Source organism: Falsiroseomonas selenitidurans (assembly GCF_012103215.1).
Lineage (GTDB): Bacteria > Pseudomonadota > Alphaproteobacteria > Acetobacterales > Acetobacteraceae > Falsiroseomonas > Falsiroseomonas selenitidurans.
This window is the reverse complement of the sequence record NZ_JAAVNE010000031.1, coordinates 1-54,776: the sequence shown is the minus strand read 5'-3', so window position 1 is coordinate 54,776 and position 54,776 is coordinate 1. Positions and strand designations below refer to the sequence as shown.

The 54,776-nt window shown below is 72.3% G+C and carries 53 protein-coding genes, 1 tRNA gene and 1 pseudogene (1 of these 55 running past the window's edge); 21 read left to right on the top strand and 34 right to left on the bottom strand.

The window, feature by feature from the left end:
• The 4 genes from HEQ75_RS18015 to HEQ75_RS18000 form a co-directional block, all read left to right on the top strand.
• On the top strand, positions 1–458 hold the final stretch of the coding sequence (locus HEQ75_RS18015) for a hypothetical protein (protein ID WP_168033224.1). 757 nt of this gene lie to the left of the window's left edge; 458 of the gene's 1,215 nt are visible here — the last part of the coding sequence; its start codon lies beyond the left edge, outside the window; the stop codon is at positions 456–458.
• A gap of 78 nt (positions 459–536) precedes the next feature.
• Positions 537–1,262, top strand: coding sequence for an endonuclease V (locus tag HEQ75_RS18010; protein WP_168033222.1), 726 nt, complete (start codon positions 537–539; stop codon positions 1,260–1,262).
• Positions 1,263–1,271: 9 nt separating this feature from the next.
• Positions 1,272–1,634 carry a DUF423 domain-containing protein gene (locus HEQ75_RS18005; protein WP_168033220.1) on the top strand — a complete coding sequence of 121 codons (363 nt, stop codon included), beginning with the start codon at positions 1,272–1,274 and terminating at the stop codon, positions 1,632–1,634.
• On the top strand, positions 1,631–2,560 hold the full coding sequence (locus tag HEQ75_RS18000; RefSeq protein WP_168033218.1) for an SAM-dependent methyltransferase: 930 nt from the start codon (positions 1,631–1,633) through the stop codon (positions 2,558–2,560). The genes HEQ75_RS18005 and HEQ75_RS18000 overlap by 4 nt, the downstream gene beginning before the upstream one ends.
• Before the next feature lie 78 nt (positions 2,561–2,638).
• Here the strand turns inward: HEQ75_RS18000 and HEQ75_RS17995 are convergent.
• The 16 genes from HEQ75_RS17995 to HEQ75_RS17920 all read right to left on the bottom strand — a co-directional run bounded on the left by HEQ75_RS17995 (position 2,639) and on the right by HEQ75_RS17920 (position 20,531).
• Positions 2,639–2,723, bottom strand: a tRNA-Leu gene (locus HEQ75_RS17995).
• 264 nt (positions 2,724–2,987) lie between these two features.
• A complete protein-coding gene (locus HEQ75_RS17990; RefSeq protein WP_168033216.1) occupies positions 2,988–3,626 on the bottom strand; it encodes a GNAT family N-acetyltransferase in 639 nt (212 codons plus the stop codon).
• An 18-nt stretch (positions 3,627–3,644) separates the two neighbouring features.
• Positions 3,645–4,985 (bottom strand): aldehyde dehydrogenase family protein, encoded by a 1,341-nt coding sequence (locus HEQ75_RS17985; protein WP_168033214.1) that lies wholly within the window; start codon positions 4,983–4,985, stop codon positions 3,645–3,647.
• Positions 4,982–6,217, bottom strand: coding sequence for a hydroxysqualene dehydroxylase (locus HEQ75_RS17980; protein WP_168033212.1), 1,236 nt, complete (start codon positions 6,215–6,217; stop codon positions 4,982–4,984). The genes HEQ75_RS17985 and HEQ75_RS17980 overlap by 4 nt, the downstream gene beginning before the upstream one ends.
• Positions 6,214–7,812: a squalene/phytoene synthase family protein gene (locus HEQ75_RS17975; protein ID WP_168033210.1), complete on the bottom strand. Its 1,599-nt coding sequence runs from the start codon at positions 7,810–7,812 to the stop codon at positions 6,214–6,216. Before HEQ75_RS17975 ends, HEQ75_RS17980 begins: the two co-directional genes overlap by 4 nt.
• A gap of 33 nt (positions 7,813–7,845) precedes the next feature.
• Positions 7,846–8,946 (bottom strand): glycosyltransferase, encoded by a 1,101-nt coding sequence (locus tag HEQ75_RS17970; RefSeq protein ID WP_168033251.1) that lies wholly within the window; start codon positions 8,944–8,946, stop codon positions 7,846–7,848.
• Entirely contained in the window at positions 8,946–9,776 is an 831-nt protein-coding gene (locus tag HEQ75_RS17965; RefSeq protein WP_235961897.1) for a lysophospholipid acyltransferase family protein, read from the bottom strand. The genes HEQ75_RS17970 and HEQ75_RS17965 overlap by 1 nt, the downstream gene beginning before the upstream one ends.
• A 7-nt stretch (positions 9,777–9,783) precedes the next feature.
• The gene (locus tag HEQ75_RS17960; protein ID WP_168033208.1) at positions 9,784–11,370 is read right to left on the bottom strand and encodes a phytoene desaturase family protein; all 1,587 of its coding nucleotides are present in this window, start codon (positions 11,368–11,370) and stop codon (positions 9,784–9,786) included.
• 102 nt (positions 11,371–11,472) lie between these two features.
• On the bottom strand, positions 11,473–13,086 hold the full coding sequence (locus HEQ75_RS17955) for a phytoene desaturase family protein (RefSeq protein WP_168033206.1): 1,614 nt from the start codon (positions 13,084–13,086) through the stop codon (positions 11,473–11,475).
• A gap of 66 nt (positions 13,087–13,152) precedes the next feature.
• Positions 13,153–14,784, bottom strand: a complete 1,632-nt coding sequence (locus tag HEQ75_RS17950; protein WP_168033204.1) for an acyl-CoA dehydrogenase — start codon at positions 14,782–14,784, stop codon at positions 13,153–13,155.
• Positions 14,781–15,929, bottom strand: coding sequence for an FAD-dependent oxidoreductase (locus HEQ75_RS17945; RefSeq protein WP_168033202.1), 1,149 nt, complete (start codon positions 15,927–15,929; stop codon positions 14,781–14,783). The genes HEQ75_RS17950 and HEQ75_RS17945 overlap by 4 nt, the downstream gene beginning before the upstream one ends.
• A 50-nt stretch (positions 15,930–15,979) precedes the next feature.
• A complete protein-coding gene (locus HEQ75_RS17940) occupies positions 15,980–16,822 on the bottom strand; it encodes an aldose epimerase family protein (RefSeq protein ID WP_168033200.1) in 843 nt (280 codons plus the stop codon).
• Complete coding sequence (locus HEQ75_RS17935; protein WP_168033198.1) at positions 16,819–17,661, bottom strand: NAD-dependent epimerase/dehydratase family protein; 843 nt, start codon at positions 17,659–17,661, stop codon at positions 16,819–16,821. Before HEQ75_RS17935 ends, HEQ75_RS17940 begins: the two co-directional genes overlap by 4 nt.
• Positions 17,662–17,681: 20 nt before the next feature.
• Positions 17,682–18,980, bottom strand: a complete 1,299-nt coding sequence (locus HEQ75_RS17930; protein ID WP_168033196.1) for a TRAP transporter large permease — start codon at positions 18,978–18,980, stop codon at positions 17,682–17,684.
• A 6-nt stretch (positions 18,981–18,986) separates the two neighbouring features.
• The gene (locus tag HEQ75_RS17925) at positions 18,987–19,502 is read right to left on the bottom strand and encodes a TRAP transporter small permease (protein WP_168033194.1); all 516 of its coding nucleotides are present in this window, start codon (positions 19,500–19,502) and stop codon (positions 18,987–18,989) included.
• Between the two features lie 96 nt (positions 19,503–19,598).
• Positions 19,599–20,531 (bottom strand): TRAP transporter substrate-binding protein, encoded by a 933-nt coding sequence (locus HEQ75_RS17920; RefSeq protein WP_235961889.1) that lies wholly within the window; start codon positions 20,529–20,531, stop codon positions 19,599–19,601.
• Between the two features lie 198 nt (positions 20,532–20,729).
• Here HEQ75_RS17920 and HEQ75_RS17915 point away from each other — a divergent pair, with 198 nt between their 5' ends.
• The 3 genes from HEQ75_RS17915 to HEQ75_RS17905 are packed head-to-tail and all read left to right on the top strand — an operon-like array spanning position 20,730 to position 22,615.
• A complete protein-coding gene (locus tag HEQ75_RS17915) occupies positions 20,730–20,885 on the top strand; it encodes a hypothetical protein (RefSeq protein ID WP_168033190.1) in 156 nt (51 codons plus the stop codon).
• Positions 20,886–20,939: 54 nt separating this feature from the next.
• Positions 20,940–22,292 carry an amidase gene (locus HEQ75_RS17910; RefSeq protein WP_168033188.1) on the top strand — a complete coding sequence of 451 codons (1,353 nt, stop codon included), beginning with the start codon at positions 20,940–20,942 and terminating at the stop codon, positions 22,290–22,292.
• Positions 22,289–22,615 (top strand): cupin domain-containing protein, encoded by a 327-nt coding sequence (locus HEQ75_RS17905; protein WP_168033186.1) that lies wholly within the window; start codon positions 22,289–22,291, stop codon positions 22,613–22,615. Before HEQ75_RS17910 ends, HEQ75_RS17905 begins: the two co-directional genes overlap by 4 nt.
• Here the strand turns inward: HEQ75_RS17905 and eutC are convergent.
• Both eutC and HEQ75_RS17895 read right to left on the bottom strand, forming a co-directional pair.
• The gene (gene eutC, locus HEQ75_RS17900; RefSeq protein ID WP_168033184.1) at positions 22,597–23,343 is read right to left on the bottom strand and encodes an ethanolamine ammonia-lyase subunit EutC; all 747 of its coding nucleotides are present in this window, start codon (positions 23,341–23,343) and stop codon (positions 22,597–22,599) included. The genes HEQ75_RS17905 and eutC overlap by 19 nt on opposite strands.
• Positions 23,340–24,695, bottom strand: coding sequence for an ethanolamine ammonia-lyase subunit EutB (locus tag HEQ75_RS17895; protein ID WP_168033182.1), 1,356 nt, complete (start codon positions 24,693–24,695; stop codon positions 23,340–23,342). Before HEQ75_RS17895 ends, eutC begins: the two co-directional genes overlap by 4 nt.
• A gap of 74 nt (positions 24,696–24,769) precedes the next feature.
• On the opposite strand from HEQ75_RS17895, the gene HEQ75_RS17890 reads away from it, so the two are divergent.
• The 5 genes and pseudogenes from HEQ75_RS17890 to HEQ75_RS29085 all read left to right on the top strand — a co-directional run.
• A complete protein-coding gene (locus HEQ75_RS17890; RefSeq protein ID WP_168033180.1) occupies positions 24,770–25,321 on the top strand; it encodes a thiamine pyrophosphate-binding protein in 552 nt (183 codons plus the stop codon).
• 3 nt (positions 25,322–25,324) lie between these two features.
• Positions 25,325–25,918, top strand: a complete 594-nt coding sequence (locus HEQ75_RS17885; protein ID WP_168033178.1) for a thiamine pyrophosphate-dependent enzyme — start codon at positions 25,325–25,327, stop codon at positions 25,916–25,918.
• Between the two features lie 10 nt (positions 25,919–25,928).
• On the top strand, positions 25,929–26,909 hold the full coding sequence (locus HEQ75_RS17880; protein ID WP_168033176.1) for a hydroxyacid dehydrogenase: 981 nt from the start codon (positions 25,929–25,931) through the stop codon (positions 26,907–26,909).
• Positions 26,910–26,927: 18 nt separating this feature from the next.
• Complete coding sequence (locus HEQ75_RS17875; RefSeq protein WP_168033174.1) at positions 26,928–28,601, top strand: gamma-glutamyltransferase family protein; 1,674 nt, start codon at positions 26,928–26,930, stop codon at positions 28,599–28,601.
• A gap of 123 nt (positions 28,602–28,724) precedes the next feature.
• Positions 28,725–28,862 (top strand): annotated as a pseudogene (locus tag HEQ75_RS29085) (TetR/AcrR family transcriptional regulator); the annotation flags it as partial.
• An 86-nt stretch (positions 28,863–28,948) separates the two neighbouring features.
• On the opposite strand, the gene HEQ75_RS17870 reads toward HEQ75_RS29085, so the two are convergent.
• The 3 genes from HEQ75_RS17870 to HEQ75_RS17860 form a co-directional block, all read right to left on the bottom strand.
• Positions 28,949–29,533, bottom strand: a complete 585-nt coding sequence (locus tag HEQ75_RS17870) for a histidine kinase dimerization/phospho-acceptor domain-containing protein (RefSeq protein ID WP_168033172.1) — start codon at positions 29,531–29,533, stop codon at positions 28,949–28,951.
• A gap of 14 nt (positions 29,534–29,547) precedes the next feature.
• Positions 29,548–31,437 carry a transglycosylase domain-containing protein gene (locus HEQ75_RS17865; RefSeq protein ID WP_168033170.1) on the bottom strand — a complete coding sequence of 630 codons (1,890 nt, stop codon included), beginning with the start codon at positions 31,435–31,437 and terminating at the stop codon, positions 29,548–29,550.
• Positions 31,438–31,581: 144 nt separating this feature from the next.
• On the bottom strand, positions 31,582–32,817 hold the full coding sequence (locus HEQ75_RS17860; RefSeq protein WP_168033168.1) for an argininosuccinate synthase: 1,236 nt from the start codon (positions 32,815–32,817) through the stop codon (positions 31,582–31,584).
• A 227-nt stretch (positions 32,818–33,044) separates the two neighbouring features.
• Between HEQ75_RS17860 and HEQ75_RS17855 the strand changes: the two genes are divergently transcribed.
• Positions 33,045–34,085: an alpha/beta fold hydrolase gene (locus HEQ75_RS17855; RefSeq protein ID WP_168033166.1), complete on the top strand. Its 1,041-nt coding sequence runs from the start codon at positions 33,045–33,047 to the stop codon at positions 34,083–34,085.
• Here HEQ75_RS17855 and HEQ75_RS17850 read toward each other — a convergent pair whose 3' ends face one another.
• The 4 genes from HEQ75_RS17850 to HEQ75_RS17835 all read right to left on the bottom strand — a co-directional run bounded on the left by HEQ75_RS17850 (position 34,086) and on the right by HEQ75_RS17835 (position 38,145).
• Positions 34,086–35,594 carry a tripartite tricarboxylate transporter permease gene (locus tag HEQ75_RS17850; protein WP_328734300.1) on the bottom strand — a complete coding sequence of 503 codons (1,509 nt, stop codon included), beginning with the start codon at positions 35,592–35,594 and terminating at the stop codon, positions 34,086–34,088.
• Positions 35,595–35,604: 10 nt separating this feature from the next.
• Positions 35,605–36,108, bottom strand: coding sequence for a tripartite tricarboxylate transporter TctB family protein (locus HEQ75_RS17845; RefSeq protein ID WP_168033164.1), 504 nt, complete (start codon positions 36,106–36,108; stop codon positions 35,605–35,607).
• 139 nt (positions 36,109–36,247) lie between these two features.
• Entirely contained in the window at positions 36,248–37,258 is a 1,011-nt protein-coding gene (locus tag HEQ75_RS17840; RefSeq protein ID WP_168033162.1) for a Bug family tripartite tricarboxylate transporter substrate binding protein, read from the bottom strand.
• Positions 37,259–37,332: 74 nt separating this feature from the next.
• The gene (locus HEQ75_RS17835) at positions 37,333–38,145 is read right to left on the bottom strand and encodes a GNAT family N-acetyltransferase (protein WP_168033160.1); all 813 of its coding nucleotides are present in this window, start codon (positions 38,143–38,145) and stop codon (positions 37,333–37,335) included.
• A gap of 75 nt (positions 38,146–38,220) precedes the next feature.
• Between HEQ75_RS17835 and HEQ75_RS17830 the strand changes: the two genes are divergently transcribed.
• Genes HEQ75_RS17830 through HEQ75_RS17815 form a run of 4 tightly spaced genes read left to right on the top strand, consistent with a single transcriptional unit; the run spans position 38,221 to position 42,671 of the window.
• The gene (locus HEQ75_RS17830) at positions 38,221–39,225 is read left to right on the top strand and encodes a Gfo/Idh/MocA family oxidoreductase (protein WP_168033158.1); all 1,005 of its coding nucleotides are present in this window, start codon (positions 38,221–38,223) and stop codon (positions 39,223–39,225) included.
• Positions 39,225–40,040, top strand: coding sequence for a sugar phosphate isomerase/epimerase family protein (locus HEQ75_RS17825; RefSeq protein ID WP_168033156.1), 816 nt, complete (start codon positions 39,225–39,227; stop codon positions 40,038–40,040). Before HEQ75_RS17830 ends, HEQ75_RS17825 begins: the two co-directional genes overlap by 1 nt.
• The gene (locus HEQ75_RS17820; protein ID WP_168033154.1) at positions 40,037–41,464 is read left to right on the top strand and encodes an enolase-like domain-containing protein; all 1,428 of its coding nucleotides are present in this window, start codon (positions 40,037–40,039) and stop codon (positions 41,462–41,464) included. Before HEQ75_RS17825 ends, HEQ75_RS17820 begins: the two co-directional genes overlap by 4 nt.
• A 13-nt stretch (positions 41,465–41,477) precedes the next feature.
• Positions 41,478–42,671, top strand: a complete 1,194-nt coding sequence (locus tag HEQ75_RS17815) for an amidohydrolase (RefSeq protein ID WP_168033152.1) — start codon at positions 41,478–41,480, stop codon at positions 42,669–42,671.
• Here the strand turns inward: HEQ75_RS17815 and HEQ75_RS17810 are convergent, their stop codons facing one another.
• Genes HEQ75_RS17810 through HEQ75_RS17775 form a run of 8 tightly spaced genes read right to left on the bottom strand, consistent with a single transcriptional unit; the run spans position 42,672 to position 50,186 of the window.
• Positions 42,672–43,238 (bottom strand): DUF2585 family protein, encoded by a 567-nt coding sequence (locus HEQ75_RS17810; protein ID WP_168033150.1) that lies wholly within the window; start codon positions 43,236–43,238, stop codon positions 42,672–42,674.
• Positions 43,239–43,298: 60 nt separating this feature from the next.
• Positions 43,299–44,270 carry a Bug family tripartite tricarboxylate transporter substrate binding protein gene (locus tag HEQ75_RS17805; RefSeq protein ID WP_168033148.1) on the bottom strand — a complete coding sequence of 324 codons (972 nt, stop codon included), beginning with the start codon at positions 44,268–44,270 and terminating at the stop codon, positions 43,299–43,301.
• A 26-nt stretch (positions 44,271–44,296) separates the two neighbouring features.
• Positions 44,297–45,103, bottom strand: coding sequence for a sugar phosphate isomerase/epimerase family protein (locus tag HEQ75_RS17800; protein WP_168033146.1), 807 nt, complete (start codon positions 45,101–45,103; stop codon positions 44,297–44,299).
• On the bottom strand, positions 45,103–46,248 hold the full coding sequence (locus HEQ75_RS17795) for a dihydrodipicolinate synthase family protein (RefSeq protein ID WP_168033144.1): 1,146 nt from the start codon (positions 46,246–46,248) through the stop codon (positions 45,103–45,105). The genes HEQ75_RS17800 and HEQ75_RS17795 overlap by 1 nt, the downstream gene beginning before the upstream one ends.
• Before the next feature lie 3 nt (positions 46,249–46,251).
• Complete coding sequence (locus tag HEQ75_RS17790; protein WP_168033142.1) at positions 46,252–47,406, bottom strand: Gfo/Idh/MocA family protein; 1,155 nt, start codon at positions 47,404–47,406, stop codon at positions 46,252–46,254.
• A 14-nt stretch (positions 47,407–47,420) separates the two neighbouring features.
• Positions 47,421–48,461: a dihydrodipicolinate synthase family protein gene (locus HEQ75_RS17785; RefSeq protein WP_168033140.1), complete on the bottom strand. Its 1,041-nt coding sequence runs from the start codon at positions 48,459–48,461 to the stop codon at positions 47,421–47,423.
• Between the two features lie 59 nt (positions 48,462–48,520).
• Positions 48,521–49,174, bottom strand: a complete 654-nt coding sequence (locus HEQ75_RS17780; protein WP_168033138.1) for a TetR/AcrR family transcriptional regulator — start codon at positions 49,172–49,174, stop codon at positions 48,521–48,523.
• On the bottom strand, positions 49,161–50,186 hold the full coding sequence (locus HEQ75_RS17775) for an NAD-dependent epimerase/dehydratase family protein (RefSeq protein WP_168033136.1): 1,026 nt from the start codon (positions 50,184–50,186) through the stop codon (positions 49,161–49,163). The genes HEQ75_RS17780 and HEQ75_RS17775 overlap by 14 nt, the downstream gene beginning before the upstream one ends.
• Before the next feature lie 105 nt (positions 50,187–50,291).
• Between HEQ75_RS17775 and HEQ75_RS17770 the strand changes: the two genes are divergently transcribed.
• Together HEQ75_RS17770 and HEQ75_RS17765 are read left to right on the top strand one after the other, a co-directional pair.
• Complete coding sequence (locus tag HEQ75_RS17770) at positions 50,292–51,233, top strand: SMP-30/gluconolactonase/LRE family protein (RefSeq protein WP_168033134.1); 942 nt, start codon at positions 50,292–50,294, stop codon at positions 51,231–51,233.
• On the top strand, positions 51,230–51,454 hold the full coding sequence (locus HEQ75_RS17765) for a hypothetical protein (protein ID WP_168033132.1): 225 nt from the start codon (positions 51,230–51,232) through the stop codon (positions 51,452–51,454). Before HEQ75_RS17770 ends, HEQ75_RS17765 begins: the two co-directional genes overlap by 4 nt.
• A gap of 99 nt (positions 51,455–51,553) precedes the next feature.
• Here the strand turns inward: HEQ75_RS17765 and HEQ75_RS17760 are convergent, their stop codons facing one another.
• Positions 51,554–51,982: a hypothetical protein gene (locus HEQ75_RS17760; protein WP_168033130.1), complete on the bottom strand. Its 429-nt coding sequence runs from the start codon at positions 51,980–51,982 to the stop codon at positions 51,554–51,556.
• A gap of 110 nt (positions 51,983–52,092) precedes the next feature.
• Between HEQ75_RS17760 and HEQ75_RS17755 the strand changes: the two genes are divergently transcribed.
• Both HEQ75_RS17755 and HEQ75_RS17750 read left to right on the top strand, forming a co-directional pair.
• The gene (locus HEQ75_RS17755; RefSeq protein ID WP_168033128.1) at positions 52,093–52,860 is read left to right on the top strand and encodes a hypothetical protein; all 768 of its coding nucleotides are present in this window, start codon (positions 52,093–52,095) and stop codon (positions 52,858–52,860) included.
• A gap of 23 nt (positions 52,861–52,883) precedes the next feature.
• Positions 52,884–54,776 (top strand): DUF4139 domain-containing protein (locus tag HEQ75_RS17750; RefSeq protein ID WP_168033126.1); only part of this gene is annotated, 1,893 nt, incomplete at its 3' end.

The following is a 54,776-nucleotide window of genomic DNA, read 5'->3' as shown; positions in this document are numbered from 1 at the left end:
CGGCCCGGGAATGGGGCTACACCGCCGCGCTGCGCCACGAGCAGCGCTGGTCGGCCAGCCAACGCACCCTGTTCTTCGCCGAGGGCGTGCAGTTTCGCAATGCCGCGGCCCGCCCGCGCACCGAGATCACCCTGCTGGGCTTCGACCCGGACACCGGCGCGGAGGTCGAGACCCTGCTGGAGACCGGCATCCGCGAACGCCGCAGCTTCACCACGCTGGGCGTGCAGCACCGCATCGGCGCCTGGCGCGGTACGCTGGCCTGGCAGCGGGACCAGCGCAAGCGCAGCGTCGAGACCCTGCCGACCGAGAACCACCTGGAAGCCTCGATCGGCACCGACCTGCCGCACAACTTCACCATCGATGCTGGCTACCAGTACAGCCGCCATGCGCGGGAGGAGGAGGGCGGGCTCGGCACCGCCCACGCCCTGCTGCTGCGGATCGGCTGGCGCGGGCTGTAGAGGGCCGCGAGCGGCGCGCCGCCCTTCTCCCGCCCTCGCCAGCAGGGCAGGATGCCGCCACCGACGGAAGACCGGAACATGCCGCGCCCACCCTCGGCCCTGGCGGCTGGCCTTCCGACCGGCCCGGCAGAGCCCGCCACCGCCGCCGAGGCACGGCGCCTGCAACCGGCGCTGGCGGCGCGGGTGGTGGCGGAGGATGCGCTGGGCGCAGTGCGCGTCCTGGGCGGCGCCGATGTCAGCACCCTGCGCTTCGACCCGACGCGCACCGTGCATGCCGCCATGGTGACGCTGGACGCGGCCAGCCTGGCACCCCTGGCGGAGGCCGGCGCCACGAGGCGGGGCGGCCTGCCCTACATCCCCGGCCTGCTGGGATTCCGCGAGGTCCCGGCCCTGGTCGAGGCCTTCCAGGCCCTGCCCGTGAAGCCAGACCTGATCCTGGTGGACGGCCACGGCCTGGCGCATCCGAAGGGCCTCGGCGTCGCCTGCCACCTGGGCGTGGTGCTGGACCGGCCCACGATCGGCGTCGCCAAATCCATCCTGGTGGGGGACGTCGCGGCGCCGCTGGGGCCGGAGCCCGGGGCGCAGGCGCCGCTGGTCTGGCAGGGCCGCGTGCTGGGGGTGGCGCTGCGCACGCGGCGCGGCGCGAACCCGGTCTATGTCTCCATCGGCCATCGCGTCTCCCTGCCCACCGCGCTGCGCCTGGTGCAGGCGGCCCTGCGCGGGGGCCGGCTGCCGGAACCGACGCGGCTGGCGCACCGCGCCGCCGGCCGGCTGCGTCTGGCGGCACAGGCCGGCGCGGGGTAGATGCGGCGCATGGCACGGATCTGGATGGTTCTTGGCGCCCTGTCGGGCCTGGTGGCGGTGGCGATGGCCGCCTATGCCAGCCATGGGCTGCCGCCGGAGACCGCCGCGCTGGCGCAGACCGGCGCTTCCCTGCAGGCCTGGCACGCGCTGGCGCTGATCGGTGTCGGCTTCCTGGCGGAGCGGCGGCGGGGCCCGCTGCCGACCCTGGCCGGGCTCGGCTTCGCGCTCGGCACGCTGGGCTTCTGCGGCGGCGTCTATGTCCGGGTGCTGACGGAGACCTCGCTCGGCCCGGTCACGCCGCTGGGCGGCACGCTGCTGCTCATCGGCTGGGGGCTGCTGGCCGTCGCCGCGGCGCTCGCCCCCGAGACATGATCGCCAGCGCCTACCTGGCGGCGGAAGGCTTCACGGCGGAACTGGCGGAGGAACTGACCCGCGCCGGCCGTCGGATCACGGCCTGGCACGGGCTGCTGGCACTGTCCCCGGACACGCCCTTCCCCGCTGCCTGGGCGCTGGATGTGTGGACCGCGCCGCGGGAAATCCCGGTCGCCTCGGTGAAGCAGGCGGCGGATGCGCTGCGCGCCATCCAGCGCAACTGGTCCGGCCATGCCGCCGCGCATCACCGCCGCAGCGCGCTGATCGCCGAACGCCTGCCGCCGGTGAAGGCCCGGCCGCTGGTGTTTCCGGAGGCGGCGCCCGCCGGGCATCTCGGCGGCTGGACGCTGCTGGCGCCGGACCTTCTGCTGGCCAGCCCGACCAAGACCAGCCCCTTCGTCAACGGCGCCGTCGCCTTCGTGGAGGATCGGGCGGGCCCACCCTCCCGCGCCTATCTCAAGCTTTGGGAGGCGCTGATCCGGCTGGGTCGCCACCCCGGCCCGGGCGAGACCTGCCTCGACCTCGGCGCCGCCCCGGGGGGCTGGACCTGGGCGCTGGCGAAACTGGGTGCGCGGGTGGTGGCGGTGGACAAGGCGCCGCTGGATGCCGCGGTGGCGGCGATGCCCGGCGTATCGCTGCGCCAGGAAAGCGCCTTCGGCCTGGACCCGCGGGCGGAGCCGCCGGTGGACTGGCTGTTCAGCGACGTGATCTGCTACCCGGCGCGGCTGCTGGCGCTGGTGCAGCGCTGGATCGCGGCGGACGCCGCGCGCAATATCGTCTGCACGCTGAAATTCCAGGGCGAGACCGACCACGAGACGGCGGCGGCCTTCGCCGCGATCCCTGGCGCCGTGCTGTTCCACGGCACCCACAACAAGCATGAGCTGATGTTCGCCCGCCTCGCCGCCCCGTCAAGCCCGGCCGGCTGACCGCGGCGCCACCGGCCATGGCGGCCGCGCCGGCGGCCGAAGACGAAGCGGCGCGCGGGGTCGGAGGCCCCGAAGGATTGGTGCGGGCGGCGGGGATCGAACCCGCATGGCCAAGGGCCGAGGGTTTTTAAGACCCTTCCGTCTACCGTTCCGGCACGCCCGCCGCCTGGGGCAACAGGCGTTCGGATGGAATCATCCGACCGCATGTCCTGCTCCAGATTCACTGAATTCTTGAGCACGAATTGCCGCGCGTGCTCCAGCCTGGACAGGGCCTGCGCCCTTATGCCCGGCGCCGGCGCCCAGTGGAAGCGATCGGGCACGGCCGGATCCCGGCAAGGCCGCATCGGATGGCGAGGGTCGCCTTCAGCGCCGCCTCGGTCGGCCCATGCCCGTTTCAGCGGCCCGCAACGGCCGCCGGCCGCGGGTCTCAGGGGGTGGCGGCGTCCAGCCCGGCGGGCTGGTGCAGGGGCGGATCCAGCTGCAGGGCCGCCACGACATCGGTCTGCGGCAGCGCCGCCTCGATCGGGCGCAGCACGCTCCACCACTCGCACTGCTCCTCCCGCCCCCGCGCCGCGCACCAGATGCGGCCGAGGCCGAGCGGGCGCATGCCAAGGCCGCGCAGCACGGCGCGGGAGGCCAGGTTGTCGGTCTGCACCGCGGCCCGCACCTCGCTGACACCGAGCACCGCGAAGGCGGCGGACAGGGCGGCGGGGGCGGCCTCACGCATCAGCCCCTCGCCGTGGAATTCGTCGCCGAGCCAATAGGTCAGCACGGCCCGGTTGCGGTCGGCCTCGGCACGGGTTGCGCTGACCCAGCCCAGCACCTGACCATTGCTGCGGCGGGTAATGACCATCGGCAGGGCCAGCCCGGCCAGCGCCGCCGCCCGCGCATCCGCCAGCCGCTGCGCCGCCGCGCCGGGCGCCAGATGCACCGGCCAGGAGGCGAGGCGGGCGCTGATGGAAGGGCCCATCATCGCCGCCAGGGCCGCCGCATCCTCGGGCCAGGGCAGGCGCAGGCACAGCCGCCGCGTGTAAACCTCCCGACATGCTTCGCCCGATGCGTTCATGCATCGAGAGTGCCACCGTTAACGCTTCCTTACCAGTGTATCGATCAACCGAGGGGCGAGTCTTTTTCTTGGAAGATCAAAGAGACGCGAAAGACTCCACCCCCCGTGCCTAACTCGTGAACGGATATCAGAAAGCGAAACAAATCCCGCCCGCCCATGATACCGCCCCTGTCCGGAGGCACCGACGCCGCCGAAGCCGAGATCCGGAAAGGCGGCGTATTCAACGGCGCGGCCGCTGACCACGGCGCCGGAGCGGGTGCCGGCGGCCACCGCCGATTCCTCCGCCCGCGTCGCCCCGAAGAGGTAGATCGCGAGGGGCGGCGGGCGCGCGGCGACCCAGGCAATGGCCTCCGCCAGATCGCGCAACGGTTGCACGGGCAGCAGGGGGCCAAAGACCTCCTCCGCCAGCAGGGGATGGCCTTCGGGCGGCTGGGCCAGGGTCAGGCTGCGCGGGTCGCCGGCCGGGCCCAGCGGCAGCAGCGCCGCGCCCTGCGCCAGTCGCTGCATCCGCGCCGCCTGGGCAGCATGGCCGAGGCCCGATTCGGCCTGGGCGATGCCGCTGGCGCGGCAGGCGGCGTGGAAATCCGCCATGGCATGGCCCACCAGCAGCACCGTGTCCGGCGCGATGCAGGTCTGCCCCGCATTCACCGCCTTGCCGGCCAGGATGTTGCGCGCCGCCGCCGCTAGGTCGGCGCCCGGCAGCACCAGGGCCGGGCATTTGCCGCCGAGTTCCAGCGTCACCGGTACCAGGTTCCGCGCCGCGGCCGCCGCCACCTTGCGGCCGGTCTCGGTGCCGCCGGTGAACACCAGATGGTCCCAGCGCTGCGCGGCGAAATCCGCCGCCACCGCCGGCCCGCCCAGCACCGTCGCGGCGATGTCCGGCCCCAGCGCCTGCTCCAGCACCGCGCCGATCAGCGCCGCCGTCCGCGGCACGGCCTCCGAGGGTTTCACCGCCACGCGGTTGCCGGCCGCCAGCGCATCCACCACCGGCACCAGGGCCAGCTGCACCGGGTAGTTCCAGGGCGCCATGATGCCGATGATGCCCTTCGGCACCGGCTCCTCCCACGCCCGGGCGGGCCAGAAGGGATAGGGCACGGCGACGCGGCGCGGCCTGGCCCAGGATTTCAGGTGGCGGCGGGCATGGCGCGCGGCATCGACGGTGCACAACACATCCGCCAGCAGGGTCTCCAGCCGCGACCGGCCGCCATAATCGGCATCCAGCGCGCTGGCGAAATCCTCCGCCCGGTCCAGCAGCACCGCCGCCAGCCGGGCCAGCAGCGCGCGGCGCCGGTCGAGATCCAGCCTGCCGTCCCGCGCCTCCGCCGCGCGCAGCCGGGCAAGTGCCTCCGCCGGGCTCACGCCGGCACGGGGCGCGAGGCGCGAGAAAGGGCGGCGGCGGCGGCCTCGCCGGACCGCACGGCGGATTCCAGCGTCGCCGGCAGCATCGGCATGGTCCAGTCGCCGGCCAGCACCAGGTTCGCCAGCGGCCGGCGCGGCGGCGGGGGCGGCGGGTTCAGCCCATGGCGTGGCGTGGCGCGGCGCTCCCGCACCGCGCGCGCCGGCGGCGGCGCTTCCGGCCAGGGCCCCGGCAGGCCGAAGCGCAGCGCCGCCTGGCGCAGTTCCGGCCAGATCCGCGCCGCGGCCGCCGCATCCGTCAGCCCCACCGCCGCATCCGCCGCGCTGACGGTGACGGAAACGCCGCCGGGCCGCACCAGCACCCATTGCGCCAGCCCGCCCAGCAGGCCGATGAAGCGCACCGGGCCTTCCTCCACCCGCTCGAAATGCAGGTTGAGGATCGGCGCGTGGCGCTGCGGCACCGGCAGGCCAGGCAGCAGCCGCGCCGCTTCCCAGGGCGGCACCGCCAGCACCACCGCATCCTCCGGCCCCAGCACCAGCACCGCCTCGCCGAAATCAAGCGCCGTGGCGCGGCCGGCTTCCTGCGTCACGCTGCGCAGGCGGCTGCCGGTGCGCAGATTGGCGCCGTGGCAGGCCAGCGTCGCCAGGGCCGGCGCCACCAGATCCGGCCCCAGCCCCTGCCGCGCCACGAACAGCCGCGCCGCGCCGCGCCCGCCAAGCCGCCGCAGCACCGCGCCCAGCAGCCGGGCGGAGGCTTCCGCCACCGGCGTGTTCAGCGCGGCGACGGTCAGCGGCTCCACCAGCGCGCGCAGCAGCCGCGGATGGCCGGCAAAGGCGGCGGCGACGCTGCGATCCGGCCCCGGCAGGGCGAGGCGCAGCAGCGCCAGCAGGCTGCCCAGCGTCACCCCTTCCGGCCGCCGGTTCGCATCCCCCCAGCCGAGCGGCGACAATGCCACGCGCCGCGCCGTCCCGGTCTCCAGGTCCAGCACCGGCAGGCCGGCCGGCTCCGGCTCCACCCACCCCTCCCGCGCGCCGATCTGGCCCAGGAAGCGCAGCGCGGCGCGGTTGGCGCCGAGCAGGGCGTGCGTGCCATTGTCGGTGCCATCCGGCAGGGCGCGGGCACGGCCGCCGGCCACCGGCGCGGCCTCGTGCAAGGCCACCCGCCGCCCGCCGCGCACCAAGGCCAGCGCCGCCGCCAGCCCGGCCACGCCGGCACCCACCACATGCACTGTCATGGCAGCAGCGCCCGCGCCGCCATCTGCAGCTTCTCCCCCCGCCGCAGCCGCGCCCGGCGGCGCGGATGGGCGAAGCCGTTGGCCAGCATGCGGTGCAGCAGGCGGTGGTAGCCCCACATCATCACCCGCGCCGGCTTCATCGCCCGCGCATCCAGCGCCCGCAATGCCCGCTCCGCCCGTTCGAAGCCGGCAGCGGCGCGCGCCGCCAGATCCTCGCAACAGGCGGCGAAGCCGGGATGGGCGACGATCTCGGCAGCCGTGCCGCCCGCCACGCCATGCCGGGCGCGCAGGGTCTCCGGCACATAGACGCGGTCGATCCGCGCATCCTCGTCCACGTCGCGCAGGATGTTCACCAGCTGGAAGGTGCGGCCCAGCGCCAGGCCGAAATCCACCGCCCCCGGCGCGCCGAAGATGCGCACGGCCAGCACGCCGACGCTCCCGGCGACGCGCCGGCAGTAGAGATCCAGCGCCGCCTCGTCGGCCAGGCGCAACCCGGGCGTCGCGTCCGTCTCCATGCCGTCGATCATCGCCGCGCATTCCGCCTCCGGCAGCCCGAAGGCGGCGCGCGCCCAGGCCAGTTCGGCGGACAGCGCGCAATCCGGTGCCGCCAGCCGGGCGCGCCATTGCGCCAGGAAGCGGCGCTTCTCGGCCTCCGGCATCGCGCCATCGGCGATGTCATCCACCGCGCGGCAGAAGCCATAGACGGCATGCAACGCCCGCAGCCGGTCGCCCTTCAGCACCGCCATGCCGCGGCCGAAGCTGCTGCCGGCGCGGGCGACACGGGCGCGCACCACCTGGGCGTCGCTGCGCGGGGCGCGGGCCAGGCCGGCGAAGGCGGCGGCGAAATCGGCGCGGCGCAGCGCCACCCGCCCGGCCACCGGATCCGCCGCCCGCAGCCGTGCGAGCAGCCGCCAGCCGAGGTCGAGCGTCACCTGCGCCTGCCGGCGCAGCCGGCTGCGCAGCAGGCGGGGCAGCGGCGCCGCCTGTTCCAGCATCGCCTCCACCCGGTCCAGCGCCGCATCCAGCACGGCGCGGCGGGCGGGGCTCTGGGCTGCGAAGAAGCCGTCCTCTCCGCCTGCCAGCGCCATCCAGGTGGTCGGCAGGTAGACGCGGCCGAGTGCCTGGCGGTCCGGCACCAGGTCCTGCAGATGGTTCAGCACCTGCAAGGCGGCGCAGAGCGCATCCGAGGCGCGGGCCGCGCCCGCTGCGTCCTCCCCGTGCAGGCGCAGCAGCATCCGGCCGACAGGGGCGGCGGAACGGGCGCAGTAATCCTCCAGCGCCGCCCAGTCCGGGTAGCGGTCCTGCACCGAATCCTGGCGGAAGGCGGACAGCAGGCGTCGCGCCTCCGCCGTGCCGGTGGCGGCCAGCGGGCCGTCCGGCCGGTCCAGCAGCGCCTCCATCGCCGCCAGCCGGGCCAGCTTCTCGGCCGGCGCCAGGCCGGGGGCATCGGCGATGTCGTCCGCCTGCCGGGCGAAGCGGTAGAAGGCCAGCACCAGCGGGCGCAGCGGCGGCGGCAGCAGGCGGGAGGCGACGGGGAAGTTCTCCCCCGTCTCCGTCCGGCTCGGCGGACCCGCCGCGAGATCCGCGCCGTCCATGCTCAGCCCGAAGCCCGCGACCGGGCGCCGCCGTCACACGGGCTCATAGGCCCGACCCTTCCAGCCGGCCGGCTTGCCCAGCAGGCCGCGCACCAGCGCCGCCCATTGGATGGCCAGCGCCACGGCCACCGTCGCCGGGTGCAGCGGGATGGTCCACCACGGCTCCCGCACCCGCAGCGTCACCGCCGCCCGCAGCGCGAAGCCCAGCGCCAGCGCCAGGATCGCGGCGCTGCGCGGCAGGAAGACGAAGGGCCAGAGATGCGCGCCGGCGAGCATGACGGTCCAGATCGGCAGGCCGACCGGCGTCGCCATGCCTTCCCGCGCATTCTTGATGAAGCCGGCCCAGCTCTGCCGGAAGCCGTCATACATCCGGCAGGTGGCCAGGCCGGCGCCTTCCACGATCTCCGTCGCCAGGCCGTGGTCGCGCATGCGCCGCGCCAGCGCCAGCGCGTCGTGCAGCACGCCCTTCACCCCCTCATGCCCGCCGGCGGCGAAGTAGCCCTCCCGCTCCACCAGCAGAAGCTGGCCGCAGGCTGCCGCCATGCCGGACCGGCGGGTGAAGGCGCGACCGCCGCCGGGCAGGTAGCAGAACAGCAGGAAATTGATCATCGGCACGGTCAGCGCCTCGCCCAGGCTGCCGATCGCCTGGCGCGGCACGCCGGTCACCATGGTGGCGCCGCTGGCCGCCGCATGGCCCGCCATCAGCGCCGCAGCCTCCGGCGCCAGCCGCACATCGGCATCGATGAACAGGAAATGCGTGCCACGTGCCGCTTCCGCCAGCCGGGCGCAGGCATGCACCTTGCCGGTCCAGCCCGCCGGCAGGGGCGGCGCCGTTTCCAGCCGCACCCGCGCATCCCGGGCCGCATAGCCGGCGACGATCTGCGCCGTGGCGTCGGTGGAACCGTCATCCATCACCACCACCTCCACCGCCACGCCCGCGGAGGCCAGGGCGGCATCGAGGCAGGCGGCGATGTTCGGCGCCTCGTTCCGCGCCGGCACCAGGATGGAGACCAGCGCGCCCTCGGGCGGGGTGCCACGCGGTGGGCGCACCAGGATCAGGTTCGCCACCCCCATGGTGGCGGGAAAGGTGGCCAGCGCCAGGGCGATCCAGGCCCAGGTGAAGTCGAGGTCCATCACGTGCCCTTCCCCGCCCCTTGTTCATGTCTTGGGTCGAATGTTTCGCCCTTCGCCAGGGAACGCAAGCGTCGCCACAGCTGGTAGATGCCGCCCATGCCTTCCGGCCCCTGCAGCAGCGTCTCGAACCGCGCCGGGTCGCGGGCGATGGCATCCCCGGCCAGCTGGTCCATGGTGGCGGCGAGCGCGGCGGAAAGCGTGGCCAGCCTTGCCTCCCGCCGCTGCGCCAGCAGCTCCGCGGCGGGGATGGGCGGGCCGAAGGCGCACAGCATTTCCGCCTTGCGCTCGCTCCAGAAGGGGTAGTCCAGCGCCAGGGGCACGAACATTGCCTCCGCCGCCATCTCCGGCAGGCGGGCCATGCCGGGGGCGATGGGCACCGGGCGTTCCCGCACATCGCTGAAGCGGCCGGGGGCGTTCATCCACAGCATGCGGTCCGGCGCGGCCAGCACCTGCCGCGCGGTGCGCAGGAAGGCGACGGCGCCGCGCGGGCTGCCATGTTCCACGCCGAAGACGCCGATGCGCGTCATGAAGCGGTAGCGGGACAGCGCCGCGGCATCCATCGGGATGAACATGCGCCGCCCCGGGAACAGGCGCTGGGACAGCAGCATGAAGGCGACGCCGTCCCACCAGCCGGGATGGTTGGCGAAAACCACCAGCGGCCGGTCGCCATAGGCCCCCGGCACGCCCCAACGCGCCACCCGCGCCGCCCGCATGTGGGTGCGGAAGAAGCGGCCGAACATGTAGTGGAAGAACGCCATGCGCCCCGGGTCGTACAGCGCGATCGGCCCCGCGCCGTCCTCGCGTCGCGGCGCCGGCGGCATGGCGTTCATGGCACGGCTACTCCGCCGCGGCGGCCAGCTCCGCCTCCCGCCGCCCGGCCTCGCGCGCCGAGTCCGACATGCCGCGGCCGCCGCGGTCGCGGTCCAGCGCATCCGCCGCGATCCAGCCGGACATCATCACCATCGGCATGCCCGGCCCGGGATGCGCGGCGCCGCCGCACAGGTACAGGCCCTTCACCATCCTGGACCGGTTGCCCGGCTTGAAGGCGCCGGTGAAGCTGCCATGGCTGGCCAGCCCGTAGATGGCGCCGTCCAGCACCCGGTAGCGCTCGTGGATGTCGACCGGCGTCAGCCTGCCCTCCACCACGATCCGCTCCTCGATATCCTCCATCCCGGCCGTGCGCTTCAGCTTGTCCAGGATCGTCTGGCGGTACTTCGGGAACATCGCCGACCAGTCGTGGTGCGGCCGCAGATGCGGGGTGTGCACCAGCACATACAGCGCCTCCCCGCCCGCCGGCGCCGTGGTGTCGTCGGAGCAGGAGGTCGCGGCCAGATAGGCCGTCGGGTCCGGCGCCGGCTCGCCCTTCTTGTAGATCGCGTCGAACTCCTCCTCCGCATCGCGGGAGAAGACGAAGCAGTGATGCGCCAGATGGTCGTAGCGCTTCTTCAGGCCGAGATAGAGCACCACGCCGGAGCACGCCGGCTCGAAGTTCTTCTTCCTGTATTTCCGCCCGGGCTCGCCGCCGACCAGCTCCGTGTAGGTGCGCACGGCGTCCATGTTGGAAATCACGGCATCGCAGGCGATGGTCTCGCTGCCCACCCGCACGCCCCGGATGGCGCCGGCCTCGATGTCGAAGCCCGTCACCTCCGAACCGGGGCGCAGTTCCACGCCCAGCTCACCGGCCAGCTTCGCCAGGCCCTCCGCCACCGCGCGGGTGCCGCCCACCGGGTACCAGACGCCCTCGCTGGCCTGCATGTCGCCGATCGAACAGACCACCGCCGGCGCCAGATAGGGGGAGGAGCCGATATACTGGCAGTAGTGGTCCAGCATCTGCGCCAGCCGCGCATCCGGCACATGGCCGCGGATCACCTTGGCCGCCGTCTGGCCCATCTTCAGGGACAGCACGTCCCGGATGGTGCCGGGGTTCAGGTTGGCCTTCATGTCGATGGTGTCCGTCACCCCCTCGACCGGCCGCCAGAAGAAGAATTTCTCCGACACACCATGGAGGTGACGGCTTTCCTCCTGGAACCTGCGGTAGCCCTCGCCGAGGCCGCGGCCGGGGGCGAATCTCTCGATCTCGGCCTGCATGGTGGCGACATCGGCCATCAGGTCGATCCGCGTGCCATCCTCGAAGAAGCAGCGCCATTGCGGGTCCAGCCGGATCAGCGGCAACTCCCGTGCCTGGTCGCGCCCCGCCTCCGCATAGATGCGGCGCAGCACGCGCGGCACGGTCAGGATGGTGGGGCCCATGTCGAAGCGGAAGGCGCCGGAGCCGTCCGGCGCGTCCAGCGTCAGCACCGCCGCCTTGCCGCCCAGCCAGGGGTTCTTGTCCAGCAGCGTCACCTTGTGCCCGCGCGCCGCGGCGACGCAGGCCGCCGCCAGGCCGCCGAGGCCGGCACCCACCACAACCACCCGGTCTGCCATGCCTGCGTTCCTCCCTCCCTCGATCCTAGCATAGTCCGCCAGGCGCGCCGGGCGGGACCTGCCGCCTTCCCCCGCGCGCCCAGCCTCAGGCAGCGGCCTGGATCAGGACTCCGCCGCCACCGGCGTCGCTGCGCGGAAACCGCTCTCGGCGGTCGGCCGGCTCGGCGCGCCGGACAGGCCGAGATCCTTCGCCAGCAGCCCGGTGGTGATCCGCGCGCCCTCGTAGATCACCGGCAGGCCGCTGCCGGGGTGGGTGCCGCCGCCCACCAGATACACCCCCTCCACCTCCCGGAACCGGTTGCCGGGGCGGAACAGCAGCATCTGCGGCAATTCGTGGGAGAGGTTGAAGGTGGCGCCGAAGCCGACGCCGAAATCACTCTCCCAGTCCGGCGGCGCGACGATCCGCTCGTAGCGGATGTGGGGCCGCAGGTCGCCATGGCCCAGCACCTTCAGCCGGTCCAGCGCGATCTCCCGGAACCGGGCGCAATGCGCCGACCAGTCCGGCCGCACGATCAGGTTGGGCGCCGGCACCAGCACATACAGCGCGGTATGGCCGGCGGGCGCCAGGGTGGGATCGGTGGCGCCGGCATGCTGCACGTACAGCGAGGGGATCTCCGGGATCTCGCCGCGCTCAATCTGGCCGATATTCTCCCGATACTGTTCCGAGAGGATGACGTTGTGGTGCGCCACCCCAGGAAGTTCCTTGTCCAGCCCCAGGTAGAGCATGAAGGTGGAGCAGGAATACTTCGCCTTGCCGATCTTCCGGTCGGTCCATCCGCGCTTGCGCAGGTGGTCCGGGATCAGCTTCGGGATGGCGTGCGCGAAATCCGCATTCACCACCACGGCCTCGGCATCCTGGACCCGGCCGCCCACATCCACGCCGCGGGCACGCCTTCCCTCGAAGGCGATGCCCTCCACCGGCGTGTCCAGCCGGATTTCCGCCCCCAGCCGCTGCGCCACCCGCGCCATGGCGTCCGACACCGCGCCGCAGCCACCGATCGGGTGGAAGACGCCGTGCTCATATTCCAGGAAGGACAGGATGGTGAACAGCGCCGGGCATTTGAACGGGCTCATGCCCAGGTATTTGGTCTGGAAGGAAAAGGCGAGGCGGACGCGCGGGTCCTTGAAGTGCCGCGCCAGGTCCCGGTCCACGGTGGACCAGGGCTTCATCAGCGGCAGCGCCTTCAACATGTCCGGCCGCACCATGTCGGCGGCGGTGGAGAAGGCGCGTTCCAGCACCGGGCGGAAGGCTTCCAGCTTGGCGCGGTTTTCCGCCATGAAGGGGCGCAGGCCGCGCGCATCCTCCGGGCTGATGCGGGCGATCTCAGCCTCCATCCGCGCCATGTCGGCGCTGGCGTCGATCCGGGTCGGCGGGTTGCCGGCATCCGGGCTGCCCTGCTCGAAGATCAGCCGATACTGCGGCTCCAGCCGCCGCAGATCCACCTCCGACTCCAGTTCCGCACCGCAGCGGCTGAAGATCTCCTTCAGGATGCGCGGATAGAGGAAGAAGGTCGGTCCCAGGTCGAAGCTGTAGCCTTCCGGCGAGGTCAGGGTGCGGGTGCGCCCCCCCACCACGGAATCCTTCTCATACACCGTCACCCGGGCGCCCGAGGCGGCAAGCAGCATGGCTGCGGCAAGGCCGCCCGGCCCGGCGCCGATGACGGCAACCTTGGGACGGGGGCGGTGAAGGGCGGGGGAGGACAGGGGAGCGGTCATGTCGGTCGGTTGCAGATGCGTCCGTCGCGCGAGGCTGCAAGAGGCGCTTAACGCTCTTGCAGCCGGTTAGGGGGATGCCGGCAGCGGAAGCAGCGCCCCCTGGGCGATCTCCTGGCACCTTGCCTCGGCCCGCGGCAGCAGCCGGGCCAGGTAGAAGCCGGCCAGGGCGGCGCGGTCCGGGCTGGCGGTGGCGGCGCGCACCAGCATCCAGCCGCCCAGCAGCCAGCCGCAGGCATCGAGGTAGGGCGCGGCCAGTGACTGCGCCGTCTCCGGGTCCCGCGCCTGCAGCGCCAGCAGCGTGGCGGTCGCCTCCCCCACCCGCGCACAGGTGGCGGCCAGGCGCGGATCGGTGGCCGCGACCTCCGCCAGCAGGGCGTGCATCGCCGCGGCCTCGTCCCGGCCCAGCTTGCGCACCAGCAGGTCGATCGCCTGGATGCCGTTGGTGCCCTCGTAGATCGGCGCGATGCGGGCATCGCGCAGGATCTGCGCCGCGCCGGTATCCTCCACGAAGCCCATGCCGCCATGCACCTGGATGCCCTGGCTGGCGGTCTCCACCCCCCGGTCCGTGCACCAGGCCTTGACGATGGGGGTCAGCAGCGCCAGGCGCGTGGCCCCGGCCTCCTCGCCCAGCAGGTGATGACGGTCCAGCGCCGCGGCGGCCTCCAGCGCCAGCAGCCGCCCGGCGAGGGTGATGGCGCGCATTTCCGCCAGCATCCGCGCCACATCGGCGTGACGCGCGATGGGCCGGCCATTCTGCACCCGCTGCGTCGCATAGGCTTCCGCCAGCGCCAACGCCCGCGCGCCCTGCCCCACGCCCTGCACGCCGACCGCCAGCCGCGCCGCGTTCATCATGGCGAACATCGCGTTCAGCCCGCGCCCCGGTTCGCCCACCAGCTCCGCCTCAGCCCCCTCGAACAGCATGACGCAGGTGGGGGAGGCATGGATGCCCAGCTTGCGTTCGATGCCGCCGCAGCGCAGCGCGTTGCGGCTTCCATCCGGCAGAAGGCGCGGCGCGGCAAACAGGGAAATGCCGCGCGAGCCTTCCGGCGCGCCGGGCAGCCGGGCCAGCACCAGGTGCAGGATGTTCTCCGTCAGGTCATGCTCGCCCCAGGTGATATAGATCTTCTGGCCGTGCAGCGCGTAGCGGCCCTCCCCCAGCGGTTCCGCCCGGCAGCGCAGGGCGGCCAGGTCGGAGCCCGCCTGCGGCTCCGTCAGGCACATCGTCCCGGTCCAGCTGCCGGAGACCAGCTGCGGCAGCCAGCGCGCGGACTGGTCCGGCGTGGCGTGGCCGACCAGCAGGTCGATGGCGCCGGCGGTCAGGACAGGGCCGAGGAAAAAGGCCATGTCGGCCGCCGAGGCGAGTTCCGTCACCGCGATCCACAGCGCGTGCGGCAGGCCCTGCCCGCCATGTTCCACCGGGGCGGCAACGCCCTGCCAGCCGCTGTCGATCCAGTCCTGCATCAGCGCGCGGTAGTGCGGCGGCACCGTCACCGTGCCATTGGCGTAGGTGGCGCCGTGGCGGTCGGCTTCCTGCCAGTGCGGGGCCATCTTCTCCGCGGTGAAGCGGGCGGCTTCCTCGACCAGGGCGGCGATGTCCTCCGCCGCCAGGGGCGCGCCGGCAGCCTCCGTCAGGGCCGGCAGGCCGATCACCCCGGTCAGGCCGAGCACCAGATCCTCGGCGGCGGTCGGCAGGCTCATGCGGGAATTTCCTGTTCGAGATCGGCCAGCAGGCCCGGCACGGGCGGCGCCTGGCCGGCGGCCCAGCCGGCGAGGCTGTCGCAGAGGGTGGGGTCGGTGGCCGCGCGCGCCAGGGCGAGGCCGAGCAGAGGGGCGAATTTGAAACCGTGGCCGGAAAAGCCGGACAGCACGAAACCCCGGCCCTGCCGCTGCAGGACGAAGCGTTCCGCCGGCTCCACATCATAGTAGCAGGCGGCGGCCGAAAGCACCTGGTAGCGGTGCAGGTCACGCAGCCGGGGCCGGGCGAAGGCCAGGATCTCCTCCGCCTCCGCCGCCGTCGCCTGGCGCGGGTCCTCCGGGTCGCCCGCCGGGGCGAAGCGGTGGTCGCCGATCTTCAATGGCGTGCCGGCCACCGGCGGCACGGCGTAGAAGCCGCCATCCTCCGCCAGATCCAGCAGCATGGGCGCCGCCTGCCAGCCGGCCCGGTAGTCCGGCGGCGGGGCCAGGCGGACCAGGATCTGCCGGGTCGGCCGCACCTGCGGGGCGAGGGCCGGTAGCAGCCGCGGCGCCCAGGGACCGGCGGCGACCACCAGCAGGTCGGCCGAAAGCCGGTCTCCCTCCGCCGTCTCCAGCCAGCCCTGGCGGGGGTCCACCGCGCGGGCGCGGGCACGGATCGGGGCGATCCCGCGCGCGGCCAGCACCGCCAGCAGCGCTTGCACGATGCGCCGCGCCAGCAGAACCCCGCCGGAGGCCATGTGGAAGGCCTGGGCGATGCCGTCCGGCCGCAGGAAGGGGTAGCGGGCGGCCACCGCGGCCGCCTCCAGTTCGGCCAGCGCATGGCCATCCGCCCGCAGCGCGGCGCGGCTTTCCGCCAGCCAGCCGCCCTGCGCATTGGCCAGGGCCAGCACGCCGGTCGGCACATGCAGATCCTCCCCGGCTTCCGCGAACAGCAGGCGCCAGGCGGCATAGGCGGGGTCGATCATCCGCATGTAGCCCCGCGCGGCGCCATAGGCGTGGCGGATCAGCCGGTGGTCGTCGACGGAGCTGCCGCGCTCATTCGGCAGCGCATCCTGGTCGAGCAGCCGCACGGACCAGCCGGCGCGTGCCAGCGCCCAGGCGGCCGTGAGGCCCATGACACCACCACCGAGCACCAGCGCGCTTTTCATCCCGCCAGTCTTGCCCGTTGCGTCGCCACTTGGGGAGAGGGGTTCGCGCCCTAACCCAATAGCAAGGTCACCGAACCATGCAGCGAAGCCCCCGGCGCCAGCGGCAGCATCGGGCCATGCGCGGCGATGGCCGGCCGGTTCACCGCATCCGGCGCGTGGCTCACCGGCTCGACGCAGATAACCCCGCCACCGCGCGGGGCAAAGACCTGCAGGTTGCGCGCCCAATCCCCGGTGGCGGCCAGGCGGAGGTCCGGCCCGCCGGGGCGCGACATCTCCGCCACCCCGTCCCAGCCGGCGAAGTGGGTGTCCAGCCCGTCCAGCACCGCATCGCCGCCCGCCATCCCGGCGAAGGGGCGCGGCCCGATCGCCAGGTTGCGGGCATCCCGGCCGAAGATGGTCGTGGCCGCGAAGCGCAGCCGGGTGCCAGCGGGGCGGGTGAGGAAGGGATGCCAGCCGATGCCCATCGGCGTCGGCACCGCGCCGTCATTGGTCAGTTCCAGCGCCAGATGCAGCCCCGCCGGCGCCAGGGCGACGCGCAGCCGCGCGGTGCAGCGGAAGGGCGCATGGTCCACGGTGCAGGACAGCACCGCCGCATCCCCCGCCACCGAGCCGACGGTCCAGGCCTGTTCCCGGACGAAGCCGTGCAGCGCATGGCCTTCCGCCGGCCGGTTGATCGGCATGCGGTAGGCCTGGCCGCCGACGGTGATCCGCCCTTCCGCCAGCCGGTTCGTCCAGGGCGCCATGAGGAAGGCGCTGTGGAAGCCAAGGTTCGGATGCCCGCCGGGCGGCACCGGCGCGACGATGTCCTGCCCGCGCCAGGCCAGCGCGCCCAGCGCCGCGCCCTGGTCCTCCAGCAGCTGGGCGGTCCAGTCGCCGGCGGCCAGCGCGATCATTCCAGATCGAACTGGTCGCGCGGGGAGAAGCCGCCTTTGCGGGAGTATTCGATCGAGCAGTAGCCGCCGCCCTGGTAGCGTTCCTCCACCGGGTCGTCGGAGACGATATGCCCGACCTCGGCGCGGAAATCCTCGGCGCTGTCCTGCGGCGCCCAGCCCAGCCGGTCGCGGTGGTCCTCGGCCCAGAAGCTGTCCGGGTTCCTCGAGGCACCCCAGACCACGCAATGGCCGACCCGTTCCGCCGCAATGGTGCGCAGGATCAACCGCGCCAGGTCGGGGTAGGAGAGCCAGGTGGCCAGCATCCGCTTGTTGATCGGCTTCGGGAAGCAGGAGCCGATGCGGATGTTGACGTTCTCCACCCCGTGCTTGTCCCAGTACAGCCGGCCCATCAGCTCGCCATACACCTTCGACAGGCCATAATAGCCGTCCGGCCGGAAAGCACAGTCCGCGTCGAGCTTCCCCTGGTTGCCCTGGGGCCGTTCGTGGAAGCCGATCGAGTGGTTGGAGCTGGCGAAGACCACGCGGGCGCCGAACATCCGGGCGGCCTCGTAGATGTGGTAGAGCCCGTGCAGGTTGGGGCCGGCCACCTCCTCGAAGGGCCGTTCCACCGACACGCCGCCGAAATGCAGGATGGTGCCGCAGCCCTCCGCCTGGCGGACGATGGCGAGCGATTCCGTCAGGTCCGCCTTCACGAATTGCGCGCCGGGCGGCAGCGGGTCCGGGAAGGGGGCGATGTCGGTCAGCCGCAGCGTGTGGCCGGCGGCCGAAAGCTCCTTCGTCAGCATCCGGCCGAGATTGCCGGAAGCGCCGGTCAGCAGGATCGGCTTGGTGTCGGACATGGGAAGCATCCTCGGGTGGTTCAGCCGGTATAGCCGAGCAGCAGCTTCGGCAGGGTGAGGGAGATGGCCGGCACGTAGGTGGTCAGCGCCAGGGCCAGCAGGATGGCGGCATAGAAGGGCAGGATGGATTTCAGGATGCGCTCCATCGGGATCCTGCCGATGGCACAGCCGACGAACAGCACCGCCCCCACCGGGGGCGTGGTCAGGCCCAGACCCAGGTTCATCATCATCACCATGCCGAACTGCACCGGGTCCATGCCGATGGCGACGACGACGGGCAGGAAGATCGGCGTGGTGATGAGGATCAGCGCCGCCATGTCCATGACGCAGCCCAGCAACAGCAGGCAGACATTGATCATCAGCAGGATGACGATGGGGTTGGAGCTGATGGCAAGCATCCCCTCCGTCAGCAGGTCCGGCAGCCGGTACAGCGCCAGCAGGTAGGCGAAGGCCGTCGCCGTGCCGACCAGCAGGAACACCACGGCGGAGGTGCGCACGCTGGCGGCGACGCAGACCTTGAAGCTCTCCCAGGTCATGCTGCGGTACACCAGGATGGTGACCAGGATAGCCCAGATGGTGCCGAAGGCGGCGCTTTCCGTGACGGTGAAGATGCCCGACAGCACGCCGCCCAGGATGATGACGGCGGTGAAAAGGCCCGGCACCGCGTCGACGAAGGTCCACAGGATGTGCCGGAAGCCCTGGAAGGGCTCCGCCGGATAGCCGCGCCGCACCGCCACCCAATAGGCGGCGACGCCGAGGCAGAGGCACATGATGAGGCCGGGGACGAAGCCCGCGATGAACAGCGCGCTGACCGAGACGCCGCCGCCGGCCGCCAGCGAATACAGGATCATGTTGTGGCTGGGCGGGATCATGATGCCGGCGATGGAACTGGTGACGGTGACGCTCACCGAATAGTCGGTGCCGTAGCCGCGCTGCTTCATCGCCGGGATCAGGATGGTCCCGAGCGCGGAGGCATCCGCCACGGCGCTGCCCGAGATGCCGCCGAACAGCATGGAGGTCGCGACATTCACCACGCCGAGCCCGCCGCGCATCCAGCCGAACAGGGAGGACGCGACCGAGATCAGCCGGCGGGCGATGCCGCCATGCATCATCAACTCGCCCGCGAAGACGAAGAAGGGGATGGCGAGGAGGGAGAAGATGCTCATCCCCGAGGCCATCTGCTGGAAGGCGACGGCGGGGTTGATGCCCTCGTACAGGAAGCCCGCCACCGCGGCGATGCCGAGCACGAAGGCGACGGGAATGCCGGAGACGATGCCGAGGACGAAGATGCCGAAGATGATGAGCAGGCCGGTTTCCAAGTCAGGCTACTCCAGGAAGGCCGCGGCGGCGCCACGCTGTTCGGGGCCCTCCGGGCGCGTGATGTCCTTCAGCACATGCTCGACCGAGAACAGCGCGATCAGCCCGCCGCACAGCACCATCGGCGCATAGGTCCAGCCCTGGCTGATCGCCAGCAGCGGGATCTTGAAGGGCCCCACCATCTCGACCAGCTGCCAGCCCCAGACCACCATGGCCACGCCGAACAGCCCCACGAGCGCGTCGCAGGCCACCGAGATCCAGCGCTGGATGCCGATCGGTAGCGCCTCCCGGAACCCCAGCACGGAGAGGTGGAAGCGTTCGCGCACGCCGATCGCGGCCACCGGCAGGGCGATGCAGAGAATGGAGAGCGTCGCCGCGCGCTCGATCCAGGTCGGCGTGTCGTTCAGCACGTAGCGGCCGAAGACCATCCAGCCCATCATCACCACCAGCCCCACCAGCGCGACGCCGGCAGCGATGACGACGAGGCGCGAGAAGGCATCGAGCAGGCGGGAGAACAGCGCCATGGCGTCCTGCGTCCTGGGTGTGGGAAGGGGATCAGGCCGGGGGGCGGGCGTGCCGCCCCCCTTTCGTGGTCATGCCGGCACGATCAGGCCGTCGGATCAGGGAAGCGCGCGGATCGCCTGCACCATGCCGGACAGCCGCGGCGTCGCCGCATACTTGGCATAGACCGGCTCCATCAGCGCCGACCACGGGCTGCGGTCGGTCAGCTCGATGACCGTCACGCCGGCCGCCTCGACCCGCTGGCGCGAAACGCGCTCCCGCTCCGCCCAGAGCTGGCGCTGCAGCGTGGCGGATTCGCGGGCGGCGTCGCGCAGGATGTTGCGCTCCGCCTCGCTCGCCCGGCGCCAGCGCTGCTGCGACACGGCCAGCACTTCCGGCACGTTGGAGTGTTCCGTGGTGGTGTAGTAGCGCGCCACCTCGAAATGCCGGGTGCTCTCATAGGACGGGTAGTTGTTCTCCGCCGCGTCGATGACGCCGGACTGCAGGCTGGTGAACACCTCGCCGAAGGGCAGCGGCGTCGGGTTGGCGCCCAGCGCCCGCATCAGGTCGATCCACAGGTCGCTGGTCTGCACGCGGATCTTCAGGCCGCGCATGTCGGCAGGCGTGCGGATCGGGCGGGTGGAATAGACGCTGCGCGCGCCGCCATCGTACCAGGCCAGCGCGATGATGCCGATCGCCTCCAGGTCCTTGGCGATCTCCGCCCCCGCGATGCCGTCGATGGCGGCGTGGCTGTGGGCCACGTTGCGGAACAGGAAGGGCAGCGTCACCACATTGGTGGACGGCGCCAGGTTGTTGAAGGGGCTGAGGTTGAAGTTGCCGAAGTCGATGGAGCCCAGCCGCATCTGCTGGATCGCCTCGTCCTGCTGGCCGAGCTGCGCGGAGTGGTAGGTGCGCATGCGGATGCGGTTGTTGGTCCGCTGCATCACCAGCTCGCCGAAGCGGTCCAGGCCGCGGCCATTGGGATAGTCGGCGGCATGGATGTTCCAGCCGCGCCATTCCTGCGCCTGGCCGGTGGCGGGAACCCAAGGCAACAGGGCCGCAGCCGCGAGGGCCACGGCGCGGAGCGCGCGCATCGCTTTCATTGTCGATCCTCTCCTTCCCCATCCCGCAGCCTTCGGACCGCGGGTTATATGACATCATACAACCCGAGCACGCGGCTTTGTCAATTCGCGTCCCGGGAACGCCACCCCCGCCTTGTGCGCTGCGGTACCGGGGCGATGGAGACGAGCATGGACCGGGACAATGGGGTTGAGGAAGTGGCGGCCGGCGGGGTGCGGCTGCTGCCGGCCGCGATCATCGGCTACCTGATCTATCCCTCCGTCCTGGAGCTGATCGTGCAGGTGCCGCCGGCCAATGACCAGGTGGCGCCGCCGGCCCAGGGCTAGGGACGGCTTGCCGAACCGGCCGGTCCTGCGCAGCATCGCGGCCGAACCTGCCGGATGCCCGCCATGCCCAGCCTCGCCGAAGCCGCCGCCGACCTCGCCGCCGGCCGCACCACCGCCGCCGCGCTGGTGGAGGAAGCCCTGGCGCGGATCGCGGAGGCGGACGGCGAGGGCCGGCGCGCCTTCCTGGTGGTGCATGCGGACAGCGCCCGGGCCAGCGCCCGGGCGATGGACGCGCTGCGCGCCGCCGGCCGCGCGCCCAGCCCCTGGGCCGGCATCCCGATCAGCGTCAAGGATCTGTATGACGAGGCCGGGCAGCAGACCCGCGGCGGCTCCGTCGCGCTGGCCGACGTGGCCCCGGCGGCCGCCACCGCGCCCAGCGTGGCCCGGCTGCAGCGCGCCGGCTTCGTGGTGCTGGGGCGCACCAACATGGTGGAGTTCGCCTTCTCCGGCCTCGGCCACAACCCGCATTTCGACACGCCGCGCAGCCCGTGGGACCGGGCGACGGGGCGGCTGCCGGGCGGATCCTCCTCCGGCGCCGCGGTGGCGACGGCGGATGGCATGGGCTTCGCCGGCCTCGGCTCCGACACCGGCGGGTCCTGCCGCATCCCGGCGGCGCTGTGCGGCATCGTCGGCTGGAAGCCCACCGCGAAGCGCGTGCCGCTGACCGGCACGCTGCCGCTGTCCTTCACGCTGGACAGCCTGGGGCCGCTGGCCAACACGGTTTCCTGCTGCGCCGTGCTGGACGCGCTGATGGCGGGCGAGGAAGCCCGCGCGCCTGCCGCGCCGCCGCCGGTGGCCGGGCTGCGCCTGGGCGTGCTGCAGGGCTACGTGACCGAAGGCTGGGACCCGGCCGTGACCACCGCCTTCGAGGCCGCCCTGGCGAAGCTTTCCGCCGCCGGGGCGCGGGTGGAGGCGCTGTCGGTGCCGGAACTGGCCGAGATCCCCCAGGCCAATGCCACCGGCGGCTATGCGGCCAGCGAGGCCTTCGCCTGGCATCGCCCCCTGATCGAACGGGCGCGGGACCGCTACGACCCGCGCATCCTGGCGCGCATCCTGCGCGGCGGGCAGATGTCGGCGGCGGAGTACATCGCCCTCGGCCAGGACCGGGCGCGGATCATCGCCGGCTTCGCGGCGCGCACGGCGGGCTTCGACGCCGTCGTCTCCCCCACCTGCCCGCTGGTGCCGCCGGCGATCGCGGCGGTGGCGGAGGAGGCCGCGTATGGCCGCATCAACCTGCTGCTGCTGCGCAACACGGCGGTGGCCAATTTCCTCGACCGCTGCGCCATCAGCCTGCCCTGCCACCGTGCGGGCGAGGCACCGGTCGGCTTCCAGCTGATGGGCGAGCATGGCGGCGACGCCCGGCTGTTCGCCGTGGCGCAGGCGGTGGAGGCGGCGCTGGCCGCGTGACCCCGCGCTTCGGCAGCCTCACCCAGGGTGAGACTCCGGCGCCGGGGGCGGAGCACATCGCCACGCTGCTGGCGGAGGGCGGCGTGGTGGTGGAACGCATCGCCTCCCACCGCGCCGCCAGCGCGGAAGGCTTCTGGTACGACCAGGAAGGCACGGAATTCGTGCTGCTGCTGCGCGGCACCGCGGTGCTTGCCTTCGCGGCGGGCCCGCCGCGCACCATGGCGGCGGGCGACTGGGCCGTGCTGCCGGCGCATTGCCGACACCGGGTGGCGGAGACCAGCGCAGAGGCGCTGTGGCTGGCGGTTCACCTGCCGCCGGGCTGATCCGCCGGCAGCAGCGGCAGCGCCGGCTGTTCGTCCTTCAGCGCCACGCCGGTCTGCCCCAGGGCGCGGGCCGCCTGCACCAGCCACAGGAGCTTGGCCACGGCATCGGCCACCGGCAGCCCGCCGGGGCGGATATTGCTGATGCAGTTGCGCTCCGCATCGCTACGGCCGGGGCGCGGCGCGGCGGTCAGGTAGATGCCCAGGCTGTCCATCGCGGAAAGCCCCGGTCTTTCCCCGATCAGCACGGCGACCATGGCCGCGCCCAGCGCCGCGCCGATGGCGTCCCCGATCGCGACGCGGGCCTGGGTGGCGATGACCGGCGGCGCCACCTGCCAGCCCGCCCGGTGCAGCCCCGCCTGCAGCGCCGGCACCAGCGCCGGGGCCTGCGCCTGCACGCCGGTGGCACACAGCCCGTCGGCGACGACCAGGGCGAAGCAGCCGGGCATCGGCGCCAGCTTCGCCGCCTCCCCCGAAGCCAGGCTGCGGCCGAGATCCGGGCGCAGCAGGTAGCCGCGCCGGTCCGGCGCCGCGCTGGCCACCACCGTTGCACCCAGCGCCGCGGCCAGTGCCGGCACGTCCAGCGTGGACCACACGGCATCCCGCGCCCAGGCGTGCGCTTCCTGGAAATCGAGATGCGCGGCGGTGGGCAGGCCGTTGCCGACGCGCCCCAGCCCGACGCGGGCGGCGGTGTGGCGGCGCAGGTCGCGCCACAGGGTGGGCGCCGTCACAGCAGCCCCGCCACGGCCATCGGCAGCGCCTCCGGCGTGCGGTCCGCCAGGCCCATGCGCGCCAGCCAGGCCTCGAATTCCGGCGCCGGGCGCTTGCCCAGCGCGGCGCGGACATAGAGCCCATCGTGGAAGGAGGTGGATTGGTAGGCCAGCATGGTGTCATCGGCGCCGGGCACGCCCATCACATAGGTCACGCCGGCCACGCCGAGCAGCGTCAGCAGGCTGTCCATGTCATCCTGGTCGGCTTCCGCATGGTTGGTGTAGCAGACATCCACCCCCATTGGCAGGCCGAGCAGCTTGCCGCACAGGTGGTCCTCCAGCCCCGCCCGGGTGATCTGCTTGCCGTCGTACAGGTATTCCGGGCCGATGAAGCCGACCACGGAATTGACCAGCAGCGGGCGGAAGCGCCGCGCCACGGCATAGGCGCGGGCTTCCAGCGTCTGCTGGTCCACGCCGTGATGCGCGCCCGCCGAAAGCGCGCTGCCCTGGCCGGTCTCGAAATACAGGCAATTGTCGCCCAGCGTGCCGCGGCCCAGCGCCAGCGCCGCCGCATGCGCCTCCGCCAGCAGGGAGAGCGAGACGCCGAAGCTTTCATTCACCCCCTGGGTGCCGCCGATGGACTGGAACACCAGATCCACCGGCGCGCCGCGCTGCATCGCCAGCATCGTGGTGGTGACATGCGCCAGCACGCAGGTCTGGGTGGGGATGGCGTAGCGATCCCGCACCGCATCCAGCAGGCCGAGCACGCGGCACAGATTGTCCACATTGTCGGTGGCCGGGTTCACCCCGATCACCGCATCGCCGGCGCCCAGCAGCAGCCCGTCCAGCACCTGGGCGGCGATGCCCCTGGGGTCGTCCACCGGGTCGTTCGGCTGCAGGCGGATGGACAGCGTGCCGGGCAGGCCGAGCGTGTTGCGGAAGCGCGTCACCACCCGGCATTTCGCCGCGATCGAAACCAGGTCCTGCAAGCGGCAGATTTTTGACAGGGCCGCCACCATCTCCGGCGTCAGGCCGGGGGCCAGCGCGGTGACGTCAGCCGGCTCGGCGGCCAGCAGCCAGTCCCGGAAGCCGCCGACGGTCAGGTGCGCAATCGGGGCGAAGGCGGCGGGCTCGTGGCTGTCGACGATCAGCCGGGTGACTTCATCCGCCTCATAGGGCACCACGGATTCGGACAGGAAATGCCGCAGCGGCAGGTCGGCCAGCGCCCGCTGGGCGGCGACGCGCTGCGCCGCGCTTTCCGCCGCGACGCCGGCCAGCGCATCGCCGGAGCGGAAGGGCGTGGCGCAGGCCAGAAGCTGGCGCAGATCGTCGAAGCCATGCCGTGTGCCGCCCACCGTCGCCGAGAACCCCATGCCGCCCACTCCTTGCCAGCCCGCCCCACCGGGGGGAGGATGCCACAACAAGGCCCTGGGGAGAGAGCGCCGGAATGGATCGCGACAAGCTGGAGATGCGGCCGGATGCGGCGGCCGATTGGCCCGACCGGATCTACGACACGCTGAAGGCCAACGGCATCACCCAGGTGGCCCTGGTGCCGGATGCCGGGCACAGCCGGCTGATCCGCCGCTGCCTGGCCGACAACGCCATGACCGTGGTCACCCTGACGACGGAGGAGGAAGGCGTGGCGCTGCTGTGCGGCGCCTGGCTCGGCGGCGTGAAGGGCGTGCTGCTGATGCAGTCCTCCGGCGTCGGCAACTGCATCAACATGCTGTCGCTGTCGCATATCCACCGCACGCCGCTGCCGATGATCGTGACCATGCGCGGCGACTTCGCCGAGTTCAATCCGGCCCAGGTGCCGATGGGCCAGGCGACGCAGACGGTGCTGGAAGCCATGGGCACGCTGGTGCACCGCGCGGATCGGCCCGAGGATGTGGCGGAGACGGTGGATGCGACGCTGCGGCTCGCCTTCAACACCTTTCGCCCCGCCGCGACCCTTCTGGGCCAGCGCCTGATCGGCGCCAAGACCTTCGGGAAGGACTGACCCATGGCCGAATACCCGAACCGGCGCGACGTGGTGCGCGCCCTGCTTGAAGACCGTGGGGACCTGCTGGTGATCGCCGGCCTCGGCGCCTCCGCCTGGGACATCACCGCCATCGGCGACCATCCGCGCAACCTGCCGCTGTGGGGCGGCATGGGCGGGGCGGCGATGATGGGCCTCGGCCTGGCGCTGGCGCAGCCTGCCGCGAAGGTGCTGGTGATCACCGGCGATGGGGAGATGCTGATGGCGCTCGGCGCCATGGCCACCATCGCGGTGCAGAAGCCGCCGAATCTCTCCGTCGTCGTGCTGGACAACGAGCATTACAGCGAGACGGGCAACCAGGAGACGGCGACGAAGCATGGCGTGGACCTGGCCGCCATGGCGCGCGGCGCGGGCCTTGCGGGTGCGCGCACGCTGACCCGCCTGGATGAGGTGCCGGCCTTGCGGGCGCAGATCCATGCCGGCGGCGGGCCGGTCTTCGCGGTGCAGAAGATCGCGCCCGGCAACCTGCCGCTGGTGCTGCCGCCGCGCGACGGGTCCATCCTGCAGGCGCGGATGCGCGAAGCCGTGCTCGGCCCCACCGCGCACCACCAGTTGTGAAGGCCACCCCATGCCGCATGTGATCTGCGTCCGCCCGATCCACGAGGAAGCCATCGCGCGGATGCGCGCGACGCCCGGCGTCACCGTCGATGTGCTGATGGACATCTCGCCCGAAAGCCTGGCCGCCAACCTGCCGAAGGCGGATGCGCTGATCGTGCGCACCATCCGCATCGACCGGCCCTTCCTTTCGCATTGCCCCAACCTGAAGATCCTGGCCCGCCACGGCGTCGGCTATGACATCGTGGACGTGGCGGCGCTGACGGAACGGCGCATCCCGCTGACCATCACGCCGGAAGCCAATGCCGTCTCCGTCGCCGAACACGCGCTGATGATGATGCTGGCCTGCGCCCGCAAGCTGACCGCATTCAACGCCAACATGCGCGCAGCGACGCCGCTTTGGGGCGCACAGCCCGGCCTGCCGACCTTCGACCTGGCCGGCAAGACGGTGCTGGTGGTGGGCTTCGGGCGCATCGGCACCCGCGTGGCGAAGCTGTGCGCCGCCTTCGGCATGCAGGTGCTGGTGCGCGATCCCAACATCGGCAAGGGCAGCATCCGCGGCCTGGGGTTCGAACCGGTGGACGACGCCGCGGAGGCCGCCGCGCGCGCCGACATCGTGACGGTGCATGTGCCGAGCGGCCCGGCCACCCGCAACATGATCGATGCCGCCTTCATGGCGCAGATGAAGTCCGGCGCCGTGCTGGTGAACACCGCCCGCGGCACCGTCGTGGACCAGGTGGCGCTGGAAGCCGCGCTGCGGGCCGGCCACCTCTCCGCCGCCGGCATCGACGTGTTCGAGGAGGAACCGGTGGAGGCGCCGATCAGCCTGCTGTCCACCCCCAACCTCATCATGACGCCGCATGTCGCCGCCAGCACGGCGGAAGGGCTGCGGCGCATGGCGCTGGATTCGGCGGCGGCGGTGCTCTCCTGCTTCGCCGGCACGCTGGACCCGGATATCGTGGTCAATGCCGAGATCCTGCCCCGCAGGAACTGAGCCCGAGGAACCGACCCCATGCGCCGCCTGCTGCTGGCCTGCCTGCTTCTCGCCCCCCCTGCCCTGGCGGAGCCGGCGCGGGCGCCGCGCCAGATGGTGGCCACCGCCAGCCCGCAGGCGACGGAGGCGGCCCTCGCCATCCTGCGCCAGGGCGGCAGCGCGGTGGATGCCGCCGTCGCCGCCCAGGCGGCGCTCTCGGTGGCGGAGCCGCATGCCAGCGGGTTGTTCGGCGGCGCCTTCCTGCTGGCCTGGGACCAGGGTGCCGGCCGGCTGCACTTCTACGAGGGCCTGGCCAGCGCGCCGGCCGCCGCCGGCGACCGGCTGGTGGAGCCGGGCATCGGCCCGGCCACCGCCGCCCGGTCCGGCCGTGCGGTTGCCGTGCCGGGGTCGGTCGCGGCGCTGGCCCTGGCCCATGCGGCGCAGGGGCGCCTGCCCTGGGCGGGGCTGTTCGCGCCAGCCATCCGCCTGGCAGAGGAAGGCTTCCCCCTGCCGCCCTACCTGGCGCAGGTGATCCGCAACCGCGCGGCGGAGCTGCGCCGCGTGCCGGCGATCCGCGCGCTGTATTTCGACGCGGCCGGGGAGCCGCTGGCCGCCGGCGCACCCTTCCGCAACCCGGAACAGGGCCGCGCCCTGCGGCTGCTGGCGGCGGGGGGCCCGGCGGCGCTGTATGGCGGGGCGCTGGGCGAGGCTGTCGTCGCGGCCGCCGCGGCGCATCCCGTGCCGGGCTGGATGACCCTGGCGGACCTCACCGCCTATCGCGCCGTGGAGCGCACGCCGCTCTGCGCCCTGGTGCTGGCGCGCCGCATCTGCACCGCCGCGCCGCCTTCCTCCGGCGGGGTGGCGGTTCTGCAGACGGTGGCGATCGCGGAGCGGCTGGGCATCGCCCGCGCGGCGCGCGATTCGGCGGCGGCGGCGCACATCTTCCTGGAAGCCAGCCGCCTGGCCACGGCCGACCGGCGCCGCTGGGTGGGCGACCCGGATGCGGTGGCGGTGCCGCTGGCCGGGCTGCTGGATGCCGCCTATCTCGACCAGCGCGCCGCCCTGGCCACGCCCGACCGCGCCATGGCGCGCGTGGCGGCCGGGGACCCGCCGCAGCGCCACGGCGCCCTGCCCGCCGCCAGCGACCCGGTGGCGGAGACGGCGACGACGCAGGTTTCCATCCTGGACGCCCAGGGCAATGCGGTGGCCTTCACCACCACGAACAACCTGAACTTCGGCGCCGAGCTGCTGGCCATGGGCGTGGTGCTGAACAACGGCATGACCAATTTCGCCGCCAACCCCGGCCCCGCCGACCACCCGGCCCAGAACCGCATGGCGCCGGGCAAGCGGCCGGTCTCCACCATGGCGCCCACCCTGGTGTTCGGCGCCGATGGGCGGCCCGACCTGGTGCTGGGCGCCGGCGGCGGGTCGCGCATCCCGGATGCGGTGGCCGCCGCGGTGATCGAGGTGCTGGTGCATGGCGCGGATGCCGAGCGCGCCACCGCCCGGCCGCGCATCGGCGCGCAGACCGGGACGGAGGAGCTGGAGCAGGGCACGGCGCTGGCCGGGCTGGCCGAGGCCCTGGCGGCGATGGGCCACACGCCCCGGGTCGCCGTGATGAACACCGGGCTGCAGGTGATCCGGCGGCTGCCCGACGGGACGCTGGAGGGGGCGGCGGATCCGCGGCGGGACGGGGTGGCGAAAGGGGAGTAGCAGCGGGCTGATCCGCGCCGCCAGGTCGGCCTTCGCGGTGCAAGGCGACGCGCGGCCGCCTCGACGGACGAACCGACCGCCGGGGCCGGCCTCCCGCCCGGGCCGAGATGGCGCTTCAGCCGGATGCCGCGCCTCGTGCCGCTCAACGGCCCCGCGGTCCTGGGCGATCCCTCCCGCTGGCCCAGCCAGGATGGCTGCCTGCAGGCGACGATGCGGACCGTCCAGGCGACAGTCGCGCTGGGGATCCTCAAGCCGCTCGATCCCGAAGCCGCCGGGGCGTTTCGCGGCCTTGCCGGCGGATGGGCGCTGCTGCCCGATTCGATCGATGGGAAGCTGCGCCGGCCGCCCTACCCCTTCTCCCACACCAGCACGCAGCCATTCCCCTGCGCTTCCAGCCGCGCGCAGCAGGCCCGCAGCAGCGCCAGCCCGCCGGGGTCCGCCCCCTCCGGCCATGCCAGTTCCAGCTCCACCGTCGGGCCCGCATCACGCAGCCGGGCCTGGATCCGGCTGCCATTGGGCATGCGCGGGGCGGCGTCCTGCGCCAGGGCCAGCAGGGCGATCTCCAGCGCCGCGCGGTCCAGCCGCACGGCAGGCAGCATCTCCGGCGCCTCCAGCTCCGCGCCCAGCCGCGCGCCCAGCGCCACGCGCAGCAGCGGCAGCGCCTGGCGCAGCACTTCCGCCGGGGAGACCAGCGCAAGCTCCACCGCCTCACGGCGCGCCATGTCGAGGAAGCCGCGGATCGTCTCCTCCAGCCGCCGGCTGGCCAGCACGGCGCGGTCCAACTGCCGGCGCGGCGCGCCCTCGGCCACGCTGCGGTTCAGCAGGTCCAGATTGGCCGCCAGCACCATCATGGCGTTGTTGATCTCGTGCTGCACGGCAGGCGCGGCGCGGCGCAGCCTTTCCTGCCGCTGCGCGGCGGCGTCCTCGGTCAAGGTGCATGGCTCCATCATCGCGCGGCCGTCGCGGCGGCCGGGCGGGCAAGGGTCTCGAGGATGTCGCGGAACAGCCGCGCCGGCAGCGTGCCGCCGCGCACATCCTGCATCGGCGTGGCATCGTCATTGCCCAGCCAGATGCCGATCACCCGCGCGCCCTCCGCTGCCGGCGCCAGGCCGATGAACCAGGCGTCGCGGAAATCCTGCGTCGTGCCGGTCTTGCCGGCCACCGGGGCGGCGCCCGGCGGCTGCGCCGCACGGCCAGTGCCACGCGCCACCACCGCCTCCAGCATCCGCCGCATCGCCCCTGCCCGCTCCGCCGTGGTGACGCGCAGCAAGGTGGGGCGGCCCACCGGCACGGCGCGGCCATCGGCGCGGGCGGCGACCAGGCCGCGCGGCTCCGGCAGCAGCCCGCCATTGGCGAAGGGCGCATAGGCGGCGACGAGGTCGAGCAGCGTCACCTCCCCGGTGCCGAGCGCCAGCGTGGCATCGCGCGGGAAGGGGCCGGGCAGGCCGAAGCGCTGCGCCAGGTCGGTCACCGCCCGCGCCCCGCCGCCCCGCGCCAGCACCCGCACCGCCGCGGTATTCACGGAATGGGCCAGCGCCTCCTCCAGCGTGATCTCGCCCTGGCTGCGCCAGCCGCCATTGCCGGGGCGCCAGCCACCCAGGCTGATCGGGCCATCCGCGACGCGATCCTGCGGGAAGGCGCCGGCTTCCATGGCGGCGAGGAAGACGAAGGGCTTGAAGGCGGAGCCGGGCTGGCGCCGTGCCTGGGTGACGCGGTTGAACTGGCTGCGCCGGTAGTCGCGGCCACCGGCCATGGCGCGCACCAGGCCGGTTTCCGCCTCCATCACCACCACCGCGCCCTGGCCGACGCCGGCGCGCGCGCCAGGGCCGGCCAGCAGCGCCTCCAGCCGCGCCTCCACCACCGCCTGCACCCGCAGGTCCAGCGAGGTGCGCAGCACCAGATCGGCATTGCCGGGGAAGCGGGAGGCGAGGTCGTCGATCGCCCAATCGGCGAACCAGCCGGAATCGCGCGAAGGCCGCGGCGGGATCTGGATGCGCTCCGCCGCCAGGGTGGCTTCCTGCCGGGTGAGGAAGCCGGTCTCGGCCATCGCGCCCAGCACTTCCGCCGCCCGGCCGGCCGCGGCGTCCGGCGCGGTGCGCGGGTTGAGGCGGGACGGCGCCTTGGGCAGGCCGGCGAGGATGGCGGATTGCCACAGGTTCAGCCGCGTGGCCGGGATGCCGAAATAGACCCGCGCGGCGGCGTCCACGCCGAAGGCGCCGGCGCCGAGATAGACGCGGTTGAGGTAGATCTCCAGCAGCTCGTCCTTGCTGAAGCGCCATTCCAGCCACAGCGCCATGACGGCTTCCTGCGCCTTGCGGCGGAAACTGCGCTCCGGCGTCAGGAACAGGTTCTTGGCCAGCTGCTGCGTCAGGGTGGAGCCACCCTGGGTGATCTGCCCGGTCGAATAATTCACCCAGGCGGCGCGGGCGATGCCGATGGGGTCCAGGCCGAAATGGTCGCGGAAGCGGCGATCCTCGATCGCCAGCAGCGCCGCCGGCAGATGCGCCGGCAGGTCGCGCAGGCGGACGATCTGGCCGTGCACGTCGCCGGCGGTGGCGATGATGGTGCCGTTGGCGGCTTCCAGTGTGACGCCGGCGCGGCGGGTCTGGCTCAGCGCGATGTCGGTGCGCGGCAGGTCCCAGATCAGCACCAGCAGCGTGGCGGCGGCGGCCAGGCTGCCCCAGACGCAGACCAGCACTGCCAGCCGCAGCCAGCGAAAGGCCTTGCGAGCGCGGGGGGCCAGTGCCGGCGCCACCCGGTCGGCCGCCGGCGGCGCCGCGGGGCGGCTGGCGGCGGGGCGTTCAGCGGCGGAGCGCGGGCGGGCGGTGCGGGCCATGGCCGGGAGGCTTAGCGCAATTTGCCTGCCAGGGAACGCAAATCCTGCGTCCGAACCTGTTGATTCCAAAGCCTGCCGTTACGGGCTGGCGATGGCCCGCGGGCGGCGGCGCCCCCAACCCGCAGGGCGCCGCCGCGACCTCTTCTACAGTGCCCCGCCGCGCCGGCCCGCCATGGCACCCAGCCGCAGCCGCAGCGCGTTCAGCTTGATGAAACCCTGGGCGTCGAACTGGTCGTAGGCGCCCTGGTCGTCCTCGAAGGTCACGTGCTTCATCGAATACAGGCTGTTCGGGGATTGCCGGCCGGTGACGATGCAGTTGCCCTTGTACAGCTTGAGGCGGACCGTGCCCGACACGCTGTGCTGGCTCTCGTCGATCAGCGCCTGCAGCATCCGGCGTTCCGGGCTGAACCAGAAGCCGTTGTAGATGATCTCCGCATAGCGCGGCATCAGGCTGTCCTTGAGGTGCGCGGCCTCGCGGTCCAGCGTGATGGATTCCATCGCCCGGTGCGCCGTGTGCAGGATGGTGCCGCCCGGCGTCTCGTAGCAGCCGCGGGACTTCATGCCGACGAAGCGGTTCTCCACCAGGTCGAGCCGGCCGATGCCGTTCTCCTTGCCCAGCGCGTTCAGCCTGGTCAGCAGCGTGGCGGGCGACATGCGCTCGCCATTGATGCCGACGGCGTCGCCACGCTCGAACTCGACGGTGATTTCCGTCACTGCGTCGGGCGCGTCCATCGGGCTGACGGTGCGCTGCCACACCATCTCATCCGGCGCATCCCAGGGCTCCTCCAGGATTTTTCCTTCAGAGGAGGAGTGCAGCAGGTTGGCATCGACGCTGAACGGGCTCTCGCCGCGCTTGTCCTTGGCGATCGGGATCTGGTGCTGCTCGGCGAAGGCGATCAGCGCGGTGCGGCTGGTCAGCTCCCATTCGCGCCAGGGGGCGATGATCTTGATGTCCGGCTTCAGCGCGTAGTAGCCGATCTCGAACCGCACCTGGTCGTTGCCCTTGCCGGTCGCGCCATGCGCCACGGCATCGGCGCCCACGGCCTCCGCGATCTCGATCTGGCGCTGGGAGATCAGCGGCCGGGCGATGGAGGTGCCGAGCAGGTAGCAGCCCTCATACAGCGCATTGGCGCGGAACATCGGAAAGACGAAGTCCTTCACGAAGGTCTCGCGCAAATCGTCGATGAAGATGTTCTCGGGCTTGATGCCGAGCAGCAGCGCCTTGTCGCGTGCCGGGCCAAGCTCCTCCCCCTGGCCGAGATCGGCGGTGAAGGTCACCACCTCGCAGCGATAGGTGGTCTGCAACCACTTCAGGATCACACTGGTGTCGAGCCCGCCGGAATAGGCGAGCACGACCTTCTTCACGTCCTTGACGCGCATCGGGGGTCCCCTGGTCGGCCGGGGCGGGTCCACGACCGGCCCCCGGAAAGGGGGCGGAACATGCCGGTCCTGCCGCCGCGGGGCAAGGGCCGGCGGCCCTGTCCAGGGCCTGGGCAGCGAAAACCCGGCGGCGCCGCCCATTCGGGCAAGGTCGTGACCGAACCCTGAATCGACCGCGGAATTGCGCTGGACAGGCGAATTGCAGTTTGGTTGCATGGCTTCACGGCATGTTGAAGACCCTGCACCGCTTCGTGCTCCTCGGCCTGGTCCTGGCGATCTCCGCCGGGGGGGCGCTGCATGCCGAGCCGCCAGCCCTCCTCGACGCCAGCCGCGTGCCGCATGTGGGCAGGGTGGGGCAGGCCGATTACGGGCTTTTCCTGCTGCAGGCGACGCCGCGCGCCTATGCGGTCTCGGCCAACGGCGCCTGGGGCTGGGCCTCGGCCATAGCCGACGACCAGGAAGCCACTGCCGAGCGGGCGCTGTCCAACTGCGCGGCCTATGGCGGCGTGGCCTGCCGCCTTTATGCGCAGGACCTGGACGTGGTGTGGCCGGCGCGGCCGGAAGCGGCGCCGGATGCCCCCGATCTTCCCCTGGCCGAAGGGCCGGGCTGGGCGCTGGTGCCGGATGGGCGCTTCCTGTGGCAGGGGCCCCAGGCGGCACGCGGCGCCTATCTCTGGGCGCATGGCCGCGCCGCCGGCGGCGCCGACAGCCGCGGCAGCCAGCCGCAGCCGCATGCCCGCGCCTTCAACAATGCCGGCTACGACGTGCTGCGCCTGGACCGGGAGCCGGCGACGGATGAAACCGCCGCCGGCGCCCAGCGGATGCGCCTGGCGCTGGCCGCGCTGCGGGCGCAGGGCTATGCGCGCGTGGTCGCCGCCGGCCAGTCCCGTGGCGCCTGGGACGCGCTCTCGGCGCTGGATGCGCCGGGCCGGGCCGATGCGGTAATCGCCATCGCCCCGGCCGCGCATGGCCCGACGGGCAGCCCGGCGCATCGCTGGGCGCTGGACGACCTCTCCCGCATCGTCGCCGCGGCCCGGGCGCCGGGCACGCGTGTGGCGGTGGCGACCTTCGAGGGCGATGAATACGCACCGGACCCGGAAGGCCGGGCCGCGGCCTTCGCCCGGCTGGCGCCGCGCACCGCCGGGCTTCTGCTGCTGGACCGTCCGCCCGGCCTGCATGGCCATGGCGCCGGCAGCGAGTGGCGCTTCACCCTGCGCTACGCGGATTGCCTGCTGCACTTCGCGGAGGGTCGGCGCGCGGGGTGCTGATCAGGCGACCCGCCGCCGCCGGAACAGCCCCAGCACCCGCGGCACGAAGCCCGGAATGGCCCAGGCCACCGCCAGCAGCGTCAGCGCGCAAAGCGCCATGCTGATCGGCCGGGTGAAGAAGGGCGAGACATCGCCGCCGGTCAGCACCAGGCCGCGCAGCAGATTCTTGTCCAGCAATTCGCCCAGCACGATGCCCAGCACCAGCGGCGCCATCGGAAAGCGCAATTCGCGCAGGATGAAGCCCACCAGCCCGGCGCCCAGCATCACCCAGATGTCGAACAGGCGGGAGGTGATGGCGAAGGCGCCGACCGTGCACAGCACGAAGATCACCGGCATCAGCCGCGCCCGCGGGATCAGCAGCACCCACAGCAGCGGCTTCACCAGGATCAGCCCGTAGACCAGCTTCACCACATCCGCCACCACCAGCATGGCGACGATCTGGTAGATGAATTCCGGCGCGGTGATCGCCAGCATCGGCCCGGGGTTCAGCCCGTGGATCATCATCGCCGCCATCAGCACGGCGGCGGGGGCGGAGCCGGGCACGGCCAGCGTCAGCACCGGGATGATGGCGCCGGGCACGCAGGCGCTCTCCCCGGTCTCGGCGGCCATCAACCCCTCGACGCTGCCGCGGCCGAACTTCTCCTTCTCCTTGCTCGCCCGCTTGGCCGCCGCATAGCTGGTCCAGGCGGCGATATCCTCGCCCAGGCCGGGCATGGCGCCGATGAAGGTGCCCAGCGCGCCGGAGCGCAGGATGGTGCGCCAGTACTGCGTCACGTCGGACAGCCGCGGGATGACGCTGTCGATCTTCCCCGCCACCGCCTTCACGGCCGGGCCGCGCATGGCGTTCAGCACCTCGGAGACGCCAAACACGCCGACCAGCACCGGCAGCAGCCCCAGCCCGCCGGCCAGGTCCGCATTGCCGAAGGCGAAGCGTGGATAGGCGTGGTTGGTCTCCTGCCCCACGGTGGCCACCAGCAGGCCGAGAAAGCCGGCGATGTAGCCCTTCAACGGGTCGCCGCCGGAGAGGCTGCCGGCGATGATGATCCCGAACAGCGCCACCCAGAACATCTCGTAGCTGCCGAATTGCAGCGCGAATTCGCCGAAGCTGGGCGCGAACATGGCCAGGATCAGCGTGCCGAACAGCGTGCCGAACCAGGACCCCAGGGTGGAGATGCCCATCGCCCGCCCCGCCTGGCCCTGGCGGGCCAGCGGAAAGCCATCCAGCGTCGAGGCGGCGGAAGCCGGAGTGCCCGGGATGTTCAGCAGGATGGCAGACCGGCTGCCGCCATAGATGGCGCCGACATAGACGCAGACCAGCACCAGCATGGCCACCTGCGGGCCCATGGTGAAGGTCAGCGTGGTCAGCAGCGCGACGCCCATGGTGGCCGTCAGCCCCGGCAGGGCACCGACGACGATGCCGATCAGCACCGCCCAGAAGGCATGGAAAATGGCGCCGCCCTGCAGCACATGGGCGAAGCCGTCGCCCAGCATGGTGAGGGGATTGTTCACGCGGCGAGGCTCATGGCAGGCGGACCAGGAAGATGCGTTCGAACACCAGGGTCACGGCGCCACCGGCGGCCAGGCCCAGCAGCGCGGCCTCCACCAGGCGGCGCGGGCGGCGCGCGCCATGCTCCGGCCATTCGAAGGCGGCGGTGAAGGCGAAGACGAACAGTGCGGTGGCCATCCAGAAGGGCAGCGTGCCCACCAGGAAGCCGGCATACAGCACGCCGAGCCCCGCCGCCGTGCCCAGCTGCCGGGCATCGCCTTTCCCCCAGGCCGGTGGATGCGCCACGTCGCCGCGTAGCGCGCCGCGGCGGATCGCCCGCAGCGCCAGCAGCACGGACAGCAGCGCGATGACGGTGCCGTGGAAGCCGGGCACGATGCCGGGCGCGGTCAGGCCGGTGCCGGACTGCTCGACGAAGGTCGGCATGCGCCAGGCCAGCGCCATCACGCCCAGCCCCAGCGCCAGCAGCACCGCCGCGGTGTAGAGGTCCACCCGCGGCGGCAGCGGCGCCCTGTCCATGGGGAGAGGGGTTTCCCCCTCCCCCGCCTCAGAGCGTGGGGAAGAATCGAGCTTGTGCATCAATGCCCGCTGAAATCGTTGGGATTTTTCCTGCGCCTCTGGCGCTTGCGGGCATTCATCGACAAACTCTCAGGCCCGCTCAAAGCCGGGCGATGCCCAGCGTATCGGGGCTGACGCGGGCCTTGCCGCCATCGAAGTACAGCCAGGCGGTCTGGCGCACCATCTTCCACGCCTCGTCATAGGCGTTCTGGCCGGACAGCGGCGCGAAGACGGCGGCGCGCTGGTTGGCGTAGTCCTTCAGCCGCTGGCTGTTGGCGATCTTCTCCGCCCAGACTTGGTTCATGGTGGCGACCACATTCTCCGGCACGCCCTTCGGCGTCCAGATGCCGAAATAGTTCAGCGGCGCGGGGATGGAGGGCAGCCAGCGGCGGATCGAGGGGATCTCCCCCACCCCCTGCAGCGTGACCGCCTGTTCGGACTGCACTGCCAGCGGCACCAGGCGGCGGGCGCGGATCATCTCGGCGGCTTCCACCAGCAGCACCGCGCCCATCGGCGTCTCGCCGCTGACGGTCGCGATCATCGCCGGGTTGCCGCCATCATAGGTGGCGTGGCGGTACTGCACCTGGGATGCGGCGCGGATCGCCTCCATCATGTTGTGCCCGGCGGAGGAGACGCCGGCGGTGGCCACCGAGACGCCCTGGCCGCGCGCCTTCAGCGCCTCAAGCGCCGCGGCGAAATCGCGGTAGCCGGCGGCCGGGTTGGCGACCAGCACGTTCACATTGGCCACCGCGAAGTACAGGTTCCAGTCCTTCAGCTGCGTGTCCAGCAGGCCCAGCACCTTGTAGCAGCCGACATCGACGGCGGCGCCGGCGGCCCAGGTCATGCCGTCCTTGGCCGCTTCCAGCGCGTTGCGGGTGCCGATGGAGCCGGAGGCGCCGGGCTGGTTCACCACCACGAAACGCTGGCCCAGCGCCGCTTCCAGCTCCGTCGCCACGATCCGCGCCATCTGGTCGGTGGAGCCGCCGGCGGCCCAGGGCACGATGATGGTCACCGGCCGGTCCGGCCGCCAGCCGCCCTGCGCGCGTGACAGCGACGGCGCGGCCAGCGTGGCGGCGCCCGCCGCCAGAAGCGTCCTGCGTGTGGTGGACATGCTCATACCCAGCCTCCCCTGTTTGGTGGTAACCCACCGGTTACCTGGATGGTGATGCCGCTTTGCCGCCGACGTCAACCGAACTCCGGTCCGGCCAGGACAAAGTTTTCATGGCATTGCAGCGCCGGCATCGGGCCGATCGCCATTCGGGTGAAGGGGCGCTGCGGCGTGGCGCCCGCTTCGGCCAGGCGTTGGGCCAGTTCCATGGCGGAATCCTTCAGGTCCAGCACCGCCGGCACGCCCAGCGCGGATTGCGCCGCGGCCAGCAGCGCGGCGGCGGTGGCGGCATCGGGTGCGACCAGCGGGCCGATCTGCGGCGTGCGCAGCCCGTCGCGCGCCAGCACGAAGCCGCCCGGGGCGACGAAGGCGGGGGCGCGGGCGGCGAAACGGCGCAGCAGGTCCGCGCGCGGCGCGCCGAAGGTCGCTGCATCCTGCGCCAGCACCGCGGGCCAATCCGCCGCCACCATCGGCCGCACCAGGGATCCCCTCACCGGCGGCAGCGGGCCGGGCAGCAGCCAGCGGGTGAAGCCGAAGATCTCCTGAAAGCCCATCGGCGCGTAGACCAGCCGGCCGGCCGGCGTCGCATCCAGCGCCAGGGTCACGCCGGGCCGCGCATCCATCGCCCAGCGCAGCAGGGCGCTGGCCAGGCCGCGCCGCCGCTGGTCCGGCCGCACCAGCACCATGGAAATCCAGGCCAGCCGGTCGCCATGCGGCAGCAGCGCGGCGCTGGCGGCCAGGCAGTCGGGGTCGGCATCCTCCAGCACCCGGATCGCGCCATGGTCCAGGAAAAACGCCCAATCGGCCGCCACCTGGTTCCAGCCGATGCGCGCGGACAGCGCGGTGGCGCGCGGCAGATCCTCCGGGATGGCGGCGCGGAAGGCGAACATCCGGGCAGGCTTGCCCACGGGATGGGCCCGGTCAAGGCGCTTGACCGGTGCCGCGGCCTGCTGCGCTGATGGCACATGACCCGCCTGCTGCTGATCGGCTGCGGCGCCTTCGGGCGCGTCCACCTGGCCGCGCTCGCGCGCCTCGGCCGGACGGCCCTGGTGCTGGAACCGGACCCCGCGGCGCGCGCCGCGGCGCCACCGGGCACGCGCTTCGCGGCGGGGCTGGCGGAAGGGCTGGCCGGCTGCGATGCCGCGATCCTCGCCACGCCGCCGGCCACCCATGTGCCGCTGGCGGAAGCGGTGCTGCGCGCCGGGCGGGACCTGTTCCTGGAAAAGCCGGCGACGGAAACCGCCGCGCAATCGGCCGCCCTGCACGCGCTGGCGGCTGGGCGCATCGTGCAGCTGGGCCTGTTCTTCCGCTTCCACCCGAAGGCGCAGGCGATCCACCGCCTGGCCCGCGCGGGCGGCTTCGGCCCGCTGCACCACCTCTCCGCCCGCATGTCGGGCCTGAAGCGGGCGCGCGGCGATTCCGGGGCGCTGCTGAACGATGCGGTGCATTTCGCCGACCTGCTGCCCTGGATCGCGGGCGAGGCGCCGACACACGTCTTCGCGATGCTGGCCGACCCGCTGCGGCGGGGGCGGGAGGATCTGGCGGTGATCCAGCTGCGCTTCGCCTCCGGCGCCACCGCCCTGATCGAGGCCGGCTGCGTGCTGCCGGGCGAGCACGCCGATGCCGTGGTGCCGGGGGCGGAGACGCGCAAGCTGCTGGCCGTGGCCGGCCGGGATGCGCTGGCGGAGGTGGATTTCATGGCGGAAACCCTGCGCCTGCGCCGCGGCCGCCACCGCCCGGCGGCGTCCGGCGCCTGGCTGCCGGACCACGCGCCGGCGGAGGATCTCGGCGCGCCGGCGCTGGATCCCGTCGGTGTCGTCGCGGCCCAGCTCGCTGCCTTCCTGCATGCGGTGGACACGCGAATCCCGCAGGGGCCGGATCTTTTCGAGGGCGGCGTGCTGCCGCTGCGGATACTGGACGCCGCGCGACGATCCGCGCATGAGAGGCGCGTGGAGGAGTTGTTCCCATAATGCGAATCGCGCTGTGCAACGAAGTGGTCGCGTCCCTGGACTTCGCCGAGCAGGCCCGGCTGGCCGCCGCGCTGGGCTATGACGGGCTGGAAGTGGCGCCCTTCACCCTCGATGCGGAAGCCCCGCACCTTCTGCCGAAGGCTCGCCGCGCGGAATTGCGGCGCATCGCGGAATCGGAAGGCGCGCCGATCACCTCCCTGCACTGGCTGCTGGTGGCGCCGGCGGGGCTTTCCATCACCAGCGCCGATTCCACCATCCGCACACAGACGCTGGATGTGATGCAGCGGCTGGTGGGGCTCGCCGCCGATCTGGGCGCGACGCTGCTGGTGCATGGCTCCCCGAAGCAGCGCCATTTGGCGGCGGAGGGCGATGCGGCGCGCGCGGAGGATGCCATGGCGCAGGCCGGCGCCTGGGCGGCGCAGCACGGCGTGACCTATTGCCTGGAACCGCTGGATGCCGGCCAGACCAACTGGGCGCGGACGGTGGCGGAAGCGGTGGAGATCGTCACCCGCATCGGCTCCCCCGGCCTGCGCACCATGCTGGATGTCAGCGCCGCGGGGAATGGCGAAGAGGACAGCGCAGCGACGCTGCTGCGGCGGCATATCCCCGGCGGGCAGATCGCGCATGTGCACCTGAACGACCGCAACCGCCGCGCGCCGGGCCAGGGCGGCGATCCGTTCCGGCCGGTGCTCGATGCGCTGCAGGATACGCGCTATGCTGGCTTCTGCGCGGTGGAACCCTTCGACTATCAGCCGGATGGCCGCACCAGCGCCGCGCGCGCCATCGGCTATCTGCGGGGGATCCTCGAGGCATGAGTCCACGCTTCACGCTGGTGGAGACCCAGCGCTTCGAATGGCCCTTCACGCTGCGCCTGCCCTTCCGCTTCGGCGTCATCACGGTGACGCAGGGCCGCCAGGCGGTGCTGCGCGCGCGCATCCGGCTGGCGGACGGCCGCGAAGCCTGGGGCATGGCGGCGGAGACACTGGCCGCCAAATGGTTCGACAAGGACCCGAAGCTGTCCGACGCGCAGAACGAACAGCAACTGCGCCGCGCGCTGGAACTGGCCGAACAGGCCAGCCTGGCGGCGGGCGCCGACACCGCCTTCGGCCATTTCGCCAACAGCTATGCGGCGGTGACGCGGGCGGCGGCGGCGGAAGCGCTGAACCCGCTGGTGGCCAGCTACGGCCGCGCGCTGCTGGACCGCGCCATGCTGGATGCGGTGCTGAAGGCGCAGGGCGTGTCCTTCTGGACCGGCATGCGCGGCAATATCGGCGGCATGGCGCCGCATGACGTGGTGCCGGATCTCGCCGGCTTCGATTTCACCGCACTGCTCGCAGGGCTGTCGCCGCTGCGGCAATTGCATGCGCGGCACACGGTGGGGCTGGTCGATCCCATCACGGCGGCGGATCAGGACAGCCGCGTGAATGACGGGCTGCCGGAGACGCTGGAGGAGGTGGCCACGGGCTACGGCCACCGCTACTGGAAGCTGAAGGTGGGCGGCAACATCGCCGCCGATGTGGACAGGCTGTCGCGCATCGCCGCCGTGCTGGACCGCGCCCATGGCGGCTACCACGCCAGCCTGGACGGCAATGAGCAGTACGAGGATGCGGAAGGTGCGCTGGCCTTGTGGCGCGCCATGCAGGCGGAACCGCGGCTGGCGCGGCTGTGCCGCTCCATCCTCTACATCGAGCAGCCGGTGAAGCGCGCCCGCGCGCTGGAGACGGGAATGGCCGCGCTGGCGGCGGAACGCCCCGTCATCATCGACGAAAGCGACGGCCCGCTGGATGCCTTCGTCACCGGCCGCGCGCTGGGCTATGCCGGCGTGTCCTCCAAGGCCTGCAAGGGCGTGTGGCGATCCGTGCTGAACCTGGCGCGCTGCCGCGCCTGGAACGCGGCAGAAGGGCGCGACCGCTACTTCATGTCGGCGGAGGATCTGACCACGCTCGCCGGTGTCTGCGTGCAGCAGGATCTGGCGCTGGTTGCCCTGCTCGGCCTGCCGCATGTCGAGCGCAACGGGCACCATTTCATCGATGGCTTCGCCGGCCGTCCGAAGGCGGAGGCCTACCGCTTCCTGGAAGCCCACCCCGACCTCTACGCCGATACGCCGCACGGCCCGCGGCTGGCGATCCGCAACGGGCTGCTCGACCTCGGCAGCCTGGAGACGCCCGGGCTGGGCGCGACGCAGGAGCCTGACTTCACGGCCATGGCGCCGATGCCCCGGGCCGCCTGGCCCAACTGAGTGGGAGAGACCGATGCGCCAGGACATCCTTGAGGCGATCCGCGCCTATGAGCCCGAACTGGTGGCAATCCGCCAGGACATCCACCGCCACCCGGAAACCCGCTTCGAGGAGCATCGCACCGCCGCCCTGGTCGCCGCGAAGCTGCGCGAATGGGGGATCGAGGTGACGGAGGGCATCGGCGGCACCGGCGTGGTCGGCACGCTGCAGGGCAGCCGGCCCGGCCAGCGCGCGATCGGGCTGCGCGCCGACATGGATGCGCTGTTCATCCAGGAGGAGAACGGCTTCGCCCATGCCTCCACCGTGCCCGGCAAGATGCATGCCTGCGGGCATGACGGGCATACCACCATGCTGCTCGGCGCGGCACGCTACCTGGCCGGCAAGCCGGATTTCGCCGGCACGGTGCGGTTCATCTTCCAGCCGGCGGAGGAGGCCGGCACGGGCGCGCCGGCGATGATCAAGGACGGGCTGTTCGACCGCTTTCCGGTCGATGCCGTCTATGGGTTGCACAATTCGCCGGGGCTGCCGGTGGGCCAGTTCGCGACGCGGCCGGGGCCGATGCTGGCGGGCGCCGATTTCTGGGGCGTGGAATTCCACGGCACCGGCGGCCATGGCGGCGCCGCGCCGCACCTGGCCACCGATGCGACGGTGGTGCTCGGCCAGTTCCTGCTGGCGGTGCACACCATCCTGCCGCGCAACCTGAAGCCCACCGCCAGCGCCGCGCTCTCCGTCGGCCATGTCTCCGGCGGCAGCTTCGACTCGCCGAATGTGATGCCATCCAAGGTCGTGGTGCGCGGCACCGCGCGGTATTTCGAGAAGGGCGACCAGGCCATCATCCGCGCGCGGCTGCACGCGCTGGCGGAGTCGCTTGCCACCGCGCAGGGCTGCACCGCCACCTTCACCTATGTGCCGCTCTGCCCGCCCACGGTGAATGCGGCGGAGAAGCTGCCGGTGGCCATCGCCGCCGCCGCCGCGGTGGTCGGCGCGGACAAGGTCGGCGAGGTCGGGCTCAGCACGGGCGGGGAGGATTTCGCCTTCATGCTGCAGGAAAAGCCCGGCGTCTTCATGCGCATCGGCAACGGCCTGAACGCCGATGGCAGCTTCCACAACGTCCACACGCCGCAATACGATTTCAACGACCAGATCCTGGCCCTCGGCGCCGCCTATTGGGCGAGCCTGGTCCAGCAGGAACTGGACTGGGCGGCGTGACTACCTGGCCGCCTGCCATTCGCGCACGGCATCCAGCGGCCAGAGCAGCATCAGCACGTTGAGGGTGAGGTTGTCGCGGATCACCAGCGCGACGCCGACCTCCATCGCCAGCAGCAGCGCGACGCTGGCCCAGACGGGCAGACGCGCGGCCAGGGCAAAGCCCAGCCACATGGCGGCAATGTCGAAGCCCGAATTCAGGACGCTGTCGCCGAAATAATCCAGCGCGATGGTCGCCTCGCGGTAGTGCCGGATCACCGCATCGGTGTTCTCGAGGATCTCCCAGGCCGCCTCCACCACCGTCGCGATCACGGCGCGCGGCAGCAGGCCGAGACGGCGCGCCACCAGATGCAGGGCGGCGTAGAAGATCAGGCCGTGCCCGATGTGCGACGGCGTGTACCAATCCGTGATGTGCTGCGAATTCTCGGCGCTGATGACCTCGCCATGCCACAGCTTGATGCTGCCGCATGTGCAGATCGGCTCCCGCCCCATCGCCAGCAGGATCAGCGCGGTGGCGACGAGCAGGCCGAGCAGGAGGACAAGCCAGGCCCAGCGGGGCAGCGCAGGCATGTGTCGAAGCCCTGAAGGTGCGGCCGCAGCGTGGCGATGCCGCGGCCGCCGTCAAGCGCCTCAGTTCACGGTGATCCGCGCCTCCCGCACCACGCGGCGCCACTTCGCCGTCTCCTCGCGCATCGTGGCGGCGAGTTCCTCCGGCGTGGAGGTCACGGCGTCGGCGCCGGCGGCGCGCAGGCGCTGCTGCACGCCGGGTTCGGCCAGCACCTCCCGCAGCACGGCGGAAAGGCGCTGCGTGGTCGCGGCCGGCAGCCCGGCCGGGGCCATCACGGCGCCCCAGGAGGTGGCCTGCGCATCGGCCAGACCGGCCTCGGCAAAGGTCGGCAGGTTGGGCAGCAGGGCGGAGCGCTTCGGGCCGGTAACCGCCAGCGCGCGCACCCGGCCGCCCTGGATCTGGCCAAGCGCGGAAGGCAGCTGGTCCAGCATCACCTGCACATTGCCCGCGACCGTGTCGTTCAGCGCCGGCGCGCTGCCGCGATACGGCACATGCTGCATCTCTACCCGCGCCACCATCTTGAACAGTTCCGGCACCAGATGGGTGGAGGAGCCATTGCCGCCGGAGCCGAAGGAGAGCGAATTCGGCCGCGCCCGCAGCAGCGCCAGGAACTCCGCCAGGTTCTGCGCCGGCACGGAGGGGTTCACGATCAGCACATGGTCGGTGGCGAAGGCCATGCCGATCGGCGTCAGATCGTTGGCCGGGCTGAAGGCCATGTTGGTGTAGAGATGCGGGTTGATGGTCAGCGTGCCGGTCGTGCCCATGAGGATGGTGTGGCCATCGGCAGCGCTGCGCACCACATTCTCCACGCCCACATTGCCGCCAGCGCCGGTGCGGTTCTCCACCGCGACCGGCTGGCCCAGCTTCTCCTGCATCCTGTCCGCAAGGACGCGCGCCACCACATCGGTGGCGCCGCCCGGCGGGAAGGGCACGACGAAGCGAAGCGGGCGCGTGGGTGCCCAGCCCTGGGCGAGTGCAGGGGTCGCGAGCGCGGTGCCGAGCAGGGCCCGGCGCGTGAGGCGGAAGCGGCTCATTCTTGTCTCTCCCGATTCTTGGTGATTCAGACGGCGGTGGCGTGACGTTCCTTCAGCAGCGGCAGCACCGCCTCCGGGTCCTGCTGCCACCAATGCCTGGACAGGATCTCGACCTCCGCGAAACTGTCGTAGCCCTGCGCTTCCACCATGCGGCGGATGGCGGGGATGTCGATGCAGCCTTCGCCGGGGATGCCGCGGTCGAACACCGTGTCGGTCGTCGGCACCTTCCAGTCGCAGACATGGAAGGCGGCGATGCGCGGTCCGGCGCGCTGGATCAGCGTCGCCAGCTGCGGGTCCCACCAGACGTGATAGACATCGAGCGCGATGCCCATGCCCGCGCCGAATTCGTCGCAGAGGTCCAGCGCCTGGCCGAGCGTGGACAGCACCGACCGATCCGCGCAGGTCATCGGGTGCAGCGGTTCCAGCGCGATGGTCACGCCGGCCGCCCGCGCATCCGGCAGGATCTTCGCCAGCCCCTCGCGCAGCATCTCGCGCGCGCCCGGCAGGTCCTTGGAGCCGGGCGGCAGGCCGCCGCCCAGCACCACCAGGCATTTCGCGCCGATCGCATGCGCCTCCGCGATGGCGCGGCGGTTGTCCTCGATGGCGGCATCGCGGCCGGCCTGGTCATGGGCCGGGAACATGCCGCCGCGGCAGAGGCCGGTGACGGTCAGGCCGGCATCGCGAATCTGCTTCGCCGCGCGCTCCACCCCCATGGCGCCGAGCACGTCGCGCCAGGGGGAGATGCCCGGAATGCCGTGGCGGGCGCAGCCCTCGATCAGCTCGGGCAGGCCCCATTTCTCCTTCACGGTGACCGAGTTCAGCGAGATCTGCATCAGGCGGCACCGTGCAAGGCGAGCAGGGTCTTCATGCGCGCCACCGCCATGTCCGGGTCGCGCAGCAGCCCGGCCTTGTCGGCCAGGCGGAACAGCTCGGAGAAGTGACGGATGCTGCGGGTGGATTGCTGGCCGCCGACCATGACGAAATGGTCCTGGTGGCCGTTCAGCCAGGCCATGAACACCACGCCGGTCTTGTAGAAGCGTGTCGGCGCCTTGAAGATGTGGCGCGACAGCGGGACGGTGGGCGCCAGGATGTCGTGGAAGGTGGCCAGGTCGTTCTTCGCGAGCGACGCCAGCGCGCCGCCCACCGCCGGTGCGATGGGGTCGAAGATGCCGAGCAGCGCGTCGGAATAGCCCTGGCCGTCACCCGCGATCAGTTCGGCGTAGTTGAAGTCGTCGCCGGTGTACATGCGCACGCCTTTCGGCAGGCGCCGGCGCATCGAAATCTCCTTCTGGTCGTCCAGCAGCGAGACCTTCACGCCATCCACCTTGTCCGCATGGGCGTGGATCACGGCCAGCGCCGTCTCCATCGCCGCCATGTGGTCGTGGTTGCCCCAATAGCCTTCCAGCGCGGGGTCGAACATCTCGCCCAGCCAGTGGATGATGACGGGCTGCTTCACCTGGGACAGGATGCGGTCATAGACCCGCTCGTAATCCGCCGGCGACTTCGCGGCCTTGGCCAGGGCGCGGGAGGCCATCAGGATGATGCGGCCGCCCATCGCCTCCACGGCGGAGCATTGCTCCTCATAGGCGCGGATCACGTCATCCACAGTGACATCGGGGCCGGGGGCCAGATGGTCCGTGCCGGCGCCGCTGGCCATCACCGCGCCGGGATGGTCCTGCATGGCGTCGAGCGAACGGCGAATGAGTTCCTGCGCCGCCACCCAATCCAGGCCCATGCCGCGCTGGGCGGTATCCATCGCCTCCGCCACGCCCAGGCCGAGCGACCACAGGTGCTTCCGGAACGCGATGGTGCGGTCCCAGTCGATTTTCGCGTCGAGCCAGGGGTCCTGCTCCGCCAATGTGTCCGCCACCACATGTGCGGCGGCCAGCGCGACGCGGGGGAAGGGCGGCGTCGCCGTGGCGAAATCGCGCGGGCCCTGCAGCGTGTAGTCGCCCTCGGGAAGCTTGATCGTCGGCATGGCTCAGACCTCCAGCTTCGGCAGGTCGATCCAGCGGCGCTCCGCCCAGGATTGCAGGCCGGCTTCCGCCAGCTGCACGCCCTTGGCGCCCGCCAGCAGGTCCCACGGATACTCCGCGACGTCGCCCGCCAGGTATTTGAAGAACAATTCCCACTGCACCCGGAAGCCGTTCGGCATCGGCTGCGTGTCCGGGATTTCCTGCCAGCCCTCGTAGAAGTTGATCGGCTGGGGCGTGTCCGGGCTCCAGACCGGCTTCGGTGTGTTCACGCGGGACTGCGTCCAGCATTTCTGCAGCCCGGCTACGGCGCTGCCATGCGTGCCGTCCACCTGGAAGGTCACCAGGTCGTCGCGGCGGACGCGCGTCACCCAGCTGGAATTGATATGCGCGATCACGCCGCCTTCGAGCTGGAAGGTCGCATAGGCTGCATCATCCGCATCGGCCTGATAGGCCTTGCCCTGCTCATCGATGCGCGTCGGGATATGCGTGGCGCCCAGGCAGGACACGCTCTCGACATTGCCGAACAGATTGTCCAGCACGTAGCGCCAGTGGCAGAGCATATCGAGGATGATGCCGCCGCCCTCATCCTTCTTGTAGTTCCACGAGGGCCGCTGCGCGGGCTGCAGGTCGCCCTCGAACACCCAGTAGCCGAATTCGCCCTTCACGCTGAGGATCTTGCCGAAGAAGCCGCTGTCGATCGCCATCTTCAGCTTGCGCAGGCCGGGCAGGAACAGCTTGTCCTGCACCACGCCGGCCTTGATGCCCTTTTCCTTCGCCAGCCGCGCGACGGCCATCGCATCGGCCAGGCTGTCGGCGGTCGGCTTCTCGCAGTAGATGTCCTTGCCGGCGTGGATCGCCTTGGTCAGCAGCCCGGCGCGCATCTGCGTCGTCGCCGCATCGAAGAACAGCGTGTCGTCCGGATCGGCCAGGCAGGCATCGAGGTCCGTCGAGACGCGGGAAATGCCATGCGCGCGGGCCAGCGCCTCCAGCTTCTCCCGGTTGCGGCCGACCAGGATCGGGTCGGGCATCACCCGGTCGCCATTCGCCAGCACCACGCCGCCATCCTTGCGGATCGCCGCGATGGAGCGGATCAGGTGCTGGTTCATGCCCATGCGCCCGGTGACGCCGTTCATGATGAGGCCGATGCGGCGTTCCGCCATGTCGCAAAAATCCTTCAGGAGAGCCAGGTGTTGAGGTTCGCGCGGACGAAGGCGTCGTCCGTCAGATGCGGGTAGCGTTGCGCCACCGCGGTCAGCAGTTCGGACTGGCCGGGTGACAGGCCCTCATCCGGGTCCAGGCACCAGATGCCGTCCAGCAGGCCCTGGCGGCGGAGGATCTCGTGGCAGCCGGCGATCACGCCGTGGAAGTTGTGCGCCACGTCGAAGACGGCGGCGTTCATCTCCGTCACCTGCGCATCCAGCGCCAGCAAGGCGGGCGTGGCGTCGGCGCCGCGGCAGCGCGCGTGCAGGTCCACCGCCGCGCGGGTCCAGACGCTCCAATGCCCCAGCAGCCCGCCCAGGATGCGCAGCGGCTTCTCGGCGCCGGCCAGCGCGAAGGGCGTCAGCAGATCGGCCACGATGTGATCGTCATTGCCGGTGTAGAGCGCGATGCGGTCCTGCGCGCCGGCCTCCAGCACGCCGCGCAGCACGTCCAGCGTGGCGTAGCGGTCGAAGGGCGCCATCTTGATGGCGATGACATTCTCGATGGCGGCGAACCGGCGCCAGAAGGACAGCTTCAGGGGCACGCCGCCGACGGCCGGCTGCAGGTAGAAGCCGAAGACCGGCATCTCCGCCGCGACCGCCTGGCAATGGGCGATGATCTCGTCCTCGGAGGCGCCCTTCCAGGCGGCCAGGCTCAGCAGCGCGGCGTGGTAGCCGAGGCCGCGGGCGATCCGCGCCTCCCGCACCGCCTGTTCGGTGCGGCCGATGGCGCCGGCGACCAGGATGGGCGCCTCGTCCCGTTCCGTCGCCGCTTCGGCGGCCAGCGACAGCACCGTCTCGAACAGCCCGACCTGGCGGATGGCGAATTGCGTGGTGTGGACGCCCACCGCCAGGCCGCCGGCGCCGGCCGCCAGATAGTAGCGGGACAGCGCCCGTTGGCGCAGCGTGTCCAATTCCCGCCGCGCGTTCAGCGCCAGCGGATGCGCCGGGATGGCACAGCCATGCCGCAGCCGCGCGAGGACGCTCCCCGGCCAATCCTGCCAGCGCAGACCCACCTGAGTTTCCCCCCGAAGCAGTAACCAGACGGTTACTTTGTCGCGGGCCAGGGCTCAGGTCAAGGCCGCAGATAGCCCAGCACGAACTCGGAAATATGGGCCTCCCGCGCCGCGATCGCGGCCTCGGTGCCCAGCGGGGTGCCGAAGATGGTCGACAGGGTGTGGCGGTTGGCGACGTAGAAATGGCCCAGCGCCAGGATCGAGATGTAGAGCTGCATCGCATCCACCCCGCCGCGGAACACGCCGGAAGCGGCGCCGCGCTCCAGCACCGTGGTCAGCGCCGCCAGCATCGGCGAATACAGCGCCGGCACCTGTTCGGACCGGCTGAGATAGGCGGCGCGGTGCAGGTTCTCCTGGTTCAGCAGGGCCACGAATTCGGGGTGGCGGCTCGTGTAGCGCAGGTTGAAGGCCACCAGCCGCACCATCGCCTCCAGCGGCGGCAGGCTGTCCACCGACAGCTCCCGCTCCTCCTCCCGCTTGGCGGCATAGGCGCGTTCCAGCACCGTCAGCCACAGCTCCTCCTTGCTGCCGAAATAGGCGTAGAGCATGCGCTTATTGGCGCCGGCCCGCGCCGCGATCTCATCCACCCGGCTGCCGGCCATGCCCTTCTCGGCGAATTCCACCAGGGCGGCGTCCAGGATGCGCTGGCGCGTGGCGCGGGCGCGGGCGGAAAGCTGCGCCTCGGCGCGGAGGGCCGGGCTAGAAGCGGCCATCCCGGACCTCGAACTTCGTCGCCTTGCCCAGCGCCCGGCCGCCGGCCGCCACCCAATCCGCCACCCAATCCACCAGGGTCAGCAGCGGCACGGTCGGGTAGCCGAATGTCTGGAAGGCGCGGGCGGCGTTGGACAGCAGGGCGGTCGGCGCCTCCTCCCCGGCGAATTCCGGCGTGCGGTCCAGCCGCTGCGCGAATTGCCGGGCCAGCCAGCGGATCGAGACGGTCTCCGGCCCCGTCACGTTCAGGATCGGGCAGGTGGCCTCCGCACGGGCCAGGGCGCGCAGGGTCCAGGCATTGGCATCGCCCTGCCAGATCACATTGGCATGGCCCATGGCCAGCGGCACCGGCGTGCCCGCCAGCACCTTCGTCGCGACGTCATGCAGCACGCCGTAGCGCAGGTCGATCGCGTAGTTCAGCCGGATGCCGAAGCAGCACGTGCCGCGGGTGGCGGCCGCATGCTGGAAGGCGCGTTCCCGGCCGAGGCAACTCGCCGCATAATCGCCGATCGGCGATGGTGCGGCGTCCTCATCCGGCGCCGGCCCGTTCACCGGCCACATCGGCTGCACATTGCCGGTGGAGAAGAAGACGATGCGCGAGGCCGCCCAGCGTGCTGCAACGCGCGCCGGCAGCTGGACGTTCATCGCCCAGGTCAGCGCCTCATTTCCGTTAGAGCCGAACTTCATCGCCGCCATGAAGACCACGTTCGGGGCATCGGGCAGCGCGGCCAGCGCCGCGTCGTCCAGCAGGTCGGCCGCCAGGCATTCGATGCCCCAGCTTTCCATCCGCGCACGAAGCCCGGCCTCGGACCAGCGCGCCACGGCGATGACCCGCCGCGCCGGGTCCGCCCGCCTGGCCAGGCGGCACAGCGTCGGCCCCATCTTGCCGGCGGCGCCGAGCACCAGGATGTCCCCCGGCACCTGGGCCAGGTCGGCCAACAGCGCCGGGTCGGGCCGCGACATCACCTCCTCCAGCGTCGCCTCATCCGCGATGCGCCGTGGCAGATCGCCCATGGTTCCCCTCCCGCCCATATCGGGCCAGCATCGCGGCTGGCCGCGTCCGGCAGCATGGCGGTGACCCCGGCCGGCGCCAAGACCGCCACATTGAGGAGACACGCCATGAGCTGGCAGGAAAGCCTGCGCTACCCCGACCCCGCCATCCGCACCCTGGACCCGGCCTTCACCAAGCTGCGCCTGCCGCTGAGCTCGGTCGAGCGGCTCTGGACCGGCAGCCGCTGGGGCGAGGGCCCCGTCTGGCTGGGCGACCAGCGCTGCCTGCTGTGGTCGGACATCCCCAACAACCGCGTGCTGCGCTGGGATGAGGAGACGGGCGCCGTCACCCATTTCCGCAAGCCGTCGGGCAATGCCAATGGCCATACGCGGGACCGCCAGGGCCGTATCATCGCCTGCGAGCATGGCGGCCGGCGCGTCATCCGCATCGAGTATGATGGCGCGATCACCGTGATCGCGGACAGTTTCGAGGGCAAGCGCCTGAACAGCCCGAACGACGTGGTGGTGAAATCCGATGGCAGCATCTGGTTCACCGACCCGCCCTTCGGCATCGGCGGCTTCTACGAGGGCGAGAAAGCCACGCCCGAACTGCCGCACACCAACGTCTATCGCGTCGATGGCGACTCGGGAAAAATCACGCTGGTGGCGGATGACGTGGACCATCCGAACGGCCTGGCCTTCAGCCCCGACGAATCGATCCTCTACGTCATCGAGAGCCGGTCGGAGCCGCGCAACATCCTGGCCTATGACTGCGCCGGCGCCACGCTCAGCAACCGCCGCGTCTTCGTCGCCTGCGCGACGGGCGAGACACCGGACGGCTTCCGCGTGGATGTCGACGGCAACCTCTGGTGCGGCTGGGGCATGGGCGGGCCGGGCATGGATGGCGTGAAGGTGTTCAACGCCGCCGGCACGCCGATCGGCTTCATCGACCTGCCGGAACGCTGCGCCAATGTCTGCTTCGGCGGGCGGCACCGGAACCGGCTGTTCATGGCGGCCGCGCATTCGCTCTACAGCCTGTTCGTCAACACCCAGGGGGCGCCGGGCGGATGAGAGCGGCGCTGGCCTTCGTCCTGGTGGCGCTGGGCTTCGCGCTGGCGGCCACCGGGGGGCTGGCGCTGTTCAGCATCGCGACGGGGTGGGAGATCCGCACCAAGTCCACCGCCGGCAGGCCGGGGCTGCTGGTGCCGACGGATCTCGATTTTGCCCTGGTCTTCAGCGGCATCGGACTGGTGCTGCTGGGGCTGGGGTGGCTCGTCGGGCGGCGTCGCTAGAGCCGCTTCACCGCCAGCGAAGACGGTGAAACGGCTCCAGCCCATTGTTTCGACGCATTTTCCGAGTCGCCTTGCGAGGCCGCAAGGCTTGAAAATGCTCTACTCGTCCCGCAGCCAGGCCGGGGGCCAGTCCGCCAATTCATCGACCGCCTGGTCGGCAGCCATGACAGAGTAGGGGAAATCGGGCAGGTAGGGGTTCAGCCGCAGCCGCAGCACCTCACCCTCCTGCTCCGTCTGCCAGGGGAACAGCGCATCGCCGGTGGCCCTCCAGCGCAGCGGCAGGGCGCGGCGCCGCAGCGCCAGGCGCTGCCGCCAGGCCGCCACCAGCGCCAGGAAGGCGGCGCGGTCCAGCTCATCCAGATCCACCGATCCTTCCCGCAGGCGGGTGTACAGGGCGTGGGTCGGCAGGAAGGCGCCGGTGGCCGGGTGCATCGCCCGCACGCCCAAGGCGCCCTCCGCGTTCCGAACCTGCATCACCGGCCGGCCGGCCAGGGCGAAGTAGCGATCCGGCACCCATTCCATGGCCATGCCGCCACCCTGCCCGGCCCGCCGGGGCCGGGGCAAGCGGCGCGACACGGCATGCAACACGGCCGCACGAATCGGGCGGTAAGGTGGAGGCTGTTCGGAGAGGAGCCAGCATGGGGCCGGGTGTTCTCGTGGCGGCCGGGGCCGCGGCGCTGCTGTATCTGGCCGTGATCCACCGCGCCGCCGCGCGGCACCGGGCGCGCCGCCGTCGGGGCGAGGCGCAGCACCTGGCCGCGCGAATCCTTGCCCCGCGGCAGGACACCAGCCTGGCGCAGGAAGCCGGGCTGCTGCTGCGCCGGCTGCGCGGCCTGGTGGATGACCAGCCCCGCGCCCTGCCACTGCTGGCCGCCATCCTGGCCGGTGGGTTGCTGCTGGTCCCGGCGCTGGACCCGATCCTGGACGACCCGATGCTCCTGCCCGCGCCGCTGCCGCTGCCGGGCTGGCTGAAGGCGATCTGGGCCGGGGGCGTGCTGCTGCTGGTGGTCGGTCATGCCGCCTGGGTGTTCCTGAACGCGCCGCGCTGCCTCAGCCGGCAGTGGCTGCTGCTGCACCCGGATGGCGCCATCACCGCCCGCGGCGCCGCCCTGCCCCGCTTCGACCCCGCCCGTCCGGTGCGGGTCTTCGACGGCATCGCGATGCCGGCGCGGGACAGCCAGCCGGAAGGCTGGGCGGCGGGGGCGGTGCTGGCGCAGGATGAACGCGTAGCCGCCTTCGTCACCAACCCGCATCCGCCCGGTGCCGGCGATCTGCGCCGCCTGGCGCGCACGCCGCCGGGCTGGTGGCGGGTGGAACTGGCGCCGGACCCTGCCGGATTCGACCGCTTCCTGCGCCGCCACTACCCAGCCGGCCAGCGCGCGGTGGCGCCGGGCTGGCCGCCATGACCCCTGCCAGAGGAGTGCTTCGCATGACGCCTCGCCGTCCCCTTCTCGCCCTGCTGCTCGCCGGCACCGCCCTGGCCTCGCCGCAGGCCGCGGAACTGCCGGTCCGGGCCGTGACGCTGTCCTCCGCCGGGCTGGCGCAGGTGGAACGCGCCGGGCCGGTGGCGCCGGACGCCGATGCCCTCACCTTCCGCGTCCCGCTGGCGGATGTGGACGACCTGCTGCGCTCCCTGGTGGTGGCGGACCCCGCGGGAAGGGTGGAGGGGCTGCGCCTGCCGGCCCAGGACCTGGCGGCGGAAGCCTTCCGCGGCCTGCCGGTGAAGCCCGGGGATTTCGCCAGCCGCGCCACCCTGCTGAACGCGCTGCGCGGCCAGCGCGTGGCGGTGGGAGAGGTGGAGGGCCGCATCGCGGGGGCGGAGGAAGCGGAGCCCGGGCTGCGGCTGACGCTGGTTTCCGCCACCGGCCTGCGCAGCCTGGCGCTCGGCCCGCATGACGAGGTGCGGCTGCGGGATGCCGCGCTGGCCGCCCGCCTGGCCCGCGCGGCGGACGCGCTCGCCGGCGCGCTGGATGCCGGTACGCGGGAGATCACCGTGGCGCTGCGCCCCGGCGCCGGCGCGGCGCGCCAGGTGGCGCTGAGCTATGTGGCCGGGGCGCCGCTGTGGAAACCCTCCTGGCGCCTGGCGGTGCCGGGCTTTGGTGAACGGGGTGCGACGGCGCGGCTGGTCGGCTGGGCGGTGGTGGAAAACCATGGCGGCACGGATTGGCAGGATATCCGCCTTTCCCTGGTCTCCGGCGAGGCCGCCGCCTTCCGCCAGCCGATCTACACGCCGGTGCTGCTGCCGCGCCGCCTGCTGCCGGTGCAGGGCAGCGCGCCGGTGGCGGTGCAGGCCGATACCGGCGGCCGCCCGGTGCCGCCGCCCCCGCCACGCCGGGCGGAGGCGACCCGCGGCTTCGCCCCGGCGCCCGCCGCCGCCATGCCGGCGCCGCTGGCCCTGGCGGAAGCACCGCCCGCGGTGGCGGAGGCGGTGGCCGCGGCCTCGCTGGGCCGGGTCAGCTTCACCCTGGCCGATCCGGTGACGATTCGCGCCGGGGAGACGGCGAATGTCCCCTTCCTGGACGCGCGCCTGCCGGCGGAGCGGATCTGGTGGCTGCAGGACCTCGGCGCGCGCCACCCGCTGCAGGCGGTGCGCCTGGCCAACACCACGCCGCACGCCCTGCCCGGCGGGCTGGCCACCGTGTTCGGCAGCGCCGGGGCGGAGGCGGGCGCCTTCCTGGGCGATGCGGAACTGCGCGGCCTGCCGCCGGGGGAAAGCCGCATCCTGGCCTTCGCCCGCGACCCCGGGGTGCAGGCCACGGCGGCGCAGCGGGGGGAGAGCCTGCCGGTGGGCGTGGCGCTGCGCCGCGGCTTCGTGCAGGTGATGCTGCGCCTGACCCATACGGTGACGCTGGCGGTGGACCCCGGCACGGCCAGCGGCCTCCTGGTGCTGGACCTGCCGGCCCGGGGCGGGGAGACGCCGCGCTTCACCCCCGCCGCACAGGGCGATTTCGGCCTGCGGGTGGAGGCCCGGCTGGAAGCCCGCCCCACCACCCTGGACTATGGGTGGGAACGCGACGGCCAGCAGCAGATCCCGCTGTGGGACGTGGCGCTGGCGGAGCCGCTGCCGCCCGCCTGGCGCGACCTGGCCCTGGCACGCGACACGCTGCGCCTGCCCGGCGGGCAGGACCGGCTGGCGGCGCTGCGCGGCCTGCTGGACCGCCTGCCCCAGGCGGCGCCGGGGCGTGCCGGGCTGGAGGCGCTGGTGGCCGAATTCGCCGAGGCGCGCCGCCTGATGGACGCCTTCCGCGAGGCCGCCCGCGCCCATGAAGCGGCGGAGGCGGCGCTGGCGCGCGCCCGCCAGGCGCTGGAGGACCGCAGCGGC

Excerpts from the sequence above, each read along its gene's own strand:
- HEQ75_RS17855 (WP_168033166.1), top strand. The coding sequence starts at position 33,045 with ATGTTGAAGACCCTGCACCGCTTCGTGCTCCTCGGCCTGGTCCTGGCG.
- HEQ75_RS17945 (WP_168033202.1), bottom strand. The coding sequence starts at position 15,929 with ATGAAAAGCGCGCTGGTGCTCGGTGGTGGTGTCATGGGCCTCACGGCC.
- HEQ75_RS17780 (WP_168033138.1), bottom strand. The coding sequence starts at position 49,174 with ATGGCCGCTTCTAGCCCGGCCCTCCGCGCCGAGGCGCAGCTTTCCGCC.
- HEQ75_RS17955 (WP_168033206.1), bottom strand. The coding sequence starts at position 13,086 with ATGACCGCTCCCCTGTCCTCCCCCGCCCTTCACCGCCCCCGTCCCAAG.
- HEQ75_RS17975 (WP_168033210.1), bottom strand. The coding sequence starts at position 7,812 with ATGGACGGCGCGGATCTCGCGGCGGGTCCGCCGAGCCGGACGGAGACG.
- HEQ75_RS18010 (WP_168033222.1), top strand. The coding sequence starts at position 537 with ATGCCGCGCCCACCCTCGGCCCTGGCGGCTGGCCTTCCGACCGGCCCG.
- HEQ75_RS17895 (WP_168033182.1), bottom strand. The coding sequence starts at position 24,695 with ATGGGGTTCTCGGCGACGGTGGGCGGCACACGGCATGGCTTCGACGAT.
- HEQ75_RS17960 (WP_168033208.1), bottom strand. The coding sequence starts at position 11,370 with ATGGCAGACCGGGTGGTTGTGGTGGGTGCCGGCCTCGGCGGCCTGGCG.
- HEQ75_RS17965 (WP_235961897.1), bottom strand. The coding sequence starts at position 9,776 with ATGAACGCCATGCCGCCGGCGCCGCGACGCGAGGACGGCGCGGGGCCG.
- HEQ75_RS17790 (WP_168033142.1), bottom strand. The coding sequence starts at position 47,406 with ATGGCGGAACGCCGCATCGGCCTCATCATGAACGGCGTCACCGGGCGC.
- HEQ75_RS17950 (WP_168033204.1), bottom strand. The coding sequence starts at position 14,784 with ATGAGCCTGCCGACCGCCGCCGAGGATCTGGTGCTCGGCCTGACCGGG.
- HEQ75_RS17775 (WP_168033136.1), bottom strand. The coding sequence starts at position 50,186 with ATGGGCGATCTGCCACGGCGCATCGCGGATGAGGCGACGCTGGAGGAG.
- HEQ75_RS17880 (WP_168033176.1), top strand. The coding sequence starts at position 25,929 with ATGCCGCATGTGATCTGCGTCCGCCCGATCCACGAGGAAGCCATCGCG.
- HEQ75_RS17835 (WP_168033160.1), bottom strand. The coding sequence starts at position 38,145 with ATGTTCGCCTTCCGCGCCGCCATCCCGGAGGATCTGCCGCGCGCCACC.
- HEQ75_RS17770 (WP_168033134.1), top strand. The coding sequence starts at position 50,292 with ATGAGCTGGCAGGAAAGCCTGCGCTACCCCGACCCCGCCATCCGCACC.
- HEQ75_RS17755 (WP_168033128.1), top strand. The coding sequence starts at position 52,093 with ATGGGGCCGGGTGTTCTCGTGGCGGCCGGGGCCGCGGCGCTGCTGTAT.
- HEQ75_RS17810 (WP_168033150.1), bottom strand. The coding sequence starts at position 43,238 with ATGCCTGCGCTGCCCCGCTGGGCCTGGCTTGTCCTCCTGCTCGGCCTG.
- HEQ75_RS17800 (WP_168033146.1), bottom strand. The coding sequence starts at position 45,103 with ATGCAGATCTCGCTGAACTCGGTCACCGTGAAGGAGAAATGGGGCCTG.
- HEQ75_RS17815 (WP_168033152.1), top strand. The coding sequence starts at position 41,478 with ATGCGCCAGGACATCCTTGAGGCGATCCGCGCCTATGAGCCCGAACTG.
- HEQ75_RS17980 (WP_168033212.1), bottom strand. The coding sequence starts at position 6,217 with ATGACAGTGCATGTGGTGGGTGCCGGCGTGGCCGGGCTGGCGGCGGCG.
- HEQ75_RS17830 (WP_168033158.1), top strand. The coding sequence starts at position 38,221 with ATGACCCGCCTGCTGCTGATCGGCTGCGGCGCCTTCGGGCGCGTCCAC.
- HEQ75_RS17885 (WP_168033178.1), top strand. The coding sequence starts at position 25,325 with ATGGCCGAATACCCGAACCGGCGCGACGTGGTGCGCGCCCTGCTTGAA.
- HEQ75_RS17925 (WP_168033194.1), bottom strand. The coding sequence starts at position 19,502 with ATGGCGCTGTTCTCCCGCCTGCTCGATGCCTTCTCGCGCCTCGTCGTC.
- HEQ75_RS17840 (WP_168033162.1), bottom strand. The coding sequence starts at position 37,258 with ATGTCCACCACACGCAGGACGCTTCTGGCGGCGGGCGCCGCCACGCTG.
- HEQ75_RS17825 (WP_168033156.1), top strand. The coding sequence starts at position 39,225 with ATGCGAATCGCGCTGTGCAACGAAGTGGTCGCGTCCCTGGACTTCGCC.
- HEQ75_RS17860 (WP_168033168.1), bottom strand. The coding sequence starts at position 32,817 with ATGCGCGTCAAGGACGTGAAGAAGGTCGTGCTCGCCTATTCCGGCGGG.
- HEQ75_RS17865 (WP_168033170.1), bottom strand. The coding sequence starts at position 31,437 with ATGGCCCGCACCGCCCGCCCGCGCTCCGCCGCTGAACGCCCCGCCGCC.
- HEQ75_RS17890 (WP_168033180.1), top strand. The coding sequence starts at position 24,770 with ATGGATCGCGACAAGCTGGAGATGCGGCCGGATGCGGCGGCCGATTGG.
- HEQ75_RS17915 (WP_168033190.1), top strand. The coding sequence starts at position 20,730 with ATGGACCGGGACAATGGGGTTGAGGAAGTGGCGGCCGGCGGGGTGCGG.
- HEQ75_RS17970 (WP_168033251.1), bottom strand. The coding sequence starts at position 8,946 with ATGGACCTCGACTTCACCTGGGCCTGGATCGCCCTGGCGCTGGCCACC.
- HEQ75_RS17805 (WP_168033148.1), bottom strand. The coding sequence starts at position 44,270 with ATGAGCCGCTTCCGCCTCACGCGCCGGGCCCTGCTCGGCACCGCGCTC.
- HEQ75_RS17990 (WP_168033216.1), bottom strand. The coding sequence starts at position 3,626 with ATGAACGCATCGGGCGAAGCATGTCGGGAGGTTTACACGCGGCGGCTG.
- HEQ75_RS17910 (WP_168033188.1), top strand. The coding sequence starts at position 20,940 with ATGCCCGCCATGCCCAGCCTCGCCGAAGCCGCCGCCGACCTCGCCGCC.
- HEQ75_RS18000 (WP_168033218.1), top strand. The coding sequence starts at position 1,631 with ATGATCGCCAGCGCCTACCTGGCGGCGGAAGGCTTCACGGCGGAACTG.
- HEQ75_RS17935 (WP_168033198.1), bottom strand. The coding sequence starts at position 17,661 with ATGTCCGACACCAAGCCGATCCTGCTGACCGGCGCTTCCGGCAATCTC.
- HEQ75_RS17820 (WP_168033154.1), top strand. The coding sequence starts at position 40,037 with ATGAGTCCACGCTTCACGCTGGTGGAGACCCAGCGCTTCGAATGGCCC.
- HEQ75_RS17760 (WP_168033130.1), bottom strand. The coding sequence starts at position 51,982 with ATGGCCATGGAATGGGTGCCGGATCGCTACTTCGCCCTGGCCGGCCGG.
- HEQ75_RS17845 (WP_168033164.1), bottom strand. The coding sequence starts at position 36,108 with ATGGACAGGGCGCCGCTGCCGCCGCGGGTGGACCTCTACACCGCGGCG.
- HEQ75_RS17765 (WP_168033132.1), top strand. The coding sequence starts at position 51,230 with ATGAGAGCGGCGCTGGCCTTCGTCCTGGTGGCGCTGGGCTTCGCGCTG.
- HEQ75_RS17795 (WP_168033144.1), bottom strand. The coding sequence starts at position 46,248 with ATGCCGACGATCAAGCTTCCCGAGGGCGACTACACGCTGCAGGGCCCG.
- HEQ75_RS17875 (WP_168033174.1), top strand. The coding sequence starts at position 26,928 with ATGCGCCGCCTGCTGCTGGCCTGCCTGCTTCTCGCCCCCCCTGCCCTG.
- HEQ75_RS17940 (WP_168033200.1), bottom strand. The coding sequence starts at position 16,822 with ATGATCGCGCTGGCCGCCGGCGACTGGACCGCCCAGCTGCTGGAGGAC.
- HEQ75_RS18005 (WP_168033220.1), top strand. The coding sequence starts at position 1,272 with ATGGCACGGATCTGGATGGTTCTTGGCGCCCTGTCGGGCCTGGTGGCG.